Source organism: Salinigranum rubrum, from assembly GCF_002906575.1.
GTDB lineage: Archaea > Halobacteriota > Halobacteria > Halobacteriales > Haloferacaceae > Salinigranum > Salinigranum rubrum.
Genome location: NZ_CP026309.1, coordinates 2438864 through 2494682, shown reverse-complemented (window position 1 = coordinate 2494682; position 55819 = coordinate 2438864). Strand labels below are relative to the sequence as shown.

The window sequence follows — 55819 nt, the reverse complement described above, 5'->3', positions numbered from 1 at the left end:
GCGACCTCGTCCGCGCGGTGAAGGCGACGATGGGCCGGATTCACGGCTCGTACTCGCTCACGATCATGCACGACGACACCGTACTGGGTCTGAGAGACCCCGAGGGCAACCGCCCGCTCTGTCTCGGAAAGCTCGAAGACGGCTACGTCCTCGCCTCCGAATCGGCCGCCATCGACACCCTCGGCGGCGAGTTGGTCAGGGACGTCCGCCCGGGCGAACTCGTCTTACTCGACAGCGACGGCTCGGGATACGACTCCTTCCAGCTCGTCCAGCAAGAGAACACCGCCCGCTGTTTCTTCGAACACGTCTACTTCGCCCGCCCGGACTCGCGCATCGACGGGACGCTCGTCTACCAGGCCCGCCGCACCCTCGGTCGAAAACTCTGGGAGGAGAGCGGCGTCGACTCCGACGTCGTGATGCCCGTCCCCGACTCCGGCCGCGCGTTCGCCTCCGGCTACGCCGAGGCCGCCCAGGACGACGGTGCCGACGTCGAGTTCGCCGAGGGGCTGATGAAGAACCGCTACGTCGGCCGGACGTTCATCATGCCGACACAGGACGAGCGCGAGCGGGCGGTGCGACTGAAGCTGAACCCCATTCGGAGCACGATCGAAGGCCGTTCGGTGACCATCATCGACGACAGCATCGTCCGCGGGACCACGTCCCGCCAGCTCGTGAGCCTCCTCCGCGACGCCGGCGCCGACGAGGTGCACGTCCGCATCGGGGCCCCGCCCATCATCGCGCCCTGTTACATGGGCATCGACATGGCCACGCGCGAGGAACTCATCGCGTCGAACCGCTCGGTCGAGGACATCCGCGACGAAATCGGCGCGGACTCGCTGTCGTACCTCTCCATCGACGCCGTCGCCGAGGCACTCTCTTCCACCCGGGCCGACCTCTGCCTCGGCTGTGTCACCGGCCAGTACCCGTACGACATCGACGACGAGGAGACCGACCGCCCGGTCGAACGCCCGCTCGTCACCGACTCGGCACCGGCCGACGACTGACGCCCGCTCTCCCCAACGTGACCCGCCCGGACGTGCGGCCAGTTCGACAGGAAACCGTCCACCCGACACGTCGAACCGCTCGCTGGGCGGCGCTCCAGTCGTCCTCGGGGAATCTCCCAGGAAACGACCACATCAGTTATCTTCGCCCGTGTCGTACGTCCTACACGATGTGTGACTGGCGACCACGGACGACCGTCGCATGAGCGACAACGTCCTCGTTCGGGCCCACTTCGACCCGCGGTCGGACCGGTCGGTCTCGGTCGCCGTCGCCGAAACCCTCTCGCTAGTCGTGGAGTCGGCCATCGACCTCCCGCCGCTCGCACACTCTATCGACACGGATTCGCTCGACGCGCTGTTCGCCCCGCACACGGGTCCTCCACCGAGCGAGTTGCAGCTCACGTTCCCGTACCAGCAGTGGCAGGTGACCGTCTCCGGAGCGGGCGAAATCCGTATCAGTGACCGGTCGGGACACTGGGTTCCGAACGACTGAACGAGGTCACGGAGACACGGAGACACGGAGACACGGAGACACGACAGCCGACGACGCGGAGTTCGACGACCGGGGGACGTTCGTCACCGACTATCTCCCCGACCCGGGGCCGTTTCTCGAACAGGGGCGTGTGCTCGACGGCGAGGACCACACTGTCGTCCACGGGTGGAGCCGCGACGTCTTCGAGGCACGGGGCGTCTACGACGCGACGTTCGGCTACAACCTCGCGCGGTTGAACCTCGACGCCCGTCACCCCGACGCCGGCATCCGGTACGCGTTCGGAGACGGGGGACTCCGCGCCGAGTTCACGCCGACGACGGCGTTCTGCCCGCAGGCGGAGACGCTGGCCGTGGCGGCGGTCCGCGCGTGGAACGACCGCGGTGACGGCGTGGAGCCCCCGGCCCCGCCCGCCACCCCCGACGCCCTCGACGACGCCGAGCGCGTCAGCGTCCGTGTCGCCCCGCTCCACCGTGACCACGACAGCATCAACGACCGACTGCGGGCCCTCGAAGCCGACCGCTGACCGAACGTGTTCGGGGGAACGGTCGGGGGATGGCGTCCCATCCCTCACGCATGTCCGAGACAGCCGACGCGAGCCTCTCGGCGTTCGACGATTGCGTCCCGACCGACCGCGAACACACCGTGGTCGACGTTTCCGCGGCCCCGCCGCCGAAGCCGCTGACGCGGACGCTCCGCATCCTGGCCGACCTGGACGACGACGAAATCCTCCTCCAGGTCAACGACCGGGAGCCGACGCACCTCTACCCGAAACTCGACGAACGCGGCGCGGCGTACGCGACAGTCGAACGGGGAACGTCGGTTCTCACGGCCGTCTGGAAGCCATGACGCACGTTCGAACGGCCGCCGAGGAGCGGACGCCGCCCGACGATGACAGCCGGGTCGACGCCGAATGCCACGGCGTCGACGACATCGACAGCGACGACCTCCGTGGGCTACTCACGGCCCGGGCTGGCGAGGTCGCCGCCGCGGAACGAGAACGGGCCCTGCGAGCGTTCGACGACGACCCCGGCGCACGGCGCACGCTCTCGACGATGGCGGTCCGCATCGCGGTCCAGGCCGTCGAACCCGCCGCGGCCGCGGCCGAGCACGGCGACGACCGGGTCGAAGCGACCGTCACCGAACTGTTCGTCGGCGAGTGATCCCGATTGCGGCCTCACCTTCGTGCCAGCACGACGAGCGCAGTCGCCGGTCCGTCGTCGGTCGCCCGGGGCGCGATTTCGTGCTCGCCGTCGAACCGGAGGCAGTCGCCCGCTCCCACGCGATAGACGTCGTCGTCGAGACGGACCTCGAACCGCCCGTCGACGACGAAGAAGACGACGCGTTTTCCCGGGTGACTGTGCGACGCGACGGCCTCGCCCGCGGCCAGATGGAGGCGGACGACCGCCGGTTCCCCGTCGGACTCGAACGGCCGGCCGGCCCCCTCGAACGCGTCGAACGAGCAGTCCTCGGTTTCCCTCGCTCCGGTCCTCGTTTCGGGAACGCCGCGACGAGGCGGCTCCGCCTCCGAAACCGAGGCGTCAGCCCTGCGACTCCGACCCTCCTGACCCGTCTTCACCGGACGTGCCGGGGTCGGGATCGAATATCTCCGGGTTCTCCTCACCCTCGGCGGTCACGATGGCCATACAGCCCTTGCGCGCGACCCGCGAGAGGGCGTGGTCGACGAGTTTGAAGTTCCCCGGGACGGGGAAGTCCATGGTCGCCACGGTGGTCGACCCGGGCACGACCGGCTTGGTCTGGATGTGCGTCTGCGGGTCGGTCGACAGCGACCCCTCGGGGTAGAGTTCCTCCCAGACGTTGCCGATGGGGTGGAAGCTCGAGGTGAGGTTCGGCCCGCCGGTGACGAAGTACACCCGGACGGTGTCACCGGTCGAGACCGTCGCCGCGGGCCCGTGGACGTCGGGCGTCATGGCGTACTGCTCGCCGTTCATCACGACGTACGTCGGCTCCTCACGCTTCATCGCCGCCATGTCGAACCGGTGTTTACCCTCCTCGCCCGCCGGTTTGTCGGTGTATATCTCGTGCTGTCCGAGGTAGAGTTCGTGGTCGACCGCGGGCATGCCCCCTTCGGGCTCGACGAGGATGATGCCGAACATCCCCGCCGAGATGTGCATGTCGAGGTTCGGGACGGCACAGTGGTAGATGTACGCGCCGGGGTAGGTCGCCTCGAACCGCAGACGCGCGGTCTCGCCGGGCGCGGTCATCGTCGCCTCCGCACCGCCCCCGGGACCGGCGACGGCGTGAAAGTCGACGTTGTGCGGCAGGGCGTTCTCTGCGGGGTTCTCGAACGTCAGGTCGACGGTGTCACCTTCTCTCACTCTGATGAACGGTCCGGGTACCTGCCCGTTGTACGTCATGTAGTCGAACGTGACGCCGGGTTCGACCTCCGCCGTCACCTCCTCGGGACGGAGCGTCACCTCGACCGTCTCGGGCGAACGCCGCTGGATGGGACCGGGGATGTCCGCCGGGTTCGCGGCGACCCGGTCGACCGTCGGCTTCGACTGCTGTTCCATCGTCCGGCGCTGTCTCTCCGTCTCGGCGGCGGTCGGTGCCTGCGCGGTACAGCCGGCGACGGCGGCCGCGCCGCCGACGCCGAGCGCTTCGAGCACGGAGCGGCGAGTGGTTCGGGGCATCGGTCTTCACCTCACACTCGTGAGAAGGTGAGAGAGGGACTAAAGCCGGGGATCAGGCTGTAACACCTTGAGAACGGGGCGGAGATGTTCGGACCCGACAGTTAAGCGGGGAGCGACATCCGCCGAGACGCTCCGAACGACGTCGTGGAGGCCGTCACCGGACGGCGAGTGGTCTCTAATCCGTACCAATTAGTCAACTGGTTGATATGTACGTGAATATCGGGGTACGTTACCAATGAACAATGGAGAGGGTGGAGACGAGCGGGAGCTAACGTTCGACACGATACCACGGCGAACGGTGCTGAAGGCGACCGGCGGCGGGGTAGGGCTGTCGCTCGGGACCGGGTCGGTCGCCGCGGCGAGCGGAGAGCGGACGGTCGAACAGGTCGGCATCAAGAACTACGTCGACCCGGTGTTCGGCTTCGCCGCGATGGGGCCGAACCCGTGTGCCAGTGGTGACGACAGCTGTCTGGAACGGTTTCCCGAACAGATTCGCCCGTCGGCGCTGATCGGGATGCACATCGGCATTCCCGGCCTCCTGTTCGGCGTCGCCGAGTCGGGGGTCCCGTCGGACCAGACGACAGCGACGATCAATGCGGCCGTCGCCGACGGCTCGCTTTCCGGCGACCAACTGCCCGGCGGGGCGGTGACGGTCGGCGGTGACCGGGTACCGATTCGCGCGATCGCTGGGGCGCTCGTCGACACGGTCGGGTTCCACTTCGACCCGGCCGGTCTCCTCGTGTCGCCCGGCGACCTCGTGCTGTTCAACGCCGCGTCACCGGATCACGGCGTGGCGGCGTTCCACGAGCAACACGGCCGACAGAACCGGGTTCCGGACGGCGTCGGACCCCTCTCGTCGCCGCTGGTTCCCGTGGGCGGGTTCTGGATCGCTCACTTCGAGACCGAGGGCGTCTACGACCTCTACTGTCCCCCACACGGGGTGTTCGGGATGGTCGTGCGGGTGGTCGTCTGGGACGGCGACGTCCCCGACCTCAGCGTCGAGAACACGGGCCGACCCCCGGAAGAGGAGAACGCGCTGCCGTCGATTCTCGCCGGCCTCGACCCGAACGTCCCGAGTTCGGCTGAGGCGCTAGAGAGCGAGGCGCTCGATCCAGCGAACATCGTTAGTCGGGGCGAGGTCGGTTGGCACGAGGTCGTCGAGGAACATCGGGCGGGGTGAGAGACGCGGTGGTCTCAGTCGTCGCTCCGTAACGACTGGGCCGGCCCGGGAAGCCGCAGGTCCTCGGGCGCGGTCACCTCACGCCGCGAGCGGAGTTTGTCGAGCACGTCGTACGCGAAGAGGAGGGTACCGGCGATGAGCATCGTGTCGCCCGGCATACGCGCCCAGAACAGCAACTGGACGACGTCACGCTGGTAGAACGCGAGGCTCCGCGCGGCGTCGTAGCTGGCGGTAAAGGCCGTCTCCAACTGGAGGAACCCCACGGGGAGCACAGACACGAACACCATGAGTGTGAGGCCGGCGTTCCAGAGCCAGAACGCCCACCGGAGTCGCCGACCCGACCACTCTCTCGTGGCGATGCGGAGCATGTACGTCGCCATGCCGATGGCGAGGAAGCCGAACGCGCCGAACATCGCGGCGTGGGCGTGACCCACCGTGAGGTAGGTGCCGTGCTCGTAGTAGTTCACCAGGGGGAGGTTGATGAAGAAGCCCAGGACGCCCGCGCCGACGAAGTTCCACACCCCCGAGGCGATGATAAACATGAACGGCAGGGTGTAGGGGAACGCCTCGCCCTGGCCGACGAGCGAGCGGTACTCGTTCAGCGCCTCGAAGAGGATGAAGACGAGCGGGAGGAGTTCGAGCGTCGAGAAGGCGCTCCCGATGGGCACCCAGAGGTCGGGGAGGCCGACCCACCAGTAGTGGTGTGAGACGCCGATGACGCCCGTGCTCATGACCAAGAGCGCCTCGAACATGACGGCCTTCTCCGCCGACTTCCGCTGCAGGAGGTTCATTGAGACGAGGGTGATGCCGACGATGGCGACGATGAAGAACTCGAACGCGCCCTCGACCCACATGTGGACGACCCACCACCGCCAGAACTCGGTGACGACGATGTTCGTCGTCGGCGTGTAGAGGAAGCCCGCGACGAACAGCAGGGCGATAGAGCCGCCGGCGTACAGGATCATGTGCGCGAGGCCGTACCGCTCCTCGCGCTTCAGGAGGGGTCTGAACCCGCGCGCGACGAGCGCGGCCCACGCGAGGAACCCGAGGAGGAGGCCGGCCTGCCAGAGCTTCCCCACTTCGAGGTATTCGAGCCCCTCGTTCCCCAGAATCCACCAGAGCGGGCCGTCGATGTAGCCCTGTGCGCCGAGCCAGATACCGGCGAGGCCGCCGACGGCGACGACGACGAGCGCGCCCAGCAAGCCGTAGACGTACCGGCCCTGATTCTCGGGTTCGTAACCGGTCAGGAGCGCCGGGAGGAACAGCCCCGCGCCGAGCCACAGCGTGGCGATCCACAGCACGCCGAGGTCGATGTGCCAGGTCTTCGCGAGGGCGAAGGGCAGGATCTGGAGGACGTTCACTCCCAGGAGTTCGCCGAGACCGAAAAAGGCGGCGCGCTCGACGTAGAAGTGTGCGAGCAGCCCTCCCAAGAGCACCTGGGCACAGAACAGCAAGGCGGCGACGGGGACGAACGACAGCGCCGCCATCTGACTCGGTACGAGGTCGATGTCGCCCGGGCGGGGCACGTCGATAGCCTCGCGCTCGGGTTCGGGCAGGTCGACCGAGCGGTAGAGCCAGATGCCGAGTCCCGCTGCACCGACGAGGAGGATCATCGCGACGACCGACCACGTCATCGACGCGCCCGTGGGTTCGTTGCCCGCGTCGGGCGCGTACGGCCAGTCGTTGGTGTAGGTGTGGGTCGACCCCGGCCGCTCGGTATGGGCGGCCCACGCGGTCCAGAGCGCGAAGTCGGCGAAGTCGCGCGCCTCCTCTTCGGAGGAGATCATGCCCGCGGGGACACCCCGCTCGGGCGCGCCGTCGTGATATCTCTCGACGTAGGTCTCACGCACCTGCTGATGTGCCCAGGCTTCGGCCGCGGAGTACTCGATGGGTCCGCCGTCGTACCCCTGGTCGAGGTCGGTCTCGACGAGGCTATCGACGGCTGCTCGCTCCTCGGCGGAGAGCGACTCGTACGCGCCCCCGTAGCGCTCGCGGGCGTAGTACGCCTTCATGTACTCCGTCTTCAGGTCCAGCGCGTCGGCGGTGTAGTCCTCGCCGAAGTACGCGCCGTTGCCGAGTATCGAGCCGTGGTTCATCATGCCGTCCCGCTGGAAGACGGCCTTGCCGGCCTGGATGTCTCGTTCGGTCGAAATCGTCTCGCCGTCCGGTCCCTCGACCCGCTCGGGGATGGGCGGGGCCTGTTCGTACGCGAGGTACGCCCCGGCACCCATCACGACGAGGTTGAACACGAAGACGGCGACCAGCACGCGCGCGATGGTTCGTCTGCGTATCTTCATCACGGCCGACCGTTCGCCGGCATCGTTTACCTCCCCCACGCCGCTTCTCAGGTGACGACACCTCCGGCGAACACGTTCGGAAGGGGGTCAAAAAACCCCGGTCGAGCGAGCGTTCACCGGGCCGACGGGCGAGGCTCCGTGAGTGGTCGAGGACTCACGAGTGACAACGGTTATGCGTGCTTGTCCCATCACTATACACATGGCTCAGCAGTTCCCCGACCTCGGACACGAGGTTCCCGAAATCAGCGCCGAGACGCTGAAAGAGCGACTCGACGCGGGCGAGGAGTGGACGCTGCTCGACACACGGCGCCCGGCGGACTTCGCCGCGTGGCAGCTCTCCCATCCCAACATCGAGGCGGTGAACGTCCCCTTCACGGCGTTTCTGAACGGGGACGACCCGGCCGACGGCGTTCCCGAGGGAGTGCCGCCGAAGGACGCCGACCGGCCGCTCGTCACCTGCTGTGCGAAGGGCATCTCGAGCCTCTACGTCGCCGAGTTCCTCACCCGCGCGGGGTGGGACGTCTACGGCCTGGCGGACGGGATGGAGGGGTGGGCGCGGCTGTACGAGTCACGCGCGGTCGATTCGAGCGCGGACGCGACCGTGATCCAGTACCACCGCCCCTCGTCGGGGTGTCTCGCGTACCTCGTCGTCTCCGGCGGGGAGGCGCTCGTCGTCGACCCGCTCCGGGCGTTCGCCGACCGGTACGTCGCGGACGTTCGCGAACTCGGCGCGGCAGTCGTCGGCGTCGCCGACACCCACGTCCACGCCGACCACGTCAGCGGCCTGCGAGAGGTCGCCGACGCGACCGGCGCCGAGCGGTTCCTCCCGGCGGGCGCGGCAGAGCGCGGGCTGGCGTTCGACGCCACGCTCCTCTCCGACGGCGACGAGCTACGGGTGGGCGACGCGACCGTAGCGGTCGTGGCGCTCCCGGGCCACACGACGGAGATGACGGGCTACCTCGTCGACGACGTTCTCCTCGCGGGCGACTCGGTGTTCGTCGACAGCGTGGCCCGACCGGACCTCGAAGACGCCGACGTCGAGGCCGTCGAACGGGCTGCCCGCGCCCTGTACGGGACGGTCCGCACCATCGGGTCGATGCCCGACGACCGGGTCGTCGCGTCGAACCACGCGGGGCCGGAGACCTCACGGAGCGAGGACGGAACGTACACGGCGCGCGTGGGCGACCTCCGCGAGTCGCTCGCGGCGTTCTCGCTGGACGAGGACGAGTTCGTCGCACGCGTGACCGACGACCTGCCGCCGCAGCCGAACGAGTATCAGCGGATCATCGCGGCCAACCTCGGGCGCGAACGAGTGAACGACGACGAGGCGTTCGAACTCGAACTCGGGCCGAACAACTGCGCGGCCGGCTGACGCCGGTCACGACGGCGTGCCGGCGTTTTCGACGCGGACCTCCCGCTCGGCGGAGACGTGCCCCCGGAGCTTCAGCGGTATCGACTCCGCCTCGTTGGTCGTGTACGCGGTGTCGATGTCGGTCGAGAGCGTCACCGTCTCGCCGGCGTCGGCCTCGCGTTCGAGGACGTGCGACTCGTCGTCGTCCGCGATGAGCTTCGTCGGCCAGTACAGCGCCGCGAGGAAGCGTCCGGCGGTGTTCGAAACGTTCGTCACCGAGAGCGACACCGACAGCGGTTCGCCCTGCGAAACCGACTCCGGGACCGAGAGCGAGTCGAGTTCGAACCGAGCGGCCGGTGCGGCGAGGCGCTCGCGTTCCCCGGCCGGGAGCGGCCACTCACGCGCCTCGCCGGACGCTCCGCCGTCGAACCGTATCCGGGGGTTCGAGGCCGAGAGCGGCGACGGGACGGTGAACGCGAGCAGGGCGGGCCGGCCGGCGTCGAAGTCGTTCCGGCCGAGAGGCCACCCTTCGAGCCCCGCGACGGCGACGTTGACGGCGCCGGCAGTCTCGGGCAGTCCGGGCGACCACGACCGGCCGTTCGCCTCGAAGGAGAACGACGAGGGCTGCAGGTTCCGGGGCGCTCGGACCGTGGCGACGACGTACTGCTCGTCCTCGCCCGCGAGGACGCCGCCCGACCCCATCACGGACTCGTACCGGACGGCCTTCCGGACGACGGCGTCGTCGAGGGTGACGCGCCGGACAGTGGTGGACGAGTCGGTCGGTGACCTCTCCGGCGATTCGGGAGTCGGCGTCGGCGACGTCGACGCCGACGTCGACTGCGGGGGTCGGGCGGTCGGTTCGCTCGTCGACTGCGGCGTCCGTGTCGTACAGCCAGCCACCGCGGCGAGGCTCCCGGCGACCGCCGCGAGGAGGTGGCGTCTGGATAGCGTGGAGGGGAACGGAAGCGAGGACATCGTCGGAGAGGCGTCACGGCGACGTAACAGGTCTTGTGGTCGACGCGGTGTCAGTCTGCGTCGACGCGGTGTCAGTCTGCGTCGACGCGCCGTCCCGGTCCACCGGTGTTATCCTCGCCCCGTTCCGCGGGCGTGAGATAACACTGCGGGTCGGGGGCGAAGGGGTCGCCGTGGACCGCGAGCGCCCGCAGGCGCGAGGCCCCGCGGCAGACGTCCTGATACCGGCAGTCGGCACACCGCCCCGAGAGGTGTTCCTCGCGCTCGCGGAGCCGTCGCAGGAGCGGGTTCGACTCGTCGTCCCAGATGTGCGCGAAGGAACGGTCGCGGACGTTCCCGAGCGAGTAGCCCTGCCAGAACTGCGTGAGGTGGACGTTCCCCTGATAGTCGACGTCGGCGACGCGCTCGCCCGTCGGGTCGCCGCCGTTCACTTCGAGGTAGCGGCGCACCCGCTCGGCCGCCTCGCGCCCGATGTGCTCGCGGGCGTACTCGACCAGAAAGGCGGCGTCGCAGTAGTTGCCGACCAGGAGAGTCTCTATCTCCTCGCCCGACCGGTGATACTGGCGGGTGAGGTCACAGACCGCTTCGACCGTCTCGCGGCGACGCTCGGGCGAGAGGTCGACCTCTCGGATGCCGGCGCCTCTCCCGCCGTAGTCGAGGTGGTAGAAGCAGAAGCGGTCGAGGCCGACGTCGCGGAGCAGGTCGACGACCCCCTCCAGGTCGGGGCGGTTCGCCTCCGTCACCGTGTACCGGAGGCCCGTTTTCAACCCGGCGTCGAGACACGCTTCGATGCCGTCGACGGCGGCGTCGAACGCTCCCTCCTGCCCGCGGAACTCGTCGTTCCGGTCGGGGAGGCCGTCGACGGAGACGCCGGCGTACGCGAGTCCCGCCTCCTTCAGCTTCCGCGCCCGCCCGGGCGTCATGAGCGTCCCGTTCGTCGAGAGGACCGGCCGAATCCCGCGGTCGGCCGCGTACGCGACGAGGTCCACGAGGTCCTCTCTGACGAGCGGTTCGCCGCCCGAGAAGAGCACCACCGGCACGCCGTAGTCGGCGAGGTCGTCGAGGAGCGTCTTCCCCTCCCTGGTCGTGAGTTCGCCCGGTGCCCGCTTCGCCTCGGCGTCGGCGTAGCAGTGCTTGCAGGCGAGGTTACACCCCTTCGTGACGTTCCAGACGACGACGGGTCGCTGCTGTCTCTCCTCGCGAATCTGCTCGACGTCGGCCTCCGCGGCGTCGTCGTACCGGAGCCCATCGCCCTCGGCGACGCCGCCACAGAGCAGTTTGCTCACCGAGATCATGACGTGGCCTCCGTCGACCGGTCGGCGTCACGACGTCCCTCCGATGCCGTCTCGCCGCCGTCGGTCTCGTCGGCGGCACCGTCGCCGAGCGTTCGGGTGGTAAAGCGCGCGACGTCGTCGGTCGGGCAGAGCCAGATGCTCTCGGCGTCCTCGAACAGAGCGCCGGCGTGTTCGTGCGCCGCCTCGGCGGTCGCTGCGGTCACGCTCCCGGCGTGAAAGAGCGGTTCGGTCGGTTCGGTCCGCAAGAACACCTCCCACTCGTCGACGCCGTCGTGTCGGGGCGCGTCGACGCGTGAACGGCCGGTCTGGTCGTCGTTCATGGGCGTCGGTTTTTCCCTCGGATACGAACACGTACCGACGGTTTTCAGCGCGTGAAAATCAGGGGCGCACACTTTTTCCCCGACTCGCCAACCGACGGGTGATGAGCCGAACCCGTCTCGTCACGACCGACCGCCGAACCGTGCTGAAGACGCTCGGTGTCGCCGCCGCGGGCACGCTCGCCGGCTGTGCGGGGTCCGCGTCGTCCGGCGACTCCGCCGAGTCCAGCGGCGGTGACGGAGGTGACACAGCCGGCACGACGGGGACGCCGACTGCGACCGACGGCAGCGGTGGCGCCGACTCCACCCCCGACTCCGGTTCCAGCGACGGAGCCACGACGGGCGACGACTCGGGGTCGGGGGCCGGTTCCTCGGTCTCGTTCGACGGCTGGTTCGACGGCGTCGCCAACTTCGACGGCGTTTCCGACCGGACCGGCCAGTCGGAGGTGGCGGTGACCGTCGGCGCCGAGGGCAACGGCGGCGCCTACGCGTTCGCTCCGGCCGCGGTCCGGGTGAGTCCGGGGACGACGGTCGTCTGGACGTGGACCGGTGAGGGTGCGTCGCACGACGTCGTCGCCGAGGACGGCCGCTTCGAGAGCGAACTCGTCGCCGAGGAGGACCACACGTTCTCGCACACGTTCGAGGGGTCGGGGACGGTGAAATACGCCTGTACGCCGCACCGGGCGCTCGGCATGAAGGGTGCGGTCGTCGTCGAGGGATGACGTTCGACACGTCCGAGCGCCCGCTGGTGCTCATCTGGGAGGTCACCCAGGCGTGCGACCTGGCGTGTGACCACTGCCGGGCGGACGCGAAACCGGGTCGCCACCCCGACGAACTCACCACTGCCGAGGGGAAGGCGCTCCTCGACGACGCGCGCGAGTTCGGTCGCGGACAGTTGGTCGTCCTCTCGGGCGGCGACCCGCTGAAGCGACCGGACCTCACCGACCTCGTCGACTACGGCACCGACCGGGGACTTCGGCTGTCGCTCACGCCGAGCGGGACGGCCTCCCTGACGCGCGAGCGGGTCGAGGCGCTGGCCGACGCGGGCCTGTCGCGGATGGCGCTCAGCATCGACGGCGCCAGGCCCGAGACCCACGACGGGTTCCGCGGCGAGGCGGGGAGCTTCGTCGACACGCTCCGCGCCGCGCGCGCCGCCGACCGCGCCGGCGTCGGCCTCCAGGTAAACACGACGGTCTGTGCGGACACGGTCGAGGAACTGCCCGGAATCCGCGACCTCGTGTCTCAGTTGGGCGTCGACCGCTGGAGCGTCTTCTTCCTCGTCCCGGTCGGCCGCGGTCGACTCCTCGACCCGGTGTCGCCCGAGCGCGCCGACCGAGTGATGGAGTGGCTCCACGCGGTGCGCGAGGAGGAGCGCTTCGACGTCAAAACCACCGAGGCCCCGCAGTTCCGCCGCGTCGGGATGGAGCGTGCGGGCGTCGCCCCGAGCGCGCGAGCGGGGGACGCCCGAGTGTCCTCGCCGGCGACGGCTTCGCGTTCGTCTCACACGTCGGCGAGGTCTACCCCTCGGGCTTCCTGCCCAAATCGGCGGGGAACGTCCGCGACGACTCGGTCGTCGACCGCTACCGCGACTCCGACCTCTTCTCGGCGCTTCGGGACCGCTCGAACCTCCGGGGAAAGTGCGGGGTCTGCGCGTACCGCGAGCAGTGCGGCGGCAGTCGGTCGCGGGCGTACGCTCGCACGGGCGACCCGTTCGGAAGCGACCCGCTCTGTCCGTACGTGCCCGAGGAGTGGGACGCCGGAACGACCGGAGGCCCGGAGACGGCCGACTGACGCGGGGTCGCCGCGTTCGCCGACGCCCCCACCCCAGCAACCCTGCCTCGGTCTCGGTTTCAGTAGACGAGGTACAGCATCGCGTACACGACGTTGCCGAGGACGAACGAGACGAGCCACAGCGCGGCGGCGATACGACCGAACCGCGCGTGGGCCGTCCGCCGGAGTTCGGCGACCGACCGGGTGAGCGCGAGGAGAGCGACGTAGTAGAGCAGGGGGAGACAGACGATGGCGAGGACGACGTGGACGGCGAGCGTCGGGAGGTAGACGAACCGATACACCGTGTCGGGGCCGGGGAACGGCGCGGGACCCTGGACGCTCACCTTGTAGAGATACAGCGCGAGGAACGCGACGAAGAGCACGAGCGAGGCGAGCATGAACGCCCGGTGGCGTCGCCAGTTGCCCGCCCTGATCGCGCGGACGCCGAGGAGGATGGTGACGATGGCGACGGTGCTGATGACGGCGTTGACGTGCGGGATGACGGCGAAGACGGCGTCCGGTGCCCGCGGCAGGACCGTCCGCGGGACGGCACCGAGCGCCGCGCCGAAGACGAGCGCGAGCGAGACGGCGGTGAGCAGCGCGGTGAGTTCGCGGACGTGACCGCGTACACGGGCACGGAGTTCCATGTCCGAAGCGAGGGAAGGAGCGGAAAAAACGGTTTGGACTTCGTCTCTCGCCCGTCCTCGACGTGAGAACGCCCGACACCCCGCCCCCGAAAGGAAAGTCATTTAATCGGGGGCGGGATACGAAGTGTTGCACACGCCACTGCGAGCGTGGGTAGCCAAGCCAGGCCAACGGCGCAGCGTTGAGGGCGCTGTCCCATAGGGGTCCGCCGGTTCAAATCCGGTCCCACGCATCGCACGGGTGGTTCCACGAACCACTCAACCGAGGCGGCGTCAGCCGCCGAGGCAAGACGATGCAGGTGTCGTCCCTCTGCGGACAACACCCACGCACAATCCTTCCGAACGCTACACGACGAGCGACGACTGCGCGGACTCCCGTCGGACACGGGTTCGACCCGAACGGGCCGAGTAACGGGCGACATCGACGTGTCCGCGAATTTAAACGGTTGGAACCAGTACGGAGGTTATGGCTAAATACTCGACAGGCTCGGGTGGCGGCGGCGATGCCGGTGACGCCTGCGAGCTCTGCGGGAAGGAGACCGGCGACCTGCGACGTGCGAACGTCGCGGGCGCGGACCTCCTCGTCTGCGGCTCCTGTGCGCCTCACGGTGACCAGCGCGGCGGGGGTGGGGGACGCGACCGGAGCGGCTCGGGCGACGGAAGCGACGACTCCGGATTCGAGGGCAACCGGAAGAAGCGTGCGGCCCAGCGTGCGGCGAAGATGTACGACAAGCAGAAGGGCGACCCGACCCACTGGGAGAAGGAGGGGACGAACTACGAGAAGGACCGCCTCCCCTATCTGGTTTCGGGCTACGGCGACATCGCCGAAGAGGCCCGACAGGCCGAGGGCCTCCAACTCGAAGAGCTGGCGACCGAACTCGACGTCGACGAGGCCGACCTGCTCGCCGTCGAACAGGGCCGAGCGTCACGGGCAGGCGTCGGTGGCTCCGTCATCCGGGCGCTGGAGAACCGACTCGACGTCCGACTCATCGACGAGTAACCGACGTCCCGGCACCACCTCCGGACGCACCGAGCGTCCGTCGTCTCACGACCGTTCCTCGTGGAATCACGCGAGGAGCGTCGCCTCCGAACGCGACGACGCGCGCCCGAACCCCGGCGAACTCGTACAGCGCGTGGGCGGCCGTCATCCACCGGCCGGGCGGAAGCCTTTTTCACCAGCGGCGTGCCACGGCGGACGTGCACTCACGAGCCTCAGAGGAGCCCGACGTCAGGACGTTCGAAGCCGAGGTGACGGCGGTCGACGGGTCGACCGTCGTCTTGGACAGGACCTGGTTCTACCCCGAAGGTGGAGGCCAGCCGGCCGACCGCGGGACGCTCGCGGGCGAGACAGTGGTCGACGTCCAGGCCCGTGACGGCCGGGTCGAACACACCCTCGGGACCGACCCGGACGGCGTCGCGGTCGCCGCGGGCGACACGGTCGAGGCGCGAATCGACGACGAGTTCCGGACGTACTGCATGCGTGCGCACACCGCGAGCCACGTCCTCTACGGTGCCGGGCGGCGGCTCCTCGACGACCTCGGCTACGGCGGTTTCGGCATCGGGGACGAAAAGGTCCGCGTCGACTTCGCCACCTCGACGGACGTCGACGACGCCGTCCTCGTCGAACTGGAACGGCTCGTCAACCGCGCGGTGTGGGAGTCCCGCCCCGTCTCGTGGGAGGAGATACCCACCGAGGAAGCCCGTAACCGCGAAGAGGTCGCGTTCAACACCAAGACCGAGGGTGGGGTGATGGCCGACTCGGATTCGATCAGAGTCGTGACCGTCGACGGCTGGGACGTCGCCGCCTGCGGGGGGACGCACGTCTCGAACACGCGCGTCATCGGCCCCGTCTCGGTCCTCGAACGCTCCAACCCCGGCGAGGGGCTCACCCGCGTCGAGTTCGCCGTCGGCGAACCCGGCATCGACCACCGCGCGACAGTCCACGGGGCGGCGCTCGACGCCGCGCGCGAACTCGGCGTCGGCGTGGCCGACCTCGCCGACGGCGTCGGATCGCTCCGCGACGAGAACGAGCGGCTCTCGGCGGAACTGTCGGAGCTTCGCGGTGACCTCCTCGACGGCCGACTCCGGTCGTTCGAGGCGGTCGACCGGGAGGGCGTCGCCTGGCGCGTCGGAAGCGTCGACGGGTTCGACGCGAACGCCGCGGGCGAGGCCGCAAAGCGGGTCGCGAGCGATGGTGAGGTCGTCGCCGCCGTCGGCGGCGAGGGGCGACCGTTCGTCGTGGTCGCGTCGTCGTCGGCTGTCAACGCGGGCGACGTCGTCGACAGCGTGACTGAGCGGTTCGGCGGCGGTGGCGGCGGCGGGCCGCCGTTCGCACAGGGCGGTGGGCTCGATGCCGCCCCCGAGGAGGTCGTGGCGTTCCTCCGCGAGGGTGACGACGTCGCCGAGTAGAGCGACCGTGCGAGGAGAACGGGACTCGAGAGCGGCCCGACGACTGCCGCCGTTACCACATCTCGTCGTCGTCGTCCGCCTCCGGCTCTTCTTCCTCCTCGTCGTCGGCCCACGGGTTGGGCGCGTCGTCGCGTCGCCGTCGGTAGAGGTACGCCGCACCGACCGCGATCAGGAGTACGACCACGACGAGCGGTCCGAACGTGGTGAGCGGGGAGGGACCGGAGTCACCCGCCGGAGCGGTCGTCGCACGGGTGGTCTCGGGCTCCGTCGTCTCCTGTGTCTCTGCGGTAGCCGTCTCCCCACCCTCGCCGACACCCCGGACGGTCACTGCCTCGGACGTCGCCCCGCCGCCGCGCGCGGTCAGTTCGTGCTCGCCGCCCGATTCGATGCGGACCGTCGCGCGGCCGTTCTCGTCCGTCCGTGCGACCGCCTCGCCGTCGAGTCGGACCGTCACTCCCGACGCCGGTTCGCCGTAGGCGTTCGTCACCTCGACGGGGACGACTTCGCCGACGACGACCCGCGTGTTCACCGGCGTGAGCGAGAGGGTCGCCTCACGGCTGAGTTCGAAGACGAGCGAGCTCTCGCTCTCGTTGGTCGTGACCGTCTCGGTGGCCGTCTCGTACCCCTCCTTCGAGACGGTCACTTCGAGCCGGCTGTTGACGGGCAGGAGCTGCGTCGCCGCCCCGTTGTCGTCCGTCTGGACCTCGCCGACCCCCTGCACCGAGACGGTCGCGTCCGCGACGGGTCGCGCCGGGTCGAAGTGGGGGTCCTCGACGACGACGTCGTAGTCGACGCGGCCGCGTTCGATGGAGACCGTCCGTTCGGGCGACCCGGCGACGACGATATCCTGCGTGGTGCGGTAGTAGCCGGGCTTCACGACGGCGAGCGTGTACTCGCCCTGTGCGACCGTCCCCGACTGGTACAGGCCGTCGGAGTCGGTTCGGCCGCTGACCACCTCGACCCCGTCCTGCGAGAGGGTGACACGGGCGTTCGCGACCGGTCCCTCCGCGTCGTTGACGACCACGTCGAGGTCGGCCTTCCGCGACACCTCGATGGTGTGTGACCGCTCGGTTGCGACGCGGATTCGGTACGGCTCGTTGCGGGTGTACTGGTCGTCGTCGGTGGTTATCTCGACGGTCGCGGCCTCGGGAACGTCGATGAGCGCCTGGCCGTTCGACGCCGTCGTGACTCGTTCTTCTCCTCCGTTCCAGGTCGCCACCAGCGTCACGCCGCCGAGCCGCTGGTTCGACGAGGGGTTCACCACCTCGATTGTCAACGTCACCAGTTCGTCGTCCGACTGGGCGAGGGCGGTCCCAGGGGCTCCGGCCAGTGACGCGACGACGACGAGTCCGGCGACGATGAGGGCGTTCCGCTGCATACCTGGATAGTACACTCCCGGGGAGTAATATGTCTGTATGTCTGACTACTACGAGGTTGCTTTCGCGTGCAGGCCGATGGTTGATTCCGTTTCCACCTCGACCGGGACACACCCATGGAGCAGTCGATGGTAACTCAGGAGTACGAGACTGCCGAGCCAGAGACACGCGTCGGTGCGGTTCGCTCCGAACTGGAGACGGCCACGACGGAGGCCGTCCTGGTCGTCGACGAGGACGTGACCGGCGCGGTGCTTCCGCGTGACCTCCTCCGGTCGCGGCTGAGCGACGACGCCGAGGTGCAGTCGATCCAGCGGCGCGTTCCGGCGGTCGACAGCGAGACGGGCGTCCGCGAGGTCGCTCGCCTCCTCGTCGAGAACGAGACCACGATCGCCCCGGTGTTCGACGGCGAGGCATTTCGGGGCGTCGTCACCCGAGACAGCCTGCTTCGAGCCGTGTCGGACTCGCTCTCGGCGATCGACGTCGCGGACGTCTACACGACCGAACCGGCGACGGTCGACCGCAAGACGGCGATGGGCGAACTCGTCAACGACCTCCGCGAGAACGACCTCACTCGGCTGCCGGTTCTCGACGACGGGGACCTCGTCGGCGTGGCGACGACGGACGACCTCGTCGAGTTCGTCGTTCGAAGCGCGCAGGCACCGTCGGCCGGCGACCGCGGCGGCGAGAAGGCCGACCTGCTCGAACTGCCGGTCGAGAACGTCATGAGCCGTCCCGCGGAGACGACGACTCCCACCCGGACGGTCCAGTCGGCGGTCGAGCGGATGCTGGAGACGGGCTACGACGGACTCGCGGTCGTCACCGACGATACTCACGGCGACCTGATCGGCGTAATCTCGAAGACGGACGTGCTCCAAGCGCTCGTCGTCGCCGAGTCGGAACGGCTCGACGTCCAGGTGACGAACCCCGAGTATCTCCGGACCGAAGAGCGCGAGGAGGTTCCAAGGCGCATCGAGGCCATCGTCGAGAAGGACCAGAAACTGGACGTGATCGACGCGCAGGTCGACTTCCAGAAGCACGACGAGGAACTCCGCGGCCAGTCGCTGTTCCGGTGTCAGATACGGCTGTTCACCGACGAGGACCAGGTCGCCGGGACCGGCGAGGGGTACGGCGCGGCCGACGCGCTGTCGACCGCACTGGAGACGCTCGAACGGAACGTCCTCGACCTGAAGAACCAGCGAACGGCCGAGAAGCCGCACGGACAGGTACCGCAGGAACCCAGCGACCGGTAGCCACCACGACGGGCGTACCGCGGTCACGCCACGACGAGTAGCGCGAGCGGCCGAACCGGCGCAGGTTTTTCTTCGTCGGCCCCCGTCGAGCGAGTATGACACTGGCAGCGTCGGACTCGCTCTCCGAGGAGCAGCGAGCCGTCCGTGAGGTCGTCCGCGGGTTCGCCGTCGAGGAACTCCGTCCGGGGGCCGGGGAGGCGGACGCCACCGAGACGTTCCCCGAGGAGGCGTGGGACGAACTCGCCGCACTGGACCTGACCGGCCTGACGACGCCCGAGGCGTACGGCGGCTACGACGCCGACCGCCTCACCTACAGCGTCGTCAACGAGGAGGTCGCCTACGGCCACCTCGCCGTGGCGACGGCGCTGTCGGTCCACTGCCTCGCCACCTCCTGCATCGCCGAGTTCGGGAGCGAGGCGTTGAGAGAGGAGTACCTCCCCGACATGTCCACGGGTCGGCCGGTCGGGATGTTCGCCCTCTCGGAACCGGACGCGGGGTCGAACCCCGCGGAGATGACGACCACGGCCAGAAAGGAGGGCGACGAGTACGTCATCGACGGGGAGAAACAGTGGATCACGAACGGCGAGCGCGGCGACGTCTGCATCGTCTTCGCGAAGACCGACCCGGACGACGACTCCTCCATCACACAGTTCCTCGTCCCCAAATCGGCCGGCATCGAAGTCGGGAAGAAGGAGCACAAACTCGGTCTCAGGGCGTCGGACACGACGGGGCTGACGTTCGACGGGGTCCGAATCCCGGCGGAGAACCGCCTCACCGAGGAGGGGAAGGGGCTCTCCGCGGCGTTCCACATCCTCACCGGAGGCCGCATCGGCATCGCGGCGCAGGCGGTCGGCCTCTCGCAGGCGGCGCTCGACGAGGCCGTCTCGTATGCTCGAGACCGCGAGCAGTTCGGGGGCCCCATCGCCGACATCCAGGCCATCAGGCACAAACTCGCCGACATGGCGACGAAGGTCCACGCCTCCCGGCAACTCGTCCGGGCGGCCGCCGAGCGGGCCGACAGGGGTGCGGACCCCCGCACCGAGGCGGCGATGGCGAAGTACTTCGCGAGCGAGTCTGCCGTGGACGTCTGCAACGAGGCCGTTCAGGTCCACGGCGGCTACGGCTACACCACCGACTTCCCCGTCGAGCGCTTCTACCGCGACGCGAAGATACTCACCATCTACGAGGGCACCTCCGAGATACAGAAGGAGATCATCGCCCGCGGCGTCGTCGACTGACCCTTTACTCGGTCGCGCGCCGAAGCGCTCTTTATGGCGTCCCGTCTCCTCTCGCGTAGTGACAGACACCCACGCCTCCGCCGCGGACCTCGACGGGTTCGAGGCCGTCGTCTACGACCTCGACGGGACGCTCGTCCACCTCGCCGTCGACTGGGACACCGTCGCGCGGGACGCGGTAGCCCGCTTCGACGACCACGGCGTCGACGCCGCCGGCTACGACCTCTGGGCGATGCTCGACTTAGCCGACCGCGAAGGACTGCGCGACGAGATAGAGGCCATCATCGGCGAGCACGAACGCGAGGGCGCGCGGGTCTCCACTCGCCTGCCGCTCGCCGACCGGGTGTCGAGCCACGACGTCCCGGTGGGCGTCTGCTCGCTCAACTGCGAGGCGAGCGTCCGACTCGCCCTGGAGACGCACGACCTCGACGGGTGGGTCGACGCCGTCGTCGGTCGGGACACGGTGGCGACGCGGAAACCGGACCCCGAGCCGTTGCTGGCGACGCTTCGCGGCGTCGGCGTCGCGCCCGAGCGTGCGGTGTTCGTCGGCGACTCCCCGCGGGACCGGACGGCCGCGGAGCGTGCGGGCGTGGCGTATCGGTCCGTGGAGTCGTTCTGATCCTCTGTCGAGCGAGCGTACTGCGCGATGAGTCGTCGGCGAATCGCCACCGGAGTCGTTGAGAACGAACGAAGAGACTGCGGAGTCGCCACCGGAGTCGTTGAGAACGACGAGGGGACCGCGGAGTCGCCAGAGCGGTGTGGCCGCGGCCTCGCCCTCCCCACCCGGTCTCTCCACGAGCGACCGGAGGAAGCGAGTGGATGACTCGGCGGACTCGTCCGCCGGTGGGTCGCGGACGGAGCCGCGAGCAGACCCTCGCGCGTTCGTTCGCTCCTTCCAGTCGCTCACTCTCACGCGCCGACCGCCACAAGAGGAGGCGGTGGCGCGTGACCGCGCGGCCTCCGTGCCGGCGGCTCCGGTCCTCAGACAGCACCGTTCGTCTCAATCGAGGACTGCACCCACACACGAATCACAACTCCCGACGCGAACGCGAACCGACACCTCTTATTCCCCACCGACGAACCCGAAAACGTGCAACCGGTCGAACGTTCCGACCCCGACGGCGTCGACTTCGGGTGGGTGATGCAGACGACGTTCGTCGTGACCATCCTCGTCGGGTCGCCCATCGTCGCGGTGCTGTCGACGACGACGACGCTCACCACGTGGGGCGCGCGCGCCTCGTTCGCCATCCGCGTCGGCGCGGTCATCTGGTTCCTCACCGCCCTCGTCGTCTACCTCTACGCCCGACACACCAACGCCGGCGACGGCGGCGTCGGACGACCGGAAACGGAGTAGCGGCCTGAAACGGAGTAACGGTCTGAAACGGAGTAACGGCCTGAAACGGAGTAGCGGCCCGAAGCGGTTTTCCCCGCCACCCTCGCACGTGGGAGTATGATCGACGAGACCATCGAGGAGATTCGGGAGATGCAGACCCACAGCTCCTCGGTCGTCGCCATCAAGGCCACCCGCGCGCTCGCCGAACTCACCGAGCGGGAGTACGCCGCCATCGACGACTTCGAGCGGGCGCTGGAGCACAACGTCGGTGCCCTCCGCCGCTCGAACCCCTCCCACGCCTCGCTCCACAACGCGATGCGTCGGGTGCTCGAAGAGGTCATCGGCGCGTCGACGACCGTCGAGGGCTCGATGGCCACGCTCGAACACACCATCGAGGCCGTCGTCGAGGACATCGAACGGGGCAAGCGCGAGGCGGCCGCCAACGCCGCCGAGACGTTCACCGAGGGGGAGACGTTCCTCACCCACGACTACTCCTCGACCGTCCTCGACGCCATCGAGACCGCCGCCGCCGACGTGGAACTGACGGCGTACGTCACCGAGGCGCGCCCCCGCTACCTCGGCCGAAAGACCGCCCGGTCGCTCGCGGCCATCGAGACCGTCGACACCCACCTCGTCGTCGACGCCGCCTGCGGGCACTTCCTCCCCGAGTGCGACCGCGTCGTCATCGGGATGGACTGCATCGTCGAGAACACTCTCTACAACCGCATCGGGACGTTTCCGCTCGCCGCGACGGCGAACCGAGTTGGAGTCCCCGTCACCGTCGTCGGGTCGAGCACGAAGCTCATCGACGAGTTCCGCTTCGAGAACGAGGTCCGCCCCGCCACGGAGGTACTCCTCGAACCCGTCGAGGACATCACCATCGAGAACCCCGCGTACGACGCAACTCCTGTGGAACTCATCGACGAAGTCGTCACCGACGAGGGCGTGCAGGAACTGTAACACGCCGGTCGACCGACCTGAGCTCAGTCGCGGTCGACCTCGACCCACTCGCCGCGCTCGTCCGACCGCTCGATGGCGTCCAGCACTCTCTGTACCTCGTAGGCGTCGGCGAACGAGGGGTGGAACTCCTCGCCCTCCGCAATCGCGGAGAGGAACTCGTAGTTCTCGTGGACGAACGTGTGCTCCCAGCCGATGACGTGCCCCGGCGGCCACCAGTGGTCGATGTACGGGTCCGAGCCGTCCGTGACGAGAATCGTCTCGTACCCTCGACTCTCGCTCGACTTGTACTCCAGTTCGTTCAACCGTTCGAGCGAGAACTCGAGGCTCCCCTCGGAGCCGTGAATCTCGATGGTGTGGTCGTTCTTGTGGCCCGTGGCGAACCGCGAGGCCTCGAACGTTCCGACGGCCCCGTTCTCGTACTCGGCCTGCGCCGTGTACGCGTCGTCGACCGTCACGGGCTTGGTCTCGCCGTCGCCCGTGGGTCGCTCGTCGACGAACGTCCGGAGGTGCCCCGAGAGTCGCGTCAGGTCGCCCGCGGCGTCCCCCACGAGGAAGCGCGCGAGGTCGAGGGTGTGCGCGCCGAGATCACCGAGCGCCCCGCTGCCTGCCAACTCCTTCGAGTTGCGCCACGACCACTCCGCGTCGGGGTCGGCCAGCCAGTCCTGCAGGTAGCGCCCCCGGACGTGGTGTATCTGGCCGAGTTCGCCGTCGTCGATGAGGCCCTTCGCGTACCGGATGGCGGGGACGAACCGGTAGTTGAACGCACAGCCGGCGACTCGGTTCGAAGACTGCGCCGCCTCGTACATCTCTTCGGCCTCCGCCAGGGTCGGCGCGAGCGGTTTCTCGCAGAAGACGTGCGCGCCCGCCTCCAGCGCCGCGATAGAGGGTTCGGCGTGGAGGTGGTTCGGGCCGAGGTTGTAGAAGACGTCCACCTCGTCGACCACGTCGCGCCAGTCCGTTTCGACCTGCGAGAAGCCGAAGCGGTCGGCGGCCTCAGCCAGCGCCGCTTCGTCGCGTCCGACGAGCGTGTGCCGGTCGACGTCCGGGGCGTCGGGGAAGAACATTGGCAGGCGCGCCAGGGCGTTCGAGTGTGCCTTCCCCATGAACCGGTAGCCGAGGACGCCGACGGTGAGTTCCTCCGTCATTACTCTGCCCAGTACGCCTCGCCGGGGGTGGTCTCGAAGACGGCGCGCCCGAGAACGTCGACGGCCTTCTCCAGTCCCTCGCGCGAGGAGGTGAGCGAGTCCTCGTGCTCGATGGAGAGGGCACCGTCGTACCCGACCATCCGCAGGGTCGAGACGACGTCTTTCCAGTGGGCCTCGCCGTGGCCGTAGCCGACGGTTCGGAAGAGCCACGCTCTCTCGTTTTCCTCGGTGTAGGCCGTGGTGTCGAGGACGCCCCTGGTGCGCGCGTTCGCCTCGTACACTTTGGTGTCCTTCGCGTGGACGTGGTGGATGGCGTCGTGTTCGCCCAGGAACCGAATCGCCTCGGTGACGTCGATACCCTGCCAGTAGAGGTGTGAGGGGTCGAAGTTCGCCCCGACGCGCTCGTTCGTCGCCTCCCTGAGGCGGAGCAGGCCGTGTGGCTCGTACACGAGCATGTTGGGGTGCATCTCGATGGCGACGTCCACCGCCTTCGAGGCGGCGTGGTCCGCGAGGTCAGCCCAGTAGTCGGTCGCCACCTCCCACTGGTACTCGTGAGCGTCGGCGTGTTCGGTCGGCCACGGTGCCGTAATCCAGTTCGGCACCTCGTCGTCGGGACCACCGGCGGGGAGGCCCGAGAAACAGGTCACCGTGTTCACGTCGAGGGCCGCCGCGAGGTCGATAGCCTCCCGGAGTTCCTCGTCGGCCTCCCCCGCCCGCTCGTCGTCGGGGTGGAGCGGGTTGTTGTGTGTCGCGAGCGCGCTCACCCGCAGGCCGTGTTCGTCGAGCGCGTCCGTCAGTTCGGTCCGGGCGTCCTCGCTGTCGAGGAGACCACGCCGGTCGACGTGGTCGTCGCCGGGGAACCCGCCGACGCCGAGTTCGACCGCACCGACGCTGAGACCCGAGAGATACGCCAGGGCGTCGTCGAGCGACTCGCCACCGAGCGGAACGGTAAGTACACCTACGTCCATGCGCCGGGCTACTCTCGAACCGCGAATAAAATTTCCGTCGCGTCAGCGGCGCAAGAACTCCGAGAGTCGCTCCCGGAACGAGGCGTCCTGCCCGAGGCGGAGGTAGTACGCGTTGCCGCCGTCCTCGTAGTAGTTGTCGATCCGTCGTCGGACCTCGAAGCCGATGTGCTCGTAGAAGCGGAGAGCGTTCTCGTTGGTCGCCCGGGCGTGACAGGTCACCGAGCGGTGGTGCTGTGCGACTTCGGCGACGAGTCGACGACCGAGCCCCTGGCCGCGGGCCTCGGGAGCGACGGCGAGAAAGAGGATGTAGCCGTCGCGTCGGACGGAGACGAAACCGACGAGGTCGTCGCCGTCGAAGAGGAGGTGGGTCGTCGACCGACGGTAGGCGTCGACGAAGAAGCCGCGCCGCTGCTTCAGGACGCCTTCGGCCTGCCTGATCCGCTCTTTGAGCGCCCACGCGGCCTCGACGTGCGTGGCGTCGTTGGGGCCGTCCACCCGTTTCTCGATTGTGGCACTCACTGGCGTACACGTACACGAGTATGGAATATAACTCCGTCGTCGTCCGACGGTGTCGAGCCGGGGAGAGAAGGGTGTTCGGTGTGTCGGTAACGTCTGTCGCGGTCGGGTACGGAAGGTCGATATTGCTGCGAACGTGTCGGTGACCGGAGCGGACCGCGCGAGCATCGGGGCGGTGTGACATCACCCTCCCTAGCCGACTCTCACTCGGTACACTCGTTCGGTTACCCACCGAAGCGGCTCCGCCGTTTCGAGCCGTTCGCTCGGTACACCCGCGAAGCCCTCACGCGTGCGTCACGCGGAGGGACCGCGTGACGTCACGTACCACCGCACTGTCTCGCGACGGTCGGCGCGCGGAAGTGAGCGAGCCCGCGAGCGAAACGGCGCGCGAGGGCCGCGGCCGGGCTCCGTCCCGGCCGCACCGGCTGGGGAGGTCTTCGTGAGCGAGTGAAGCGAGTGAACGAACGGCCCGGAGCGGGGCTGCGGTTTCACCGCGCCCGTGTGCCATGCGGTCTTCTTGGAGGACCTCGTCGTTCCGTCGATTCCCGCACGACCACCCGTACAACGGACCCGTTTCACTCACCTGCCGAACGACACCCACCCGAACCGCGTACCGTGAGAGACACCTCACTTGCGACATCCAGACCGTGTCTGAGGTCTGCTCGATCGAGACAATCAGCGTGCTACATACAGAGGATGGAGTCAGCACGAGTGGCGCTGTCCTTCGAGGTACAATTGGTCTTCGTAGCCGTCAGACGCTCACCATCCACTCGTTCTCTCACTCAGGGCGTTCGAAGAGTACGTCGGACCATCGGGATTGTCGAACTCACGCGACCCCCGTCTCTCCGTGTGCTTCCATGCAGTTCGGACGAAGAGCGTTCATGACCTGCGCTCCTACGCGCTCTCAAGAATGGTGATGCTCCCGTGTTTCCGAACACTCACACGGTAGCCGGAGTACTGAAAGTTGACGCAAACCCCCCCGCCGTCCCCGATGACCACTGGCCCATCCATGAGGGTATCAAGGGTGTCGGGGTTTATACTGTCGTGCAGACACTCCAGTTCCGTCGGTTCTACTCCTGTCACTGCCGAGACTGCCGAGATAACGGCTTTCGAGGGGAGTTCGTCCTCGCCGTACTTTGAGCGGAAAACGTCTCTCGACGGCTGAGCGGGTGGGACTGTTTCGGATTCATTCTCGTGGGACGAGCTATTGCTATCGTCTGCGGTGGGATTGCGGTCGGTCATAGTGGCTCACGGAACGCATTAGCACTCTGTGATACGTCCCGCGTGAGCAGACACGCGAAGAGAACGAGGGAGCGTCTGCCGGGTTTCCGGCGCTCAAGCGGCCCCTTCATGATTGGGGCACAGACACACAGTATGATGGTGTTATCCGTTGGTGAACGGTTCGGCCACACACGAATAAGTCTACGGAAACAACGAATCACGCCCTCTCCGTCGGCCCCCTCGACAGTAATCTCAGCGGGCTTCGGTGCCTTCCATCCGCTCCGAGCGACACTCCGAACTCGTGTGACCGAGATGCGCCCAGTATTCAGCACGACGCCGAAACGGACCGGACAGTGGTTTCATCGGAGCCGACGTCCCGGAACGCTTTGGTAGGCACCCGACACAGGACGACACATGGCGCCGCTGTCCGAGGCGGGGACCCCCGTCCGCTCCGTGACCGACGTCGTCCGCGAATCGTTCATCACGGGCGTCGCCGTGGTCGTCCCGGTCCTCGTCACGACGTTCGTCTTCGCCGTCCTGTTCAACACGCTCTACCGCTACCTCGCGCTGGTCGCCGCGCTCTTTTCGGTCTCGAACCGGATCACGCTCGTCCCCGGCCTCGTCGTCTCTGCCGAACTCCTGCTCGAACTGGCCATTCCCGTGGTCGTCCTCTGTGGCGTCTTCGGGGTCGGGTTCGCCGTCGAGCGCTCGCGGTACGGCGAGCAGGCGGTCGACTACTTCGACCGCGCGGCGACGCGCATTCCCGGCTTCGGCTCCATCTACGAGAGCTTCCGGCAGATGTCCGACGTCGTCCTCTCCTCTGACACGGAGAGCTTCCGCGAGGTGAAGCTCGTCGAGTTCCCCCACGAAGGGTCGTACACGCTCGGCTTCGTCACGACCGAGACGCCCGACGCGCTCGCCGAGCCCACGCCGCACGACGAGATGGTGACGATGTTCCTCCCGATGGCGCCGAACCCCGTGATGGGCGGCCACCTCGTCCACCTGCCGACCGACCGCGTGATGGACGTCGACCTCACCGTCGAGGAGGGCGTCCAGACCATCGTCACGAGCGGCGTCGCCATCGCCGACTCCGACCTCGACGGCGGCCTCTCCGGCGAGGAGATACGGACGCTCGCCGCGGGCGAAGCCGTCGACCGTCGGACCCGACCGGAGCGGGCGACGTCCTTCCACCGACGACCGGACCACGACCGGACGGCGCGGTACCGCGCCGATGTCGACCCCGCTCACGCCGGCCGCCCCCGTGACCTCGCCGAGCGGGGGCACGACGACCACGTCGACCCCGACGCCACCCGCCCGGCCCGCGAAGCGGACCGGGCCAGCGAGGCACGCGAGCGAACCGACACGCCCCCCGCCGAGCGGGCCGACCGCACCCACGACGAGCGCGAGCGGACGGACGACCCTCCCGCCGAACGGACCGGTCGGGAGTCCGACGAACAGGAGGAACGCGAATGACGTTTCGACTCCGCGACCACACCGCGGACGTCGCCGTCGAGGCCGAGGCCGAGAGCCTCTCGGGCGTCTTCGCCGCCGTCGCCGACGGGCTCACGGCGGCGATGTGCGACGACGTGCCCCCGCCCGCGGACGACGACGAGTCGGTGACGTTCACCGTCGAGGCCGAGTCCCGGGAGGCGCTCCTATTCGACTACCTGGACCAACTCATCTACGAGCGCGACGTCCGCGGCGTCCTCCCCGCGGACAACGAGGCGGTCGTCTCCGAGCCCGAGCCGGAGTCGGCGCCCGAGAGCGGGGACGGGGGCGAGGCGGAACCGGTGTGGCGCGTCGACGGCCGCGCGCGCGGCATTCCCTTCGACCGCGTCGACGCGCGTGACGTCAAGGCGGTGACGTACTCCGAGATGCGGCTCGAACCGGGTGCCGATGGCTGGGTGGCGTACGTCGTCTTCGACGTGTGAGCGGGACTGCGGTCACGGTGACCGCTCCGCCCGCACGACGTCGTGCGGTCGATACCGGAGCGACTGACAGCAGTCCCTCTGTAGCGACCGAACGTTCGTGAGTTTTCTCGCCGACCGAGAACGGGCCGTGCCGCTTAGGTCGGTCGAGTACTCACATACGAGTAATGGATTCTCCTCGAACGCGGCTCGCCGGGACGACGACACTGCTCACCGTCGTTCTCTCCGCGACGGTCGCCGTTCCTGTGCGCGCACACGTCCAGTACGTCACGCCCGGCGGTGACGAGATGGACCCGCTCGGCTTCCTGGTCTCGACGCTCGCGGAGCCGGTGAACGCGGCGCTGCTCGCGGGCGGTGCGGCGGTCGGTGTCGCCGCCGTCCTCGCGTATCTTCGGATTCGCCCCCTCCGTCACGACGTCCTCCTGCTGCGGCAGTTGCTGGCAGGGTACCGCGACCTCCTGCCCTGGTTGCTCCGACTCAGCGTCGGCCTCCCGCTCGTCGGCGCGGGGTTCGCGGGCTACCTGTTCACACCGGCGTTCGCCCCGGCGTCGCCCACGCTGGTCCGCCTGTTCGGCATCACCGTCGGATTCTGCCTGCTGTTCGGCTTCGGAACCCGGCTGATGGCGGCGTTCGGGTTCGTCGTGTACCTCGCCGCGCTCGCCGTCTCGTCCGACCTGCTGCTCGCGTTCGAGTACGTCCCCGGCTTCCTCGCCATCGCGCTCGTCGGCGGCGGCCGCCCGAGCGCCGACCAGGTCGTCGCGCGCATGGCCGACGACGGCCGGACGTTCTACTCGCGGATCGACCCGTTCTACCGACGGGTGGCCGTCCCGTTCGTCGAACGCGTCGACGGCTTCCGGGAGTACGTCCCGCTCGTCCTCCGCGCGGGGGTCGGCGTGGCGTTCGTCTATCTCGGCGTGGTTCAGAAGCTCGCGAACCCCGGTGACTCGCTGGCAGTCGTCGCCAAGTACGACCTGACGGCGGTGGTGCCGGTCGACCCCGCCCTGTGGGTCGTCGGCGCCGGCCTCGTCGAGGCCGCGGTGGGGATGGCGCTCCTCGCCGGCGTCTTCACCCGTCTCTTCTCGGGCGTCGCCTTCGTGCTCCTGACGACGACGCTCTTCGGACTCCCCGACGACCCGGTCGTCGCGCACATCTCCCTGTTCGGTCTGGTGAGCGCGCTCCTCGTGACGGGTGCCGGCCCCCTCTCGTTCGACGCGTGGGCCGCACGCGAGGTGCCCGATGCGGTCCCCGACCCGCTGGAAGAGTCCCCGAGCGCCGCCGACTGAGGCGAACCGGGGACCGGGGGTGGCTGGCGGCGCGCGGACGGAACGCTTTCCCCCGAACGCGTTGATTCTCTCCGTATGACCACACGCCAGTTCGGCGACATCACGCTCGAACAGGTCGACGAGTACGTCTGGGAGCTAGAGAAGCACGGGGAGATGAACGTCCCCGCGCGGGTGTTCGCCAGCGAGGAGCTCCTCGAACAGATCGGCGACGACAAGACGCTCTCACAGCTCAGAAACGCGACGCACCTCCCCGGCATCGCGAACTACGCGCTCTGTATGCCCGACGGACACCAGGGGTACGGCTTTCCGGTGGGAGGCGTCGGTGCGACGGACGTCGAGACGGGCTGTATCTCGCCCGGAAGTGTCGGATACGACATAAACTGCGGCGTCCGCATGGTGCGGACGGACCTCTCCTACGAGGACGTACAGGGGAGAGAACAGGAACTCGTCGACGCCCTCTTCGACGGCGTCCCCTCGGGGCTGGGCGGCGGCGGGGTCGTCGAGACGTCGAAGGGCGAGGTGGAGCGGATTCTCGAAGAGGGGGTCAAGTGGGCGCTGGAGAAGGGGTACGCCGTCCCGGAGGACCTGACCCACTGCGAGGACGAGGGGTTCAGGCCCGAGGCCGACGCCTCGGCGGTGTCGCAGAAGGCCAAGGACAGGGGCAAGAACCAGGTCGGCTCGCTCGGGTCGGGCAACCACTTCTTAGAAGTGCAGCGCGTCACCGACGTCTTCCGGGGGACGTGGCCGACGCCTACGGGTTAGAGGAGGACCAGGTCGTCGTCCTCATCCACTGTGGCTCGCGGGGGCTGGGCCACCAGACCTGCACGGACTACCTCCGGCGCATCGAGAAGGAGCACGCGGACCTCCTCGACGAGTTGCCGGACAAGGAACTCGCCGCCGCGCCGGCCGGGTCCCCCCTCGCCGAGGAGTACTACCGCGCGATGTGCGCCTGCATCAACTTCGCGTGGGTGAACCGCCAGCTCATCACCCACCGCACCCGCGAGGTGTTCGCCGACGTCTTCGGCACCGACTGGGAGGACCTCGGGATGGAACTGCTGTACGACGTCGCGCACAACATCGCGAAGAAGGAGGTCCACGAGGTGGCCGTCGACTCGGCGGGGAGGCCGACCGCCTACGACGAAGGCGTGGGGACCGAAGAGCGCGAACTGTACGTCCACCGGAAGGGGGCGACGCGGGCGTTCCCCGCCGGGCGGGAGGAGGTCCCGCCGGCGTACCGCGACGTCGGCCAGCCCGTCATCATCCCGGGGAGTATGGGCGCGGGGTCGTACGTCCTCCGGGGGGTGAGCAGTCGCTCGCGCGCTCGTTCGGGTCGACCGCCCACGGCGCGGGGCGACTGATGAGTCGGACACAGGCGAAAAAGGAGTTCTGGGGCGGGGACGTTCAGTCCGAACTCCGCGACCGGAACCAGATATACGTGAAGGCGCAGTCGGGAGCCACGGTGGCGGAGGAGGCCCCCGGCGTCTACAAGGACGTGGACGAGGTGGTCCGCGTCTCGGACGAACTGGGCATCGGCGAGACGGTGGTCCGCACCTTCCCCGTGTGCAACATCAAGGGCTGAGCCGCCTGAAGAGGCCCACGCTCGTTACAGGTGACTGAGAACGAGCGGTACCGTCTTTGTCCGACCCGCCACACGTCCGAAGTGGGAGCAGTCCCGTCCCGTGGTCACGGGTGTGGATAGCCCTGGGGGGCAGGACGGACGGCGCTGTTCCCCGCGCGACCCATTCGGTAGTACTGTCGTTACGGTCTCACCAGCCTCGCCGACTCTCTGTCCACCGACCGGCACGCGTCATCCCGTCGGACCCGACGGACCCCGCGGTCCGCCCGGACTTCGTGGCCCCGGTCGGTCGCGCAGTTCGACGCGTTCTGTAGGCTGGCGGGGGTCGAGTTCTCTCCCGTTCTCGTACTTCACGAAGCTCAGATAGAAGGATTCGCCACAGCCCTCCTCGCCCCGCTTGAGCGTCTCGTCGCCACAGACGAACCGGACGCCCTCGCTCTCCTCGTACTCCTCGTCGGGGTTCGCGTACGTCCACCCCTCGAACGGGTACGGCGTGACGGCCTTGTCGGCGAGGTACGCGTCGCGCTCCAGTTCGGCCAGCGCGCCGCAGTGCGGACAGTAGTAGGTGACCGTGACGGTCACGTCCTCGTCGCTCATCGAGCGTTCTAGCGAGTCGAGACGGATAAGCAGTGTGTGCCGTCGGGGACGGGGCGTGAGACCGGTCAGGACGGGCGCTCGTCGAGGAACTCGCGGACCGCCTCGTTGAACGCGGTCGGTCGTTCGAGCATCGCCAGGTGGGCCGCGTCGGGTATCTCGGCGGCGGTACAGTCCGGGAGGTTCTCTGCGAGGTACTCGTGGTACCACGGCGGCGTCAACTGGTCGTACTCGCCGACGACGGCGACGCTCGGAACGGAGAGGTCAGCGAGTCGGTCGCGAACGTCGAACGTGTGACACGTCCGGAAGTCGCGGCGGGTGACGGTTCGGCCGGCGTCGTACATCGCCTCCGTGGAGGCCTCGACGAGCGCGTCCGTCGGGTTGTGAAAGAGCCGGTCGGGTTCGTGGAGGAACTCGACGGCGCGGTCGAAGTCGTCGTCGAGCCACACCAGCAGGTCGTCGAGGACGGCGAGCCGCGCCCCGGTCCCCGTCAAAACGAGGCCATCGAGGGCGAGGTCGCGTTCGAGCGCCGTCGTGAGGGCGACTGCACCCCCGAGGGAGTTGCCGACGAGGACGCGCGCGTCCACCTCGCGTGCGACGGCGACCACGTCGTCGGCGTACGCCGACAGCGCCTCGTAGCCCGGGTCGGCGTCGACGTCGTCGCTCTCGCCGTGTCCGCTCAGGTCGAGCGCGGTGACCGGCGTGGCGTCCGCGAGTCGGAACTGCGCGCGCCACGCCGCGTGCGACCCACCGCTCCCGTGAACGCAGAGGAGTCCGGGACCGTCCCCTTCCCCGCGCGTCCGGTAGGCCGTGGTCCGTCCGTGGTGTGTCGTCCGGTCCATAGTGACTGTCTGCGAGGCAGTGGGATAAAGCCCCGTCCGACGGCTGGCGCGTCTGTTCAGGAGCGGAACCGCAAATCGAGTTCTCAGAGGCACCCGGCCGCCGTCTCCTGATTCGTCTGAGAAAGATTTATATATGTAGAAAGCTAACTTGGGGTTAGTTGATAACATGAGTACCCAACAGTTCGCCGGTGCCAACGACCGGTTCCTCCGCCGCTACGAGTACGACGACAGCTGGATCGTCGCGGCCGACCTCGGCGTCGCCGACGACGCGGTCGACGTCGACGTGGTCGGGACGACGGCCATCGTCGTGGTCGACACCGGCGACGGGGTCGCCGAGACGGAGTTCGAACTCCCCGGCACCGACGCCGACGTCGCCGTACAGAACGGCGTGCTGACCATCACGGTCGCGAAGTGACACGAGCCGTGTCCAGCGACCGCCGGTACGCACACATCGACGGACATCCTACCAACACACGAGATATCGCATGAAACTCATCGTTCGACCGCTGAAACAGAAGGACGCAGGGCGCGGACTCGCCGCCATCGACCGGCAGGCCGCCGAAGAGCTCGGCCTCGAAGGCGGCGACTTCATCCGCCTCAAGGGACAGAACGGTTCGACCATCGCCCGGGTGTGGCCCGGCTATCCCGAGGACCACGGCACGGGCGTCATCCGCATCGACGGCCGGCTTCGCCAGCAGGCGAACGTCGGTATCGACGACCGCGTCGAGGTCGAGAAGGCCGACGTCAAGCCCGCCTCGCGGGTGACCGTCGCGCTCCCGCAGAACCTCCGCATCGGGGGAACATCGGCACGTACATCCGCGACAAGCTCGCCGGGCAGCCCGTGACGACGGGCCAGACCGTCCAGCTTCCGCTGGGCTTCGGGTTCATGGCCTCGTCGAACCAGACCGTCCCACTGCGAGTCGCGTCGACCCAGCCCTCCGGGACGGTCGTCGTCAACGACTCGACCGAGGTCCAGATCTCGCAGAAGCCCGCCGAACAGATCAAGGAGACCTCGACCGGGAGCGACGGCGGTCCCACCATCACCTACGAGGACATCGGTGGGCTGGACCGCGAACTCGAACAGGTCCGCGAGATGATCGAGCTGCCGATGCGCCACCCCGAACTGTTCTCGCGGCTGGGCATCGATCCGCCGAAGGGCGTCCTCCTCCACGGGCCGCCGGGGACGGGCAAGACGCTCATCGCCAAGGCGGTGGCGAACGAAATCGACGCCTCGTTCCACACCATCTCCGGCCCCGAGATCATGTCGAAGTACTACGGGGAGTCCGAAGAGCAGCTGCGCGAGGTGTTCGAGGAGGCAGAGGAGAACGCCCCGGCCATCGTCTTCATGGACGAACTCGACTCCATCGCGCCCAAGCGCGAGGAGACGTCCGGCGACGTCGAACGCCGCGTCGTCGCCCAGCTCCTGAGCCTGATGGACGGCCTCCAGTCCAGAGGCCAGGTCGTCGTCATCGGCGCGACCAATCGCGTGGACGCCATCGACCCCGCCCTTCGGAGGGGAGGTCGGTTCGACCGCGAGATCGAGATCGGTGTCCCCGACCGCGAGGGCCGCAAGGAGATCCTGCAGGTCCACACGCGCAACATGCCGCTCGCCGACGACGTCCAGCTCGACGAGTTCGCCGACAACACCCACGGCTTCGTCGGCGCCGACCTCGAATCGCTGGCGAAGGAGTCGGCGATGAACGCCCTCCGGCGTATCCGCCCCGAACTCGACCTGGAGGCCGACGAAATCGACGCCGAGATACTCGAACGGCTGCAGGTGACCCTCGACGACTTCAAGGAGGCGCTGAAGGGCATCGAACCCTCGGCGCTCAGGGAGGTCTTCGTGGAGGTCCCGGACGTCACCTGGGAGGACGTCGGTGGGCTCGAAGGGACGAAAGAACGGCTCCGCGAGACCATCCAGTGGCCGCTGGAGTACCCCGAGGTGTTCCAGCAGTTGGACATGGAGGCCGCGAAGGGCGTCATGCTCTACGGCCCGCCCGGAACCGGAAAAACGCTGCTGGCGAAGGCCGTCGCGAACGAGGCCGACTCGAACTTCATCTCCATCAAGGGCCCCGAACTGCTGAACAAGTACGTCGGGGAGTCGGAGAAAGGGGTTCGAGAGGTGTTCAAGAAGGCGCGGGAGAACGCTCCCACGGTCGTCTTCTTCGACGAAATCGACTCCATCGCCACCGAGCGCGGCCGCAACAGCGGTGACTCGGGCGTGAGCGAGCGGATGGTCTCACAGCTCCTCACCGAACTGGACGGCCTCGAAGCCCTGGAGGACGTGGTGGTCATCGCCACCTCGAACCGGCCCGACCTCATCGACTCGGCGCTCCTCCGGCCCGGGCGGCTGGACAGACACGTCCACGTGCCCGTCCCCGACGAGGCCGCGCGCCGGGCCATCTTCGAGGTCCACACGCGGGACAAGCCGCTCGCCGACGACGTCGACCTCGACTCCCTCGCGCGGAAGACCGAGGGCTACGTCGGCGCGGACGTCGAGGCCGTCTGCCGCGAGGCCGCGATGAGCGCCTCGCGGGAGTTCATCCGCAGCGTCTCCAAGGAGGAGATCGGCGAGTCGGTCGGCAACGTCCGCATCACGATGGACCACTTCGAGGGCGCCCTGGCGGAGGTCACGCCCTCGGTCACCGACGAGACCAGAAAGCGCTACGAGGAGATCGAACAGCGCTTCAAGAAGAGCGAGGTCGAGCGGGACACCAACGAAGTCAGCCGGACGTTCCAGTAGAACCTTCTTCGAGTCCTCGGCTGCCTCCAGCAGCCTCGAACCGCTCGAAAAACGGTTCACCAACGAACGCCTCGCCCTCGCTCGCTCCGCTCGCTCAGCCGCGGTCGGTCCTGAAACCATGCGCTCCATCGGGCCGGCCCGACTGGGCTGCGCGGTGCCGATGACCTGTCCGTGGAGTCCCCTTCGAGGAAACGTCCCGACAGTCGAGGGACGACCCGAGCCGAGCACGACGAGGGCAGCCACTGCTCGGCGATTTAACCGCCCTATTCCTCGCGAGCAGCACAGGACGCGTCGAACCCCGGTCGCCCGTTCTCGACGTACGCGTCGACGACGAACGCCGGACACTCCGTCGGGTCCCACGTCCGCCCGGTCTGTCCGGCCTCGGTGCTGACGGTCACCTGGTGCTGGTCGGCGGACGCACGGAACGTCGCGACCATCTCGACCGCCTGCTCTCGGTCGGGCGGAAGCACGCCGGAGAACTCGTTCGTCACGCTCTCGCCCTGACGGACGACCACCTCGTACTGTCGGGAAACGTCGTCGCGGTTCCGGATGCGGACGGTGACCGTCGCCTCCGCGGCCGGCGTCTCGGTTTCGCTGTCGACGGGCGCGGCACATCCTCCCAGGAGCGCCGCGACGCTGCTGCCGACAGCGGTGCAGACCCGTCGGCGCGTCGACGTGACGGGGGAGGGGCTACCGATCACGTCATCCACATCCGTGCAAACGCGCATAACTCCTGGCCTCACCCGACGAGGCTCGCCGACGTGGTATCGGAGCAGGGGCTCCCTCCGACAGGTTCTTATCCCCGCTTCCCCGAGCGGTAGGTCCGAACGGCGCGCCGGAGGCGCCGACGACCCGACTTCGTTTCACCGGAAACCCGGTGTGTCAAACCGACAGACGTGAGCGGTGCCGTTTTCGACAGTTATAACTCGTTTTCGAGGTCCAGCAGGATACCCTCCGCGTGCTCTTCGGGCGAGACGTCCTCGTAGGCGCGAACGATTTCCTTCTCGGGACTGACGACGTAGGTGTTGCGGAACACCCCGTCGAACGTCTTGCCGAACATGTTCTTCTCGCCGTAGGAGTCGTACGCCGCCGCCACCTCGCCGGACTCGTCCGAGAGGAGGTCGAACGGGAGGTCGTGTTTCTCGGCGAAGGCCGCGAGGTCCGAGACGGGGTCGTCGCTGATACCGACCACCGAGACGCCCCGTTCTTCGAAGTCGTCGAGCGAGTCGCGGAAGCCGCACGCCTCGGTCGTACAACCGGGCGTGTCCGCGCGGGGGTAGAAGTAGACGACGACCCAGCCGTCGAAGTCGTCGAGCGCGACGGGTTCACCGTGTTGGTTCTGCAGTTCGAACGGCGGCGCTTTCGTGCCGGTTTCGAGCATACTCGTACTCGGAACGCCGACGGGGAAGAATGGTGAGGACTGCGGTGATGGCTTGCCGGTAGTCGCCGCCGTTGCGGCCGCGCTCGATGGCGATGGTGTCGGTCTCGCCGAAGAAAACGACCACGGGGGGTCGTGTCAGTCGATTCGCTCGGCCGCGTCCTTCCGGAGGAGGGGTTCGGCGTTGGTCGTCGGGAGCATCACGACGTCCTCGCGCGCGAGGTCGTACTCGCGTTCGTCGACGCCGTACACCGTTCCGACGTCGGCCGTGATGCGGAGGGTCGTCCGCTCGGGCCCGAGGTCGCGGCTGTCGGTCGGTGTCTCGTCCCCGGCGGGCGGGCCGGACGCCGGAGCCACAGCCGACGCGTCCGCGCCCTCGTCGCCAGACGCCTCAGGTGCGTCAGGGGCGCCAGAGACGGACGTCGCCTCCTCGGTCGGACGATCCGTTCCCGAGTCGTCGTCGGAGCCGACTCCGGTCGCCGAGTCGGCCGCCGCCGAACCGGTCGCTGAATCGGCCGCCGGACCTGGGGGCGTGTCGGGCGGTGCCGACGGCGCGTCCGTCTCCCCGGAGTCGCCGAGCGCGTCCGCCAGGATGTCGTCCGCGGGGTCCGGCGCCGTTGACGAGGCCGACGTCGAGGACGCCGACGGGGTGGGGTCGCCCTCGGCGACGGACGCGTCGGGGTCTGTATCGGTCGTCTGCTCGTCGGGGGTTTCCGACGCCGCCTCGTCGCGCTTCCCGTCGAGGGTTGCCATGACCGTCTCGCGGTTCTCGCGAATGCGCGCGACGAGGTCGTCGAACAGTTCCCGCTCCTCGGTCGTCATGCCCTCCTCGTCGGCCCCCATATCCGCGGCGGCGAACGAGGCGTGTTTGACGACCTTCCCGACGCGGCGCTCGTACAGCGCGTTCGCGATCTCCCGCGTCGACTCGATCTTGTCGGTGAGCTGACGGACGTCCTCGGAGGCGAAGGGGTCGTCGGCCGCCTCGACGGCGCGCTCGCGTTCGTCTTTCAACTGGACGACGTAGGCGGCGACGTCCTCGTAGAAGGAGTCCCGCAGGTGCTGGAGGCTGTCCTTCTGCCGCTCGGACCGTTGCACGCTGCGTAGCTCTTCGAGGTTCATCGGTCGGTGTTCGTCTCGGGTTCGTCCCGGGTCACGAGTGGGCGACTGTCGCGTGTTCCCGTGCGAGGAGGAACACGCCGATCCACTCACGAACCGACACGACACCCTCCTCTACCCTAAACCTGTCGCCGTCCATCCACGCCGGTGGGTCCGTCACCTCGACCTGCACCTCTCGCCCCGTGAACTGCTCGGGTACCGCGTCGACGAGCGGGTCGAACGACGCCACCTCGTCGGGGTCGAGCCGTCGGACCACGAGGCCGGTCCCCCCGTGGAGACTTCCGGGAAACCGGATGAGCCGCCGGAGGTCCGTCGTCACCGGTTCGTCGATGGGGGCCGTCTCGGTGGCGACGGCCTCCCGTGCGAGCGACTCGACCAGCGTTCGGACGCCGGGGCCGCCGGCTTCGAGGTTCCCCGTGCGGACGGCCTCGGGGGTGGACTCGAACGCGCCCAGGACCGTCCGGGCGCGCTTCTCGCCGACGCCGTCGAGTTGCGTGAGCCGTTCGATGGCCTCGGCCTCGTCCAGTTCGCCCAGTTCGTCGACGAACGAGAGGAGGCGACGGTGCGTCCGTGCGCCCCACCCCCCTTCGGTCTTGAGCATCCGGCGCGTCGTCCCCCGCCTGTTCTCGGTCCGGACGAGACCGTCGAGGTCGAGGTCGATGGCGCGGATGTAGTCGACGACCTCGCGGCGGGCGGTCGAGTCGAGCGTTCGAACGCCCGCCTCGCGCACGTGTACGTGGTATCCCCTTCCCCCCGAGAACACCACCTGGAGGTCGTCGTGGGCGACTCCGAGGTCGTCGGTCAGGAGGTCGAGGAGGCGGACGAGCGCCTCCTTGCACCGGTCGAGCATCTCCGGGTAGGGCGTCGACTCGTCGACCCCGTCGAGGTGGTCGCCGTCGAGGTCGAAGACGAGGTCCGCCGCCTGCCACCCCTTCTCGTCCATCGTGTCGGCGCCGGGGTTTCGATACTCGGCGGCGGAGAAGTAGACGTGCCGGGGGGCCTCGTCGGCGAGGAACGTCCCGACGTCGCCGAGGTCGACGAGCGCCTTGTGCCGGACCATCGTGGTCCCGCCCGCGGTCCACGGGATGTAGCCCCACTCGCGCGACCCCGCCGCCGGGGGGAGGACGACGTCGGTCGACGCGTAGTACGCGCTGAACCGACGGCGGAGGTAGTCGCGGGTCGCGCTGTCCATGACGGCGGATGTTGTCGAGAGGTCGGTAAAGTCGTTGCGTCTGCGAGTGAGCGGGTGGGGGTCGGTCCCGTATTGCTCGAAAATACGAACCATCCCACTGAACAATTAAGTCTGCTCGTCACGTTCTCACACGATAAGGAACCGGTTCGGGTCGTGCGGTTGATGGACTGCTGATTTTTCGGGCTCGCGCGTAGTGATGACGACGAGTTTACTACAACTGCGGTAGTAACAATTACCGAAAGTATAAATAAGACCTATACCAACACATCGAACTGTAATGGTTGATACTGAGCCACACGACAGTGAATCGGGTGTGTCGCGTCGGAGCTTCGTCAAAGCAGCAGGGGCCTCCGGGGTCGCGGTCGGACTCGCGGGCTGTGTGAGCACCGGCGGCGGCGACAGTTCCGGTGGCTCCGGTGGGAACGGCGGTTCCGGCGGCAGTGGTGGGTCGACGGACACGCCGATCAGTACCGAGGAGCCGACCGAGGATGTCACGATTCAGTGGGCGGCGGACACGCGGGTCGCCAACGCGAGCGACCAGATCAAGCAGGCGCTCTCGGATGCCGGCCTGCCGGACAACATCACCGTCGAGATTCTCGCCGGGTCACAGGTCACCGACAACCGGCAGTCGCAGTACCAGCAGTGGCTGAGCTCGGGTCGTGAGGACCCCACCCTCATGATGATGGACAGCGGGTGGACCATCCCGTTCATCGCCCGCGAACAGCTGCAGAACCTGAGCCAGTCGCTTCCGGACGAGATGGTGAGCCAGGTCGAGGACAACTACTTCCAGGCGTCGGTCAACACCGCACAGGGACCGAACGGCGACCTCTACGGGGTGCCGCTGTTCCCGGACTTCCCGACGATGCAGTACCGCAAGGACCTGCTCCGCGAGGCCGGGTACGGCGACTCGGACTTCGAGACGTGGGCGACCGACTCGATGTCGTGGGCGGAGTTCTCGCAGGTCACGAAACAGGCGATGGAGGCCAACTCCGACACCGAGTACGGGTACACGTTCCAGGCGAACGTGTACGAGGGCCTGTCGTGCTGTGACTTCAACGAGTTCATGACCTCGTGGGGCGGCGCGTACTTCGGCGACCCCTCCCAGTACCTGTTCGGCCCCATCGGCGACCGGCCCATCACGGTCGACGAGCAGCCGGTCATCGACTCCATCCGGATGGTCCGCAAGTTCATCAACGGCGCGGACGACCCCGAGGCGCTGTCCAGCGACGACTACGCGGGCAACATCGCTCCCGAGGCCGTCCTGCAGTGGACCGAGGAGCCCTCGCGCAAGCCGTTCACGAGCGGGGACGCCATCATGCACCGCAACTGGCCGTACTCCATCGTCATCAACGGCGCGGAGGACGCCTTCGGCGAGGACCTCGGCGTCATGCCCATCCCGTACGGCGTCACCGCCGACGAGGCGGAGTACCCGATGACGGGTGGACCGGTCGCCGCGCTCGGCGGCTGGCACATGACGATGAACCCGAGCTCCTCGTCGGCGAAGAAGCAGGCCGCCGTCTCCGTGCTCCGCGCGATGATGACCGAGTCGTTCAAGCTCGACATGTTCAGCATCATCGGCTGGATTCCGCCGGAGCCGTCCCTGCTCGACTCCGAGGAGGCGTCGCAGGTCGACATCATCGGCCGCTACACCCAGCAGCTGAAGGTGGCCGGCGAGAACGCCATCCCGCGACCCGTCACCGTCGTCTGGCCGCAGCAGTCCGGCCGCATCTCGAGCCAGGTCAACGCGGCCTACGCGCAGGAGAAGACCCCGCAGCAGGCGATGTCCGACCTGAGAGACCAGCTCGAGCAGATCGAGAACAGCGCATAAGTACCCTCGGTACACTCTGTCACACGCATACACATGGCAACAGAACAACGAACCGAGGAGGGCGTCCGCACGAGCGGCGGGCCGATAACGGCGTTTACGCGCTGGATGGAGAACCTCTCCGAGGCGCAGTACGCGTATCTGCTCCTCATCCCGGCCCTCTTGCTCCTGCTCGTCATCGCCATCTATCCGTTGGCGTCGACGTTCCTCATGTCGCTGTCGGCGGACGCACTGACGGGCTCTGCCCGGCTTGGTGAGTTCGTCGGCTTCCAGAACTACGTACAACTACTCACTGGGCAGATCGACTTCAAGTTCCCCTCGCCGTTCCTCCCGGGTGGCGGAACCGGGTTCATCCAGAGCGCGCTCGGTGTCACCCTCGTGTTCACTGCGGTGAGCGTCCTGTTCGAGACCATCATCGGCTTCGGTCAGGCGTTCGTCCTCGACCAGGACTTCCGCGGGCGCCGATGGGTCCGCGTCGCCATCATCATCCCGTGGGCCGTCCCCATCGTCATCCAGGGGATGATCTTCTTCCTGATGTTTCAGCCGAACATCGGCTTCCTCATCGGAACCGCGGAGAACCCGACGCTCCTGAACCAACTCGGTATCAGCACGACCCCTCTGCGGAACACGGTCGACTCGCTGACGCTCATCATCGTCGCCGACGTCTGGAAGACGACGGCGTTCATGGCGCTTCTCATCCTCGCCGGGATGCAGAGCATCGACCGCTCGCTGTACGACGTGGCGAAGGTGGCAGGCGCCTCGCCGTGGCAGCAGTTCAAGATGATCACCTTCCCGCTCATCCTCCCGACCATCCTGGTTGCGATGCTGTTCCGCACCATCGCCGCGATGCGCGTGTACGGCATCATCGAGACGATGGCGGGCTGTTCGACCGTTCCGTCGCTGTCGTGTCTCGTCGTGACGACGTTCAACTCACGGCTGTACGGGACCTCTGCTACGGTCGCGTTCGTGACGGCGGCGATCATCGCCGTCGTGGTGTCCATCTACATCTTCAAGTTCGCCGACGCCGAGGGAGGTGCCTTCTGAGATGTCTGGAGAGAACCCGACCCAGACGGAGAAGATGGGCAAGATGGAGGACGCACCGATCAAGCGCGGCCCACTCGCGACGTGGGTCAGCAAGGTCATCAAGAACCCACAGCGCGCGTACCGCGCGATGTTCTACGTTCTGACCATCTTCTTCCTCGTCACGACGCTGTTCCCGTTCTACTGGCTGCTCGTGTTGGCGCTCACGCCGAACGAGCTCATCTCGAACATGGGGCTCGTCCCGAAGGGGTTCAACCCCGCCGTGTTCGTCACGATGTTCGAGCGGGTGCCGTTCCACCTCTACATGTTCAACAGCTTCGTGCTCGGCATCACGACGACGGTCATCGTGTTACTCTTGGCGTCTCTGGCCGGCTACGTCTTCGGTCGGCTCCGCTTCCCCGGGAAGAACGTGCTGATGCTGGCCATCCTGGCCATCTCGTACTTCCCGCCGGCGGCGTTCCTCATCCCGCTGTTCCAGTTGTTCACCGGGAACGTGGCGTTGACGTTCATGATCCCGGGGCTCCCCGAGATCACGGTGTCCTCACCGGACACGTTCAACACGCCCATCCCGATGGTGTTGCCGTTCAGCGCGCTGTTCATGCCGCTGTCGATCTTCATCCTCACGACGTTCTACGGTCAGATTCCGGACGGGTTGGAGGACGCCGCGCGGGTGGAGGGCACCACGAGATTGGGTGCGCTGTTCCGCGTCATCATCCCGCTCTCGGCACCGGGCGTCGCGACGGCGGGCGTCCTGACGTTCATCAGCGTCTACAACGAGTTCTTCTTCTCGTTCCTGATGAACAACGGCGAGGCCTCCTCGTGGGCGCCCATCGTCGCTGGCATCCTGAAGTATCAGGGCCAGTTCGACACGCCGTTCAACCTCATGGCAGCAGCGAGCATCGTCGGGGTCCTGCCCGTGGCAATACTGGTCATCATCGCTCAGGAACGCATCGTGAGCGGGCTGACCGCCGGAGCACTCAAGGAGTAATACAATGGGAGACGTCAAACTCGAGAACGTGTACAAGCGGTACGACGACGTAACGGCAGTCGAAGACATGAACATCCACATCCGGGACGGCGAGTTCGTCTGTCTCGTCGGTCCCTCCGGCTGTGGAAAGTCGACCACGATGGAGATGGTTGCCGGCCTCACCATCCCCTCGGAGGGGGAGGTGTACATCGGTGGACGCGAGGTGACGAACCTCCCACCGAAGGACCGCGGAATTGCGATGGTCTTCCAGAACATCGCGCTGTTCCCGCACATGGATGTGTACGACAACGTCTCGTTCGGTCTTCGCCTCAGAGACTTCGACAAGGAGGAGATCGACCGTCGCGTCGAGCGTGCCGCGGAAATCGTGCAGATCACCAGCATGCTCGACCGCATGCCGGACGAGATGTCCGGCGGGCAGCGTCAGCGCGTCGCCATCGCCCGCGCCATCGTCCGGAACCCCGACGTGTTCTTGATGGACGAGCCGCTGGCGAACCTCGACGCCAAGCTCCGCGTCCACATGCGGACGGAGCTGCAGCGCCTCCACAAGGAGCTGCAGACCACCATCATCTACGTGACGCACGACCAGGCGGAGGCGATGACGATGAGCGACCGAATCGCGGTCATCGACTCCGGCAACCTCCAGCAGATCGACCCGCCGCTCACCTGTTACAACGAGCCGGCCAACATGTTCGTCGCGACGTTCATCGGCTCGCCGTCGATGAACATGCTCGACGGGCGCATCACCGAGAACGGCTGGGAGAACGACAACGTCTCCGTGGACTTCGACCCGGCGCAGTACGGCGTCACACCCGGTGACGAAGTCGCCCTCGGGATCCGACCCGAGGACGTCTACCCCGTCGACAAGGCCAGCAACATCGAGAGCCAGACGAAGGTCATCCGTGCGGACACCGACGTGATGGAGCCGATGGGTGACGAGACGTTCGTCTACCTGCTGCTCTCGGAGGAGGCCGAAATCGACCTCGAAGCGGGTGCTGGCAGCGGCCAACTCCTCATGAGCGTCTCGCCCGACACGAACATCGAGGAGGACGAAAGCATCGAAGTCGTTCTCGACCGCTCGAAGGTCCACCTGTTCGACCGCGAATCCGGCGAGTCCATCCAGCACGGCCTCGATTCGATGACGAGCACCGGCGGGGCCACCGAAGCCGCCGAGAGCGACGACTGAACTCGACTCGACGCTCGGTCCGCCCTCGCGACGACACGCCCTTTCTTCTTGGCCTCCCTCGTGAGCGACCGCTCGCCGTCGGTCGTCGCGTCCGCGTCGGCTGTGGTGTGTCCCGATATTCGTCGCCGGCAGCCGTGGCCGACATATAAGTAGCGCCCGGCCCTTATGCCGGGCATGGTCACGCTAGAGGGATACGTCTATCTGGGCGGGATGACCGTGCTCTTCTTCTTCTGGGCGTACGGCATCATCCGGTTCCTCATGGACGTGAAGAACATCTACATCCCGAAAGGGAAGCAGTACGTTCGGGGGCGGCGGCGGCTCAAGGAGGAGGAGAAGAAGGAGAAAGAACGCGAGGAGAAGGAGCGACAACTGTACTGACGGGGCGCCCACGGACGCCAGCGGCTCCCGTGTGTCACACTCTCACAGCCACACGGCGAACACATAACACGTAACCACCTCCCCTGTTTCGGGTGAGCCATGACCTCGGAAACGGACGGGAAAGTACGTATCGGCATCGTCGGCCTCGGCAACATCGGCACCTACCACGCGGAGTTCCTCGGAGAAGTCGAGCGGGCGGACATCGTCGCCGGCCTCGACATCGACGCCGACGCCCGCGACGCGTTCGCCGCGGAGTTCGGCGTCGAGACGTACGCCGACCGGTCCGACCTGTTCGACCAGGTGGACGCCGTCATCGTCACCACGCCGAACCGCTTCCACGAGGAGTACGCCGTCGCCGCGCTGGACGCCGGCGTCGACGTCCTCTTGGAGAAGCCGCTCGCGCACACGCTCGAAAGCGCGGAGCGCATCGCGCGTGCCGTCCGCGAGAGCGACGCGCTTTGCATGGTCGGGTTCAACAACCGCTTCTCGAACCCGGTCGAGGTGCTGAAACACGACCTCCGCGCGGGTCGATTCGGCGACGTCACCCACGTCGAGGCGAACTATGTCCGCCGTCGGGGCATCCCCGGTCGCGGGTCGTGGTTCACCTCGAAGGACGTCGCCGGCGGCGGCGCGCTCATCGACATCGGCGTCCACGCCATCGACCTCTCGCTTTACTTCCTCGACTTCCCCGAGGTCGTTGAGGTGTCGGGGACGACCCGGTCGGAGTTCGGTATTCACGACGAGTACGCGTACCTCCGACAGTGGGGCGCGGACCACGGCGCCGGCGGGTTCGACGTCGAGGACTCGGCGACGGCCTTCATCCGGTGTGCCGACGGCCGGACGATTTCGCTGGAGGTGGCGTGGGCCGCCAACCGAGCGGACTCCGACGAGTTCGTGATTCGGGGCACCGAGGCCGGCGCGACCCTCGACCGGGGCTCGCACGACCTCACGATGTACGAGGCGAGCATCGGCGGCGCGAACCACTTCTCGACCACGGACGTCGAGACCCAGGAGGCGGTCACCCACCGCCAGGAGCAGCGGGCGTTCGTCGAGGCGGTCCAGCGGGGTCAGGTCGAACGGAACACGGTCGACCAGGCGCTCGCGGTCCAGCGGGTCATCGACGCCATCTACCGCTCGGCGGCTGAGGGGCGCGCGATTCGGCTGGACGACTGATTGCTGATCGGACCTCGATAGTCATCGTCCGCGTCGGACCGGAGCAAGAGACGTCTGAATCGGGCCAGTCGATACAGAATAGTGTCGTGGACACCTGCGAGGAGGTGTCGGGACGTTCACTCGGCGCTGGACTCCTCTTCGTCCGTTGCGGTTTCGCTCTGTGCGCCAGTGTCGACGTCGTCGGGTTGCGGAATCGAGACGGTCAGCGTGCCGGTGTCTCCCCCGTCGTAAGTCCCGTTGGCTGACTCGAACAGTTCCTGCTGGCCGATTTCCTCCTCGTCGAACGGACCGGGGAGCGTGTAGACGGCGAGGTGCAGGTCACGTTCCGACGCGCCGTCTTCGAGTTCGAACTCGACCGTGACCTCAGTCGGGTTGCCCTGGTCGTCGAACTGGAACTCGTTGTCGACGATGGTGACTCCGCCGAGTTGGCTGTCGTTTCGTTTCCTGAGCAGGGACGGGTTCTGAGAGGCGCCGTCTTCGGAGTTTCCGAGCGCGGCCATCACGTCGTTCGGCCAGTAACCCGGCGGGGTCGGAGGCGTCGCTCCCTCGCCGAAGTCGACCTGCCAGTAGACCGGTTCCTCGTCCGCGGCGGTGACCGTCACCGTGGTCTCGACCGTGTCGTTCGCGCTTCGCACGACGACCTCCTGCTCACCGACGTCGGCCGAGGTGGGCCGGTACGAGAGTGACACCACATCACCCTCGCCCGGGTCGAGCGTGACCGTCGTCGTGTTCACGACCTCACCGCCGACGACGAGAGAGATCTGCTGTGTGCCCGACTGCTTGCCGGTGTTCTCGACGACAGAGGATACCTCGAACCGGTCGCCCGCTTCGACCGAATCGGCGGAAGAACCGGGTCGCACGTTGAAGGAGGCGGCTTCGGAGGGTTCTGTAATCACGACCGTCGTCGTGTCGACGGTGTCCTCGGTGCGGACGCCCACCTCGTACTCACCGGGAGGGAGGTTGTTCGTCGCCTCGGAGAAACCGCCCGTCGCAGTCTCGCCGCTCGCCAGTGTCGGGTCGAAGAAGACGTCGTCGACCGCCTCGCCCTCGAACAGGAACTGCACGACCTGCGTGCCTTCGGCGTCACCGGTGTTTCGGACGCTCACGTCCACTTCGAGCGGCGGTCCCGGACTGAGTGGCGCGTTCGTCCCAGTGATCTCAGCGTCGAAGAACGCACCCCCTGAGTCGTTCGGCGGGGCGGTGACCGTCACCGTCGTGCTGTCCGTGTCGTTCTCGCTGCTCACCGCGACTTCCAGTTCGCCGACGTCGTCCGGGGTCGGTTCATGTAGAATCGGAACCGTCTTGCTCTCGCCGGGGTCGACCCTGACCGTCGTCGTATCGACGACCTTACCCCCGACGCGGAGTCGGAGTAGCTGTCTGCTCGACTGCTCGCCGGTGTTCGTGATTACGGGGCGTACTTCGAGTCGGTCGCCCGCTTCGACCGGATCGGTGGGGCTGCCGATTTCCACTTCGAAGAACGCACTTCCCGAATCGTCGACGTCCTCGCTGACGGCGGTTCCAGTCTGGCCGGCCTGTGAGACGGCCAGTGCTGGAGCCCCGCCGACGACCACCATGGCCGCGACGAGGGCGGTGATGACCGGGAGGACCGACGTACTCCAGAGACGGTCACCCACTGTCTTCACATCCCGAGTTCGGTTCGCGTGTCTGTCTGGAGGGCGAGTGGACGATACCGTCTGCAGGGCTGGTTCGAATCATCGTTTCAGGCGTCTCACAACTGTTCACGTCGGTCAGATAAAACTTCCGCAATAGTAACCAATACTCTTGACATGCGTCGGAGGTGAACGCCGCGGCGTCGGACCGGTCCGGGAGAGACAGGTTGAAACGACCACGCGCCTCACAGTGGGCCATGTCGCGCGTCTTCGCCTCGATACGTCGCCCGGAGTACACGGGGAAGAACCGGTGCTGGCCGTGTACCGCGCTGAACGTCGCGCTCGTGTTCGTCGGGAGCGTCCTGGTCGGCCTTCTCTCGCCGTTTCTCGGTGTTCTCGGTCTCCTCTCGGGCCTCGCGCTCGTCGTCCTGCGCGGCTACGTCGTCCCGTACACCCCCGAGTTCGCGCCGCGTCTCGTGGCAGCGCTCCCGGTCGACCTCAGGTTCGAGACGCACCGCACCGACGGCGGACGGGCGTCGGAGTCGCTGACCGGTGACGACGAGGCGGACGGCGAGACGCTCATCCGGCGACTCGCCGACGCGGGGGTCATCGCCGCCGACGAGTCCGGCGACCTCTTCCTCGCGGGGGAGACCCGCCGGACGTGGGAGGCGGGGATGAGACGTCTGCGCGACGCCTCCGACGAGGAACTCGGAGCCGCGACGGCGTCGGCCGCGCCGTTCCCCGCCGAAGGGAGCGTCGAGGGCGACTGGGTAGTCGTGACGCGAACCGCCGACGCGGACGAGGCGGGTGTCGGCGAAGCGGGCAGCGACGGCGAGGGCGACGAGGTGTGGCTCTCGCGGGCGCACGCCATCGCGGACACGGCTGCCGTCGCCGCGATGTCCGACGCGGTCGACGCACGGACGGCCGCACAGGCCGCGATGCCGTTCCGCCTCTTCTTAGAGACGTGTCCGCTCTGCGGCGGCGACACCGAAGAGACCGTCGTGAGAGAGTGCTGCGGGGGGACGCAGGGCGTCTACGACAACCCCGAGACGCCCGTTCTCGCCTGTAGCGAGTGTGAGGAACTGCTGTACGAGTTCTGAGTCGCTCTCTCCTCGGCAGTGGTCGGCAGTGGTCGTGTGGAGAGTCGTCGACGAATCGGCTGGATCGGACGAGAAGGCGCGCAGGGCACGGGCGCGGTGAACCGCACCCTCGTCCCTCCCCAGCCAGATGCTCGCGCCTCCGTGCGCGAGCGGGCCCTCGCACGAGTCGCTCGCTCGCGTTGTCGCCGGCGCTGTGCGCCGGCTTCCAGCGGAACCGCCGGTTCCGCCCGGCTCGTTCGCTCCCGCGCGCCGACCGCCAACACGGTGCGGTGGCGCGCGGCCAGCGCGGCCTCCGTGCCGCGCGAACGCTCGTGCGAGGGATGAGCGGGTGAACGAACGGAGTGAGTGAACGAGCGAATCGGCTGGGGAGGGTGTGGTCACACCGTGTCCGTGTACCGTGCGACTTCAGTCTCGTCGCGGTTCGCTTCGCTGCTGCCTCTCTCCACATCGATCAGTCCGACAGATCGAACCTCACACGCGACGGAGGGCGACGGACTCGCTCACTCGAACGCCGACCGGTCCGGGACGCTGTCCCTCCCGAGCAGTATCTCCTGGGCCTCGACCGATTCGAGCGCGGCGACCAGTCCGCCGACGTCGACGGGGCCGTCGTCGGTCTCGATGACGAACGACGCGACCTCCTCGGTGTCCTCGAACGTGTACGTCTCGACGCGGCCCTCGACGACGATGGTCTCGCCGGTTTCGACGTCGCGACCCGAGACGGAGGCGTAGAAGGGGCCTTCGAGTTCGCGGACGTCCTTGACGGCGCGACGAATCGAGGCGTAGCGACGGGGGAACGGGCGGCGTTTGCCGTCCGTGGCGAGCGTCTCCGCCGTCGTCCACAGCACGGTGCCGAAGAAGCCGCTCACGAGGAAGCCCAGCGCCGAGCGGTTGAAGATGACGCCGTAGCGGTCGCGGTCGTCGCGGAGGGCGTCCTGCGTCGCGTAGATGGAGTAGTCGCCGTCGGCGACGGCGAGAACCGGCGTCGTGATGCCGCGGCGGGCGCGCGCGACGGTGGCGACGTCGAGGTAGTCGAACTCCGTCGGGTCGGGCGCGCGCGAGGCGGGCGTCACGAGCAGGTCGATGCTCACGCCGTCGTCGATCTGTGCCGCGAGGTCGTCGCGGAACCGCCGAAGCAAGTCGGGCGTGAGCGAGAGGACGAGTTCGTACTCGGCGGTCTCGATGATCTCCTCGACGTAGCGGAGGATGGTCGACCGGGACTTCACGAGCGTGACGGCCTCGGTGTCGCGGGCGGGCGCCGTGTAGCGCGCTTCGAGTTCGGTCACCAGTTCGTCGAGCGAACTCTGGATGCTCCCGAAGGCGTCGTCGGGGTCGACGGCGACCACCTTCATCGGACGGGACTCGCGGAGTTCGACGAGCCCCCGGTCGGAGAGCGAGCGGACCGTGTCGTACACTCTGGGCTGGGGAATGTCGGTCCGGTCGGCGATTTCGCTCGCCGTCAACTGTCCGTGTTCGAGGACCGCGAGGTACGCCTCGATCTCGTACTCCCCGAGGTTGAACCGGTCGCCGACGCGCTCCATCGTCGTCCGCAGGTCGTCTACCATACTGTGCCCGTCGGACGTGGGCCCTAAAGGATTTATTATAATTCGAGTAGCACGACGTTACGAAAACCCGTTCTCGAACCACGGTTGGCCCGCTCACATGTACATCCGGTCCTCGGGAACGTCCGCCTCCTGTGTGTCCATCCGCGCGGCGAGGTCCGCGTAGTACTGGCGCACCCGCTCGGCGAACGACGTGAGCGGGCTCGAATCGATGCCGAGGTCGTAGACGTCCCCGACGGTGTCGACGAGTCGGATGGCCGCGTCGACGTCGGGCGCCTGCGCGTGGACGGGTGTGACGTACAGGCAGACTCCCAGTGGCGAGTCGAGGCCGCGCACCATCAGCGCCGCGTTGACGCCGTCGAGGAAGCCCGTCCCCATGGGCGGGACGTCTTCCCCCGCCAGCCGACGCTCGCGGTAGTCGTCGGTCGCGACGTAGAACGTCCGGTGGGCGTCGGGGCCGTGCGGGACGGGGACGCCCGCGAGCACCACCACCTCCTCGACGCTGCTCCCCTCCGTCCAGTCGAGGACGGCGTCGGCGAACGGCCCGCCCACGGCGGTCGGAACGAACAGTTCCGCGACGAGGACGGTGATATCGAGGTCGTCACGCGAGTAGATGCGCACGGGGTGACGGGGGCGGCCGTCGGTGAACGGGGTGATGACCGGGAGCCCCTCGGCGGTGACGTGGCCCTGCTGTTCGAGGTCGAGGTGGTCGACGAGGAAGTCCACGGCGGTGAGGCCGGCGAGGCCGAACGCCGAGAACCCCACGACGAGGAGGCTGCTCGGTTCGTCGGCGTGCGTGACGGAGAAGTCGGGCGCGGAGGGTGCGTCGGCGGACATGACCGCGATGTTCGAAGAGCCGCCGTTTAGCTGTTCGGCCCGACGCCACGCGTACGGTGTGGGTCCGTGTGCGTCTCGGGGACCGCGTGAACCGCCGGCGGTCGGAGCGGGAGCGCGAACACCGCACGACACACGGACACGGCGCGCCCCGCTGGCCACACGGGCGACTCAGGTCGGTCTCGCCAGTCCCGCGGACGGAGCGACCGAAGGAACCGGCCGGGGGAGGGTGTGGCTGCGGTCTCACCACGCCCGTACATGCGAGTCTCCGTGCTCACTGGCACGCTCACGGCACTGCACGGACCACACACGAGCCGTCTGTCCACACACCGAACGCCACCGGCCGCATGGTGAGGGAGGACAACCCTTTTTTGTAGATACGCCGAGCGTTCCTCATGGACCCCCTCGCCGTGGTGCTCCAGGCGGTGGACGAGCCGACGCTCGCGGACGTCCTGCCGGAGTGGGTGCAGTTTCCCGGGTGGCGGCTCATCGTCGTCGTCATCGTCCTCGGCCTCGGAGCGTACGTCTCGAAGTACGTCGTCCGCCTCCTCGGTCGGCCCATCGCCCACCGGTTCAAGCGGCAGAGCGTGGCCCAGACGCTCCTCAAATCCATCCGCGTGCTCACTATTCTGCTGGCGGGGGCGTTCGGGCTCAACGTCGTCGGCATCGAACTGGGCAACATCGTCCTCTCGGTGACGGTGTTCTCGGCCGTCCTGGGTATCGTCCTCGCGCCCATCCTCGGGAGCCTCATCAACGGGCTGTTCCTCCTCGCGGACCAGCCGTACGAGGTCGGTGACATGATCGAACTCGACACCGGTCAGCGCGGGTTCATCGACGAGATTACCCTCCGCTACACGAAGATGTTCACCCTCGACAACACCTTCCTCGTCATCCCGAACTCGACGATCAGGGACCGCGACGTCATCAACTACTCCGCGGAGGACGAGCGGACGCGGATCCAACTCAGCGTGCTCGTGACCTACGAGTCTGACATAGACAAGGCGCGCCGACTGCTCGAAGACGCCGGCCGCCGGAGCGACATGGTCGTCGAAGGGGGGCCGGACATCCGCATCGGGAGCGCCCGCTACCCCGCCGCGCCGCGGGCGTACATCGACCAGTACGCCGACCACGGCATCAGTATCACGCTGCGGTACTGGGCGAAGAAGCCGTACAAACTCGGGACCGTCCGGTCGGAGGTGCTGACGAACCTCGGTCAGAGCCTCGCCGAGGACGGCGACGGCGTCGAGATGGCCTACCCGCACCAGCACCTCGTGTTCGACGAGACGAGCGGCGTCGCACAGGTCGAACTGGGGAACGGCACCGGGCGGAACGGCCGGGGCGACGGCGCGCACCGACGCGGGGACGCCGTCGGTCGACAGTCCGTCTCGCGGCCGGACCGCGAGTGAGAAGCCCTAGTCGGCGCGGACGGTGACGACTTGGCAGTCGAGTTTCTCCTCGAGAAAGGTCTCGATGTCGGGGTCGTCGAGGAAGCGCTTGACCATCGTCCGCCACCGGGAGGCCTGCTGGGTGCCGATGACGACGACGTCGGCCGACTCGGCGGCGACCTCTTCGAGGATAGTCTCCTCGACGAGAAAGCCCCGACGGACGACGTACCGGGCGCGGTCGATCTGGCCGACGGCGCGCTCGGCCGCCCGCTTGAGGTCCGCGCGGGTCACCCCTCGGGAGTCCTGGTAGAGGTCGACGTGGAGGACGGTGATGTCGGCGTCGCTCTCGCGGGCGATTCGAACGGCCTCTCGCAGTGTCGCTTCGGAGGGCTCCGACAGGGGGTACCTGACGGGAACCACGACGCGCGTCATACGCGGGGGAAAACGCTCCGGCGGCCTGAACGTTTCTGTTGCGGCTCATTTCCGGATTCGTCCATCGACCCGCGCGTCGAGCCCCTCCGCCCGCGCGTACGCCCAGAGCACCTCGTACTGGATGCCGACCTCCCCGCGCGATGGTGCTGGTCGAGCGTGGGGAACTCGTGGTCGGTGTGCAGGAGGTAGTCCGAGGTGCCCACCGTGTACGTCGCCGCCGGGTCGAGCGGTTCGCCCCCGACGAGGACGTCCGTCACCCCTTCTCCCGAAACCGTCATCGAGACGCCGCTGACGTGGCCGTGCCACCAGTCGGGGTCGCCGAACGCGAGGTTCTCCCCGGCCGACTCGCGGAGAATCGCTTCGAGTTCCCTCCCCGTCACCTCGGCCGTGACGACCTGCTCCTCGAAGGGGACGAGGCTCACGAGGTCGCCGGTGGTGACCCGTCCCGAGAGGGGCGGCCCCTCGCGGATGCCGCCGCTGTTCTGGAGCCCCACGTCCGACTCGGTGGCCCAGCGGTACGCGTCTGCGACGAGGTTGCCGACGCGACACTCCCCGCCGAACACCGTCCCGTGGTCCCGGTGGAGCGGTTCGTCGACGCGGGCGAGCACCTCGTCGAAGCCGGCCGCGACGACGCGGCGCTCGAGCGACTCGACGAGCGGTTCGTACGGGTCCGCGGATGTGGTCTCGTGCAGCGTCGCCTCCCCCGTGGCGAGGTCGACCTCGCACACGGCCGCCCCGTTGACCCCGGGTCGGGTGCAGCGCGTCCCCTTCACCACCTCGTTCCGGCGGCTGTGGACGTGCCCGCCGAGAACGGCGTCGATGCCATCGAGAGCGGCGAGCGCGTCGTCGCCCGCACCGAGGTGCGAGAGGGCGACGACGTGGTCGACGCTCCCGAGCGAATCGACCGCTTCCCGCACCGCCTCGACGGGGTCGGTGAACGTCACGTCGGCGGCCATCGGGTTGAGCGAACCGGTTGCGGGGTCCGTGACGCCGACGAGACCGACGCGCTCGCCGTCGATCCGCGCGACGGCGTGGGGGACGACGCCGTCACCGCGTCCGAACCGGTCGCCGTCGGAGTGGACGTTGGCACTCACCCACGCTACGTTCGAATCGGAGACGACGTCGAGCGTCGCCCGGGGGCCGAAGTCGAAGTCGTGGTTGCCGAACGTCTCGAAGCCGGTGTCGACCGCGTCGAAGAGATCGAGCGCCTGCCGACCCCGCGCCGCGAGCGCGACGACGCCCGGGGCGGTGTTGTCACCCGTCCCGACGACGAGGGCGTCCGGCCCCGACAGTTCGCGGAGGCGACCGGCGAGGCGGCCGGCGCGGACCGGGTCGTCGTAGACGTTCTCGACGTCGGAGTACTGCAGCAGCCGAGCCATCGCTCTGTCGGAGGAGCGTCCGAAAATAAAAGGTCGCGCTCTCGGTCTGGGTCTACTCGTTACTCGTCGTTCTCGAGTTCGAAGGCGACGGTCACCTCGGCCTGGTACTCCCGGTCGTCGACGGAGGCGATTTCGACGCCGAGTTCGTCGACCTCGACCCAGTGGACGTTGTCGAGTGTGTCGTTCGCCCGGTCGATGGCGTCGTCGACGGCGGCGTCGAAGCTCTCCGAACTGCGGCCGATGAGCGTGATCTTCTTGTAGACCATGGTGACACGTTCGGGTCAGGGGGACAAAAAATCACACGCCGCAGCCGAAAGCTCTCCCTACGTGGAGCTGAGTTCCGCGCCGGAGAACGTCGGGCTCTCGGTCGGCCCCGACGAGGCGAGTTCGACCCGAAGCCGGAACGTGTCCGTGTCGGTCGAGAGCCCCTCGACCGCGTACGACCCCGTCGACCCGTCGACCGTGATGGCGTTGCTCGTCTCGTCGACGGAGCCGTCGCCATCGGTGTCGCTCTGGACGTACACCGTCACGGAGGTCCCGGACGGGACCGACGCGCCGACGCTCGACAGTTCCATCGCGCTCACGTCCATCGCGCTGGACTCGTTCCGCCAGTCCGTCACGAGGTACCCGCTCGTCGACGCGTCGTGGAGGGTCTGCACCTCCGACTCGGAGAGCGCACGGTCGTAGATGCGCACTTCGTCTATCTGGCCGTCCCAGAAGCGGTCTACCCCGCCCGAGTCACCCGTGCTCGCGCCGAGGTACGTCGGGTCGTCCGACGCCGGAATCGACCCGCTCTGGGCGAAACAGTCGGGCGTCCCGGCGTCGACGTAGACACACACCTGCGAGCCGTCGTACGTCATCACGCCGTGAGTCCACGTTCCCGTCGAGATGCTCGGCCCGTAGTGGGTCTGGGTGCTCCCGTCGGTCCGGAGTCGGACGCGCAACTCGTTGCCGTCCTCGCTCATCATCCAGATGTGGTCCCCCGCGGACTCCCCGTGGGCCTTCGAGACGATTCGCGGGTCGTGGTCGCTGAACGACTCGGCGTTGAACCACGCCGAAATCGTGAGGCGGTCGGTGTCGTCGCCGGCGTCGACGTCGCCGAGGTCGACGTACTCGTCGTTGGGGCGCGCGAAGTCGTACGCGGTGCGACCGAAGACGCCGTCGTCCCCGCCGTTCGCGCCGACGAGCGTCCCGTCGTGAGGGCCGGCGACGTCCGTCACGGTCGAGCCCGTCGTTCCCGAGTCCTCGTCGAGCGGCCAGTAGCTCACGAGCGAGTCGCCGCTCTCGTCGTCCGACTGGTAGCCGAGTTCGATGGCGCCGCCGCCGGGCCAGTCCGTGTCGGTCTGTGACTCATGCACCACGCCGCGCTCGTCCGAGCGGGCGTCCCAGTCGGCCGCCGTGGTCCACGCCAGCCCGCCGCTGCCGCCACCGCCGCCGCCGCCACCGACGTACAGGTCGAACGTCGCGCGCTGTCGGTCGGTCGTGCCGCCGTCGAACTCCATCGTGACGGTCTCCGCCGTCGTGGCGTCGGGCGCGGTGTAGGTGACCGCGGCGCGTCCGTCGACGTCCGTCGTCACGGTGGTGGCGCTGAGCCGGCTGGCGGGGACGCCGGTCACGTTCACCGTCACACCCGGAACGGGGTTGTTGTACCGGTCGCGGACCTCCGCGACGAGCTTCCGACGCCCGTCGGTCGCGACGCCGGTTGCGCTCCCCCGCACGTCGACGATGTAGTGCGCCGCCGCGTCGGACGTGTCGACGTCGCTGCCGACACCCAGCTTCGCCATCCGGAGCTGGTACTGGGCGTTGCGCTCGAACGTGAGCGTCAGGCGGTTCGGGTCCGGCGTGGCGTTGTACGAGAAGCCGGCGATGTACGCGTCGTTGTCACCCGAGCCGGTG

Annotated in this window: 53 protein-coding genes, 1 tRNA gene and 4 pseudogenes (2 of these 58 cut by a window edge); 32 read left to right on the top strand and 26 right to left on the bottom strand. The window is 68.0% G+C overall.

Features of this window, described 5'->3' with window-relative positions:
* The 5 genes from purF to C2R22_RS25075 form a co-directional block, all read left to right on the top strand.
* On the top strand, window positions 1–1004 hold the 3' portion of the coding sequence (purF, locus tag C2R22_RS12240; protein WP_103426002.1) for an amidophosphoribosyltransferase. The gene continues 469 nt to the left of window position 1, outside the view; only the last 1004 of its 1473 coding nucleotides appear in the window; its start codon lies beyond the left edge, outside the window; its stop codon occupies window positions 1002–1004.
* A gap of 199 nt (window positions 1005–1203) precedes the next feature.
* Window positions 1204–1494, top strand: coding sequence for a HalOD1 output domain-containing protein (locus C2R22_RS12235; protein ID WP_103426001.1), 291 nt, complete (start codon window positions 1204–1206; stop codon window positions 1492–1494).
* The gene (locus C2R22_RS12230; RefSeq protein WP_216824723.1) at window positions 1460–2017 is read left to right on the top strand and encodes a hypothetical protein; all 558 of its coding nucleotides are present in this window, start codon (window positions 1460–1462) and stop codon (window positions 2015–2017) included. Before C2R22_RS12235 ends, C2R22_RS12230 begins: the two co-directional genes overlap by 35 nt.
* A 50-nt stretch (window positions 2018–2067) precedes the next feature.
* Window positions 2068–2340, top strand: coding sequence for a DUF2249 domain-containing protein (locus C2R22_RS12225; protein WP_245902749.1), 273 nt, complete (start codon window positions 2068–2070; stop codon window positions 2338–2340).
* Complete coding sequence (locus tag C2R22_RS25075) at window positions 2337–2654, top strand: hypothetical protein (RefSeq protein ID WP_162562307.1); 318 nt, start codon at window positions 2337–2339, stop codon at window positions 2652–2654. Before C2R22_RS12225 ends, C2R22_RS25075 begins: the two co-directional genes overlap by 4 nt.
* Before the next feature lie 14 nt (window positions 2655–2668).
* Here C2R22_RS25075 and C2R22_RS27160 read toward each other — a convergent pair whose 3' ends face one another.
* Complete coding sequence (locus C2R22_RS27160) at window positions 2669–3070, bottom strand: cupin domain-containing protein (protein ID WP_103426000.1); 402 nt, start codon at window positions 3068–3070, stop codon at window positions 2669–2671.
* Window positions 3033–4145 carry a copper-containing nitrite reductase gene (gene nirK, locus C2R22_RS12215; RefSeq protein ID WP_103425999.1) on the bottom strand — a complete coding sequence of 371 codons (1113 nt, stop codon included), beginning with the start codon at window positions 4143–4145 and terminating at the stop codon, window positions 3033–3035. The genes C2R22_RS27160 and nirK overlap by 38 nt, the downstream gene beginning before the upstream one ends.
* Before the next feature lie 235 nt (window positions 4146–4380).
* Between nirK and C2R22_RS12210 the strand changes: the two genes are divergently transcribed.
* Complete coding sequence (locus C2R22_RS12210; protein WP_103425998.1) at window positions 4381–5325, top strand: plastocyanin/azurin family copper-binding protein; 945 nt, start codon at window positions 4381–4383, stop codon at window positions 5323–5325.
* Between the two features lie 14 nt (window positions 5326–5339).
* Here C2R22_RS12210 and C2R22_RS12205 read toward each other — a convergent pair whose 3' ends face one another.
* On the bottom strand, window positions 5340–7622 hold the full coding sequence (locus tag C2R22_RS12205; RefSeq protein WP_103427661.1) for a nitric-oxide reductase large subunit: 2283 nt from the start codon (window positions 7620–7622) through the stop codon (window positions 5340–5342).
* Window positions 7623–7821: 199 nt separating this feature from the next.
* On the opposite strand from C2R22_RS12205, the gene C2R22_RS12200 reads away from it, so the two are divergent.
* Window positions 7822–8994, top strand: a complete 1173-nt coding sequence (locus tag C2R22_RS12200) for an MBL fold metallo-hydrolase (protein WP_103425997.1) — start codon at window positions 7822–7824, stop codon at window positions 8992–8994.
* A gap of 6 nt (window positions 8995–9000) precedes the next feature.
* On the opposite strand, the gene C2R22_RS12195 is transcribed toward C2R22_RS12200, so the two are convergent.
* From C2R22_RS12195 to C2R22_RS12185, 3 genes are all read right to left on the bottom strand, one after another.
* Window positions 9001–9948: a hypothetical protein gene (locus tag C2R22_RS12195; protein WP_103425996.1), complete on the bottom strand. Its 948-nt coding sequence runs from the start codon at window positions 9946–9948 to the stop codon at window positions 9001–9003.
* Window positions 9949–10019: 71 nt separating this feature from the next.
* On the bottom strand, window positions 10020–11240 hold the full coding sequence (locus tag C2R22_RS12190) for a TIGR04347 family pseudo-SAM/SPASM protein (RefSeq protein ID WP_103425995.1): 1221 nt from the start codon (window positions 11238–11240) through the stop codon (window positions 10020–10022).
* Window positions 11237–11560: an Htur_1727 family rSAM-partnered candidate RiPP gene (locus tag C2R22_RS12185; RefSeq protein WP_103425994.1), complete on the bottom strand. Its 324-nt coding sequence runs from the start codon at window positions 11558–11560 to the stop codon at window positions 11237–11239. The genes C2R22_RS12190 and C2R22_RS12185 overlap by 4 nt, the downstream gene beginning before the upstream one ends.
* Before the next feature lie 101 nt (window positions 11561–11661).
* Here C2R22_RS12185 and C2R22_RS12180 point away from each other — a divergent pair, with 101 nt between their 5' ends.
* Together C2R22_RS12180 and C2R22_RS12175 are read left to right on the top strand one after the other, a co-directional pair.
* Window positions 11662–12279, top strand: a complete 618-nt coding sequence (locus tag C2R22_RS12180) for a halocyanin domain-containing protein (protein WP_103425993.1) — start codon at window positions 11662–11664, stop codon at window positions 12277–12279.
* Window positions 12276–13348 (top strand): annotated as a pseudogene (locus tag C2R22_RS12175) (radical SAM protein). The gene C2R22_RS12180 and the pseudogene C2R22_RS12175 overlap by 4 nt, the downstream one beginning before the upstream one ends.
* A gap of 59 nt (window positions 13349–13407) precedes the next feature.
* On the opposite strand, the gene C2R22_RS12170 reads toward C2R22_RS12175, so the two are convergent.
* Window positions 13408–13974 carry a DUF420 domain-containing protein gene (locus tag C2R22_RS12170; protein WP_103425992.1) on the bottom strand — a complete coding sequence of 189 codons (567 nt, stop codon included), beginning with the start codon at window positions 13972–13974 and terminating at the stop codon, window positions 13408–13410.
* 145 nt (window positions 13975–14119) lie between these two features.
* Between C2R22_RS12170 and C2R22_RS12165 the strand changes: the two genes are divergently transcribed.
* The 3 genes from C2R22_RS12165 to C2R22_RS12155 all read left to right on the top strand — a co-directional run bounded on the left by C2R22_RS12165 (window position 14120) and on the right by C2R22_RS12155 (window position 16380).
* A tRNA-Leu gene (locus C2R22_RS12165) sits at window positions 14120–14204 on the top strand.
* 233 nt (window positions 14205–14437) lie between these two features.
* On the top strand, window positions 14438–14971 hold the full coding sequence (locus C2R22_RS12160; protein WP_103425991.1) for a helix-turn-helix domain-containing protein: 534 nt from the start codon (window positions 14438–14440) through the stop codon (window positions 14969–14971).
* 197 nt (window positions 14972–15168) lie between these two features.
* Entirely contained in the window at window positions 15169–16380 is a 1212-nt protein-coding gene (locus C2R22_RS12155; RefSeq protein WP_103425990.1) for an alanyl-tRNA editing protein, read from the top strand.
* A 52-nt stretch (window positions 16381–16432) separates the two neighbouring features.
* Here the strand turns inward: C2R22_RS12155 and C2R22_RS12150 are convergent, their stop codons facing one another.
* A complete protein-coding gene (locus tag C2R22_RS12150; protein ID WP_103425989.1) occupies window positions 16433–17758 on the bottom strand; it encodes a carboxypeptidase regulatory-like domain-containing protein in 1326 nt (441 codons plus the stop codon).
* Window positions 17759–17884: 126 nt separating this feature from the next.
* Here C2R22_RS12150 and C2R22_RS12145 point away from each other — a divergent pair, with 126 nt between their 5' ends.
* The 5 genes from C2R22_RS12145 (at window position 17885) to C2R22_RS12125 (ending at window position 22534) form a co-directional block, all read left to right on the top strand.
* A complete protein-coding gene (locus C2R22_RS12145) occupies window positions 17885–19006 on the top strand; it encodes a CBS domain-containing protein (protein WP_162562472.1) in 1122 nt (373 codons plus the stop codon).
* Between the two features lie 95 nt (window positions 19007–19101).
* Window positions 19102–20244, top strand: a complete 1143-nt coding sequence (locus tag C2R22_RS12140) for an acyl-CoA dehydrogenase family protein (RefSeq protein ID WP_103425987.1) — start codon at window positions 19102–19104, stop codon at window positions 20242–20244.
* Between the two features lie 58 nt (window positions 20245–20302).
* Entirely contained in the window at window positions 20303–20860 is a 558-nt protein-coding gene (locus C2R22_RS12135) for an HAD family hydrolase (protein WP_103425986.1), read from the top strand.
* A 471-nt stretch (window positions 20861–21331) separates the two neighbouring features.
* Complete coding sequence (locus C2R22_RS12130) at window positions 21332–21595, top strand: DUF5822 domain-containing protein (RefSeq protein ID WP_103425985.1); 264 nt, start codon at window positions 21332–21334, stop codon at window positions 21593–21595.
* Window positions 21596–21691: 96 nt separating this feature from the next.
* Window positions 21692–22534: a translation initiation factor eIF-2B gene (locus C2R22_RS12125; protein ID WP_103425984.1), complete on the top strand. Its 843-nt coding sequence runs from the start codon at window positions 21692–21694 to the stop codon at window positions 22532–22534.
* Between the two features lie 23 nt (window positions 22535–22557).
* Here C2R22_RS12125 and C2R22_RS12120 read toward each other — a convergent pair whose 3' ends face one another.
* From C2R22_RS12120 to C2R22_RS25070, 4 genes are all read right to left on the bottom strand, one after another.
* Window positions 22558–23679, bottom strand: a complete 1122-nt coding sequence (locus C2R22_RS12120; RefSeq protein WP_103425983.1) for a Gfo/Idh/MocA family protein — start codon at window positions 23677–23679, stop codon at window positions 22558–22560.
* Window positions 23679–24647, bottom strand: coding sequence for a sugar phosphate isomerase/epimerase family protein (locus C2R22_RS12115; RefSeq protein ID WP_103425982.1), 969 nt, complete (start codon window positions 24645–24647; stop codon window positions 23679–23681). Before C2R22_RS12115 ends, C2R22_RS12120 begins: the two co-directional genes overlap by 1 nt.
* Before the next feature lie 42 nt (window positions 24648–24689).
* On the bottom strand, window positions 24690–25166 hold the full coding sequence (locus C2R22_RS12110) for a GNAT family N-acetyltransferase (protein ID WP_103425981.1): 477 nt from the start codon (window positions 25164–25166) through the stop codon (window positions 24690–24692).
* Between the two features lie 891 nt (window positions 25167–26057).
* Complete coding sequence (locus C2R22_RS25070; RefSeq protein WP_162562471.1) at window positions 26058–26405, bottom strand: HalOD1 output domain-containing protein; 348 nt, start codon at window positions 26403–26405, stop codon at window positions 26058–26060.
* Between the two features lie 393 nt (window positions 26406–26798).
* Between C2R22_RS25070 and C2R22_RS12105 the strand changes: the two genes are divergently transcribed.
* From C2R22_RS12105 to C2R22_RS27455, 5 genes and pseudogenes are all read left to right on the top strand, one after another.
* The gene (locus C2R22_RS12105) at window positions 26799–27857 is read left to right on the top strand and encodes a DUF502 domain-containing protein (RefSeq protein WP_103425980.1); all 1059 of its coding nucleotides are present in this window, start codon (window positions 26799–26801) and stop codon (window positions 27855–27857) included.
* Entirely contained in the window at window positions 27854–28315 is a 462-nt protein-coding gene (locus tag C2R22_RS12100) for an archease (protein ID WP_103425979.1), read from the top strand. The genes C2R22_RS12105 and C2R22_RS12100 overlap by 4 nt, the downstream gene beginning before the upstream one ends.
* Window positions 28316–28479: 164 nt before the next feature.
* Window positions 28480–29595 (top strand): DoxX family protein, encoded by a 1116-nt coding sequence (locus tag C2R22_RS12095; RefSeq protein ID WP_103425978.1) that lies wholly within the window; start codon window positions 28480–28482, stop codon window positions 29593–29595.
* Window positions 29596–29670: 75 nt separating this feature from the next.
* Window positions 29671–30357: an RtcB family protein gene (locus C2R22_RS27460; protein ID WP_394342362.1), complete on the top strand. Its 687-nt coding sequence runs from the start codon at window positions 29671–29673 to the stop codon at window positions 30355–30357.
* Window positions 30336–31174, top strand: a pseudogene (locus C2R22_RS27455) (RtcB family protein). Before C2R22_RS27460 ends, C2R22_RS27455 begins: the two are co-directional and overlap by 22 nt.
* A gap of 228 nt (window positions 31175–31402) precedes the next feature.
* Here C2R22_RS27455 and C2R22_RS12085 read toward each other — a convergent pair.
* Complete coding sequence (locus C2R22_RS12085) at window positions 31403–31753, bottom strand: hypothetical protein (protein WP_103427660.1); 351 nt, start codon at window positions 31751–31753, stop codon at window positions 31403–31405.
* A gap of 80 nt (window positions 31754–31833) precedes the next feature.
* On the bottom strand, window positions 31834–32607 hold the full coding sequence (locus C2R22_RS12080) for an alpha/beta fold hydrolase (RefSeq protein WP_103425977.1): 774 nt from the start codon (window positions 32605–32607) through the stop codon (window positions 31834–31836).
* A gap of 166 nt (window positions 32608–32773) precedes the next feature.
* On the opposite strand from C2R22_RS12080, the gene C2R22_RS12075 reads away from it, so the two are divergent.
* On the top strand, window positions 32774–33022 hold the full coding sequence (locus tag C2R22_RS12075; protein WP_103425976.1) for a DUF7127 family protein: 249 nt from the start codon (window positions 32774–32776) through the stop codon (window positions 33020–33022).
* Between the two features lie 70 nt (window positions 33023–33092).
* Window positions 33093–35350: pseudogene (locus tag C2R22_RS12070) on the top strand (CDC48 family AAA ATPase).
* A gap of 263 nt (window positions 35351–35613) precedes the next feature.
* Here C2R22_RS12070 and C2R22_RS12065 read toward each other — a convergent pair.
* The 4 genes from C2R22_RS12065 to priS all read right to left on the bottom strand — a co-directional run bounded on the left by C2R22_RS12065 (window position 35614) and on the right by priS (window position 39036).
* A complete protein-coding gene (locus C2R22_RS12065) occupies window positions 35614–36051 on the bottom strand; it encodes a hypothetical protein (protein ID WP_103425975.1) in 438 nt (145 codons plus the stop codon).
* A 218-nt stretch (window positions 36052–36269) separates the two neighbouring features.
* Window positions 36270–36731, bottom strand: coding sequence for a thioredoxin-dependent thiol peroxidase (gene bcp, locus C2R22_RS12060; protein ID WP_103425974.1), 462 nt, complete (start codon window positions 36729–36731; stop codon window positions 36270–36272).
* A gap of 135 nt (window positions 36732–36866) precedes the next feature.
* On the bottom strand, window positions 36867–37847 hold the full coding sequence (locus tag C2R22_RS12055) for a hypothetical protein (protein WP_103425973.1): 981 nt from the start codon (window positions 37845–37847) through the stop codon (window positions 36867–36869).
* A 31-nt stretch (window positions 37848–37878) separates the two neighbouring features.
* Window positions 37879–39036 carry a DNA primase catalytic subunit PriS gene (gene priS, locus C2R22_RS12050; RefSeq protein WP_103425972.1) on the bottom strand — a complete coding sequence of 386 codons (1158 nt, stop codon included), beginning with the start codon at window positions 39034–39036 and terminating at the stop codon, window positions 37879–37881.
* 277 nt (window positions 39037–39313) lie between these two features.
* Between priS and C2R22_RS12045 the strand changes: the two genes are divergently transcribed.
* From C2R22_RS12045 to C2R22_RS12020, 6 genes are all read left to right on the top strand, one after another.
* On the top strand, window positions 39314–40864 hold the full coding sequence (locus C2R22_RS12045; RefSeq protein ID WP_103425971.1) for a substrate-binding domain-containing protein: 1551 nt from the start codon (window positions 39314–39316) through the stop codon (window positions 40862–40864).
* 105 nt (window positions 40865–40969) lie between these two features.
* Window positions 40970–41905 (top strand): carbohydrate ABC transporter permease, encoded by a 936-nt coding sequence (locus tag C2R22_RS12040; protein WP_216824846.1) that lies wholly within the window; start codon window positions 40970–40972, stop codon window positions 41903–41905.
* A 1-nt stretch (window position 41906) separates the two neighbouring features.
* Window positions 41907–42890 carry a carbohydrate ABC transporter permease gene (locus C2R22_RS12035; RefSeq protein WP_103425969.1) on the top strand — a complete coding sequence of 328 codons (984 nt, stop codon included), beginning with the start codon at window positions 41907–41909 and terminating at the stop codon, window positions 42888–42890.
* 4 nt (window positions 42891–42894) lie between these two features.
* Window positions 42895–44073, top strand: a complete 1179-nt coding sequence (locus tag C2R22_RS12030) for an ABC transporter ATP-binding protein (protein WP_103425968.1) — start codon at window positions 42895–42897, stop codon at window positions 44071–44073.
* 174 nt (window positions 44074–44247) lie between these two features.
* On the top strand, window positions 44248–44451 hold the full coding sequence (locus tag C2R22_RS12025) for a hypothetical protein (RefSeq protein WP_103425967.1): 204 nt from the start codon (window positions 44248–44250) through the stop codon (window positions 44449–44451).
* 99 nt (window positions 44452–44550) lie between these two features.
* Complete coding sequence (locus tag C2R22_RS12020) at window positions 44551–45624, top strand: Gfo/Idh/MocA family protein (RefSeq protein WP_103425966.1); 1074 nt, start codon at window positions 44551–44553, stop codon at window positions 45622–45624.
* 116 nt (window positions 45625–45740) lie between these two features.
* Here the strand turns inward: C2R22_RS12020 and C2R22_RS12015 are convergent, their stop codons facing one another.
* Entirely contained in the window at window positions 45741–47258 is a 1518-nt protein-coding gene (locus tag C2R22_RS12015; RefSeq protein ID WP_103425965.1) for a COG1361 family protein, read from the bottom strand.
* 233 nt (window positions 47259–47491) lie between these two features.
* Here C2R22_RS12015 and C2R22_RS12010 point away from each other — a divergent pair, with 233 nt between their 5' ends.
* Window positions 47492–48334 (top strand): hypothetical protein, encoded by an 843-nt coding sequence (locus C2R22_RS12010; RefSeq protein WP_103425964.1) that lies wholly within the window; start codon window positions 47492–47494, stop codon window positions 48332–48334.
* A 500-nt stretch (window positions 48335–48834) separates the two neighbouring features.
* Here the strand turns inward: C2R22_RS12010 and trmB are convergent, their stop codons facing one another.
* On the bottom strand, window positions 48835–49896 hold the full coding sequence (trmB, locus tag C2R22_RS12005) for an HTH-type sugar sensing transcriptional regulator TrmB (protein ID WP_103425963.1): 1062 nt from the start codon (window positions 49894–49896) through the stop codon (window positions 48835–48837).
* 93 nt (window positions 49897–49989) lie between these two features.
* Window positions 49990–50730: a proteasome assembly chaperone family protein gene (locus tag C2R22_RS12000; RefSeq protein ID WP_173862799.1), complete on the bottom strand. Its 741-nt coding sequence runs from the start codon at window positions 50728–50730 to the stop codon at window positions 49990–49992.
* A 392-nt stretch (window positions 50731–51122) separates the two neighbouring features.
* Between C2R22_RS12000 and C2R22_RS11995 the strand changes: the two genes are divergently transcribed.
* Window positions 51123–52133 carry a mechanosensitive ion channel family protein gene (locus C2R22_RS11995; RefSeq protein ID WP_103425962.1) on the top strand — a complete coding sequence of 337 codons (1011 nt, stop codon included), beginning with the start codon at window positions 51123–51125 and terminating at the stop codon, window positions 52131–52133.
* 6 nt (window positions 52134–52139) lie between these two features.
* Here C2R22_RS11995 and C2R22_RS11990 read toward each other — a convergent pair whose 3' ends face one another.
* The 5 genes and pseudogenes from C2R22_RS11990 to C2R22_RS26330 form a co-directional block, all read right to left on the bottom strand.
* Window positions 52140–52544 (bottom strand): universal stress protein, encoded by a 405-nt coding sequence (locus C2R22_RS11990; RefSeq protein WP_103425961.1) that lies wholly within the window; start codon window positions 52542–52544, stop codon window positions 52140–52142.
* A 45-nt stretch (window positions 52545–52589) separates the two neighbouring features.
* Window positions 52590–53923 (bottom strand): annotated as a pseudogene (locus C2R22_RS11985) (bifunctional metallophosphatase/5'-nucleotidase).
* A gap of 59 nt (window positions 53924–53982) precedes the next feature.
* Window positions 53983–54189, bottom strand: a complete 207-nt coding sequence (locus tag C2R22_RS11980; RefSeq protein WP_103425960.1) for a dodecin — start codon at window positions 54187–54189, stop codon at window positions 53983–53985.
* A gap of 57 nt (window positions 54190–54246) precedes the next feature.
* Window positions 54247–55707, bottom strand: coding sequence for a LamG-like jellyroll fold domain-containing protein (locus C2R22_RS11975; protein ID WP_245903019.1), 1461 nt, complete (start codon window positions 55705–55707; stop codon window positions 54247–54249).
* A 38-nt stretch (window positions 55708–55745) separates the two neighbouring features.
* Window positions 55746–55819, bottom strand: the end of a protein-coding gene (locus C2R22_RS26330) for a hypothetical protein (RefSeq protein WP_245902748.1). 1186 nt of this gene lie beyond the right edge of the window; 74 of the gene's 1260 nt are visible here — the last part of the coding sequence; its start codon lies beyond the right edge, outside the window; the stop codon is at window positions 55746–55748.

Bases quoted from the DNA above. Each gene is read 5' to 3' on its own strand.
- C2R22_RS27460 (WP_394342362.1), top strand. From the start codon at position 29,671: ATGACCACACGCCAGTTCGGCGACATCACGCTCGAACAGGTCGACGAG.
- C2R22_RS12170 (WP_103425992.1), bottom strand. From the start codon at position 13,974: ATGGAACTCCGTGCCCGTGTACGCGGTCACGTCCGCGAACTCACCGCG.
- C2R22_RS12150 (WP_103425989.1), bottom strand. From the start codon at position 17,758: ATGCAGCGGAACGCCCTCATCGTCGCCGGACTCGTCGTCGTCGCGTCA.
- C2R22_RS12030 (WP_103425968.1), top strand. From the start codon at position 42,895: ATGGGAGACGTCAAACTCGAGAACGTGTACAAGCGGTACGACGACGTA.
- C2R22_RS12095 (WP_103425978.1), top strand. From the start codon at position 28,480: ATGGATTCTCCTCGAACGCGGCTCGCCGGGACGACGACACTGCTCACC.
- C2R22_RS25070 (WP_162562471.1), bottom strand. From the start codon at position 26,405: ATGACCGACCGCAATCCCACCGCAGACGATAGCAATAGCTCGTCCCAC.
- C2R22_RS25075 (WP_162562307.1), top strand. From the start codon at position 2,337: ATGACGCACGTTCGAACGGCCGCCGAGGAGCGGACGCCGCCCGACGAT.
- C2R22_RS12185 (WP_103425994.1), bottom strand. From the start codon at position 11,560: ATGAACGACGACCAGACCGGCCGTTCACGCGTCGACGCGCCCCGACAC.
- C2R22_RS12045 (WP_103425971.1), top strand. From the start codon at position 39,314: ATGGTTGATACTGAGCCACACGACAGTGAATCGGGTGTGTCGCGTCGG.
- C2R22_RS12235 (WP_103426001.1), top strand. From the start codon at position 1,204: ATGAGCGACAACGTCCTCGTTCGGGCCCACTTCGACCCGCGGTCGGAC.
- C2R22_RS12055 (WP_103425973.1), bottom strand. From the start codon at position 37,847: ATGAACCTCGAAGAGCTACGCAGCGTGCAACGGTCCGAGCGGCAGAAG.
- C2R22_RS11990 (WP_103425961.1), bottom strand. From the start codon at position 52,544: ATGACGCGCGTCGTGGTTCCCGTCAGGTACCCCCTGTCGGAGCCCTCC.
- C2R22_RS12195 (WP_103425996.1), bottom strand. From the start codon at position 9,948: ATGTCCTCGCTTCCGTTCCCCTCCACGCTATCCAGACGCCACCTCCTC.
- trmB (WP_103425963.1), bottom strand. From the start codon at position 49,896: ATGGTAGACGACCTGCGGACGACGATGGAGCGCGTCGGCGACCGGTTC.
- C2R22_RS11980 (WP_103425960.1), bottom strand. From the start codon at position 54,189: ATGGTCTACAAGAAGATCACGCTCATCGGCCGCAGTTCGGAGAGCTTC.
- C2R22_RS12080 (WP_103425977.1), bottom strand. From the start codon at position 32,607: ATGGACCGGACGACACACCACGGACGGACCACGGCCTACCGGACGCGC.
- C2R22_RS12125 (WP_103425984.1), top strand. From the start codon at position 21,692: ATGATCGACGAGACCATCGAGGAGATTCGGGAGATGCAGACCCACAGC.
- bcp (WP_103425974.1), bottom strand. From the start codon at position 36,731: ATGCTCGAAACCGGCACGAAAGCGCCGCCGTTCGAACTGCAGAACCAA.
- C2R22_RS12205 (WP_103427661.1), bottom strand. From the start codon at position 7,622: ATGAAGATACGCAGACGAACCATCGCGCGCGTGCTGGTCGCCGTCTTC.
- C2R22_RS12190 (WP_103425995.1), bottom strand. From the start codon at position 11,240: ATGATCTCGGTGAGCAAACTGCTCTGTGGCGGCGTCGCCGAGGGCGAT.
- C2R22_RS12115 (WP_103425982.1), bottom strand. From the start codon at position 24,647: ATGGACGTAGGTGTACTTACCGTTCCGCTCGGTGGCGAGTCGCTCGAC.
- C2R22_RS12225 (WP_245902749.1), top strand. From the start codon at position 2,068: ATGTCCGAGACAGCCGACGCGAGCCTCTCGGCGTTCGACGATTGCGTC.
- C2R22_RS12105 (WP_103425980.1), top strand. From the start codon at position 26,799: ATGGCGCCGCTGTCCGAGGCGGGGACCCCCGTCCGCTCCGTGACCGAC.
- C2R22_RS12210 (WP_103425998.1), top strand. From the start codon at position 4,381: ATGAACAATGGAGAGGGTGGAGACGAGCGGGAGCTAACGTTCGACACG.
- C2R22_RS12000 (WP_173862799.1), bottom strand. From the start codon at position 50,730: ATGTCCGCCGACGCACCCTCCGCGCCCGACTTCTCCGTCACGCACGCC.
- C2R22_RS12025 (WP_103425967.1), top strand. From the start codon at position 44,248: ATGGTCACGCTAGAGGGATACGTCTATCTGGGCGGGATGACCGTGCTC.
- C2R22_RS12180 (WP_103425993.1), top strand. From the start codon at position 11,662: ATGAGCCGAACCCGTCTCGTCACGACCGACCGCCGAACCGTGCTGAAG.
- C2R22_RS12020 (WP_103425966.1), top strand. From the start codon at position 44,551: ATGACCTCGGAAACGGACGGGAAAGTACGTATCGGCATCGTCGGCCTC.
- C2R22_RS12120 (WP_103425983.1), bottom strand. From the start codon at position 23,679: ATGACGGAGGAACTCACCGTCGGCGTCCTCGGCTACCGGTTCATGGGG.
- C2R22_RS12040 (WP_216824846.1), top strand. From the start codon at position 40,970: ATGGAGAACCTCTCCGAGGCGCAGTACGCGTATCTGCTCCTCATCCCG.
- priS (WP_103425972.1), bottom strand. From the start codon at position 39,036: ATGGACAGCGCGACCCGCGACTACCTCCGCCGTCGGTTCAGCGCGTAC.
- C2R22_RS12100 (WP_103425979.1), top strand. From the start codon at position 27,854: ATGACGTTTCGACTCCGCGACCACACCGCGGACGTCGCCGTCGAGGCC.
- C2R22_RS12160 (WP_103425991.1), top strand. From the start codon at position 14,438: ATGGCTAAATACTCGACAGGCTCGGGTGGCGGCGGCGATGCCGGTGAC.
- C2R22_RS12035 (WP_103425969.1), top strand. From the start codon at position 41,907: ATGTCTGGAGAGAACCCGACCCAGACGGAGAAGATGGGCAAGATGGAG.
- C2R22_RS12010 (WP_103425964.1), top strand. From the start codon at position 47,492: ATGTCGCGCGTCTTCGCCTCGATACGTCGCCCGGAGTACACGGGGAAG.
- C2R22_RS11975 (WP_245903019.1), bottom strand. From the start codon at position 55,707: ATGGCGAAGCTGGGTGTCGGCAGCGACGTCGACACGTCCGACGCGGCG.
- C2R22_RS12140 (WP_103425987.1), top strand. From the start codon at position 19,102: ATGACACTGGCAGCGTCGGACTCGCTCTCCGAGGAGCAGCGAGCCGTC.
- C2R22_RS12075 (WP_103425976.1), top strand. From the start codon at position 32,774: ATGAGTACCCAACAGTTCGCCGGTGCCAACGACCGGTTCCTCCGCCGC.
- C2R22_RS11995 (WP_103425962.1), top strand. From the start codon at position 51,123: ATGGACCCCCTCGCCGTGGTGCTCCAGGCGGTGGACGAGCCGACGCTC.
- C2R22_RS12200 (WP_103425997.1), top strand. From the start codon at position 7,822: ATGGCTCAGCAGTTCCCCGACCTCGGACACGAGGTTCCCGAAATCAGC.
- nirK (WP_103425999.1), bottom strand. From the start codon at position 4,145: ATGCCCCGAACCACTCGCCGCTCCGTGCTCGAAGCGCTCGGCGTCGGC.
- C2R22_RS12145 (WP_162562472.1), top strand. From the start codon at position 17,885: ATGGTAACTCAGGAGTACGAGACTGCCGAGCCAGAGACACGCGTCGGT.